General features: G+C 63.4%; 65 protein-coding genes, 3 tRNA genes and 1 pseudogene (1 of these 69 cut by a window edge). 20 read left to right on the top strand and 49 right to left on the bottom strand.

Going from position 1 to position 52756, the window contains the following annotated elements; translation table 11 throughout:
• The 21 genes in view from C476_RS07550 to C476_RS07450 are tightly spaced (at most 7 nt apart) and all read right to left on the bottom strand, a layout consistent with a single transcriptional unit that may run on beyond the window.
• Window positions 1-441, bottom strand: the 5' portion of a protein-coding gene (locus C476_RS07550; RefSeq protein WP_008011529.1) for a 50S ribosomal protein L18. 108 nt of this gene lie to the left of the window's left edge; the window shows 441 of its 549 coding nt (coding positions 1-441); its start codon is at window positions 439-441; its stop codon lies off the left edge, out of view.
• Window positions 441-890 (bottom strand): 50S ribosomal protein L19e, encoded by a 450-nt coding sequence (locus tag C476_RS07545; protein WP_008011527.1) that lies wholly within the window; start codon window positions 888-890, stop codon window positions 441-443. The genes C476_RS07550 and C476_RS07545 overlap by 1 nt, the downstream gene beginning before the upstream one ends.
• Window positions 883-1602, bottom strand: coding sequence for a 50S ribosomal protein L32e (locus C476_RS07540; RefSeq protein ID WP_008011525.1), 720 nt, complete (start codon window positions 1600-1602; stop codon window positions 883-885). Before C476_RS07540 ends, C476_RS07545 begins: the two co-directional genes overlap by 8 nt.
• 3 nt (window positions 1603-1605) lie before the next feature.
• On the bottom strand, window positions 1606-2139 hold the full coding sequence (locus tag C476_RS07535; protein WP_008011523.1) for a 50S ribosomal protein L6: 534 nt from the start codon (window positions 2137-2139) through the stop codon (window positions 1606-1608).
• 2 nt (window positions 2140-2141) lie between these two features.
• On the bottom strand, window positions 2142-2534 hold the full coding sequence (locus C476_RS07530; RefSeq protein WP_008011522.1) for a 30S ribosomal protein S8: 393 nt from the start codon (window positions 2532-2534) through the stop codon (window positions 2142-2144).
• 1 nt (window position 2535) lies between these two features.
• Window positions 2536-2718: a 30S ribosomal protein S14 gene (locus C476_RS07525; protein ID WP_008011519.1), complete on the bottom strand. Its 183-nt coding sequence runs from the start codon at window positions 2716-2718 to the stop codon at window positions 2536-2538.
• Window positions 2711-3250, bottom strand: a complete 540-nt coding sequence (locus C476_RS07520; RefSeq protein WP_008011517.1) for a 50S ribosomal protein L5 — start codon at window positions 3248-3250, stop codon at window positions 2711-2713. The genes C476_RS07525 and C476_RS07520 overlap by 8 nt, the downstream gene beginning before the upstream one ends.
• The gene (locus tag C476_RS07515; protein ID WP_008011516.1) at window positions 3247-3945 is read right to left on the bottom strand and encodes a 30S ribosomal protein S4e; all 699 of its coding nucleotides are present in this window, start codon (window positions 3943-3945) and stop codon (window positions 3247-3249) included. The genes C476_RS07520 and C476_RS07515 overlap by 4 nt, the downstream gene beginning before the upstream one ends.
• Window positions 3942-4298 carry a 50S ribosomal protein L24 gene (gene rplX / locus C476_RS07510; protein ID WP_008011515.1) on the bottom strand — a complete coding sequence of 119 codons (357 nt, stop codon included), beginning with the start codon at window positions 4296-4298 and terminating at the stop codon, window positions 3942-3944. The genes C476_RS07515 and rplX overlap by 4 nt, the downstream gene beginning before the upstream one ends.
• 2 nt (window positions 4299-4300) lie before the next feature.
• Entirely contained in the window at window positions 4301-4699 is a 399-nt protein-coding gene (locus tag C476_RS07505; RefSeq protein ID WP_008011513.1) for a 50S ribosomal protein L14, read from the bottom strand.
• Window positions 4699-5136: a 30S ribosomal protein S17 gene (locus tag C476_RS07500; RefSeq protein ID WP_008011511.1), complete on the bottom strand. Its 438-nt coding sequence runs from the start codon at window positions 5134-5136 to the stop codon at window positions 4699-4701. Before C476_RS07500 ends, C476_RS07505 begins: the two co-directional genes overlap by 1 nt.
• Window positions 5127-5531, bottom strand: coding sequence for a ribonuclease P protein component 1 (locus tag C476_RS07495; RefSeq protein WP_008011509.1), 405 nt, complete (start codon window positions 5529-5531; stop codon window positions 5127-5129). The genes C476_RS07500 and C476_RS07495 overlap by 10 nt, the downstream gene beginning before the upstream one ends.
• Before the next feature lie 7 nt (window positions 5532-5538).
• Window positions 5539-5754, bottom strand: coding sequence for a 50S ribosomal protein L29 (gene rpmC / locus C476_RS07490; RefSeq protein ID WP_008011507.1), 216 nt, complete (start codon window positions 5752-5754; stop codon window positions 5539-5541).
• A complete protein-coding gene (locus C476_RS07485; protein ID WP_008011505.1) occupies window positions 5754-6686 on the bottom strand; it encodes a 30S ribosomal protein S3 in 933 nt (310 codons plus the stop codon). Before C476_RS07485 ends, rpmC begins: the two co-directional genes overlap by 1 nt.
• Entirely contained in the window at window positions 6686-7165 is a 480-nt protein-coding gene (locus C476_RS07480; RefSeq protein ID WP_008011503.1) for a 50S ribosomal protein L22, read from the bottom strand. Before C476_RS07480 ends, C476_RS07485 begins: the two co-directional genes overlap by 1 nt.
• 7 nt (window positions 7166-7172) lie before the next feature.
• Window positions 7173-7595, bottom strand: a complete 423-nt coding sequence (locus C476_RS07475; RefSeq protein ID WP_008011501.1) for a 30S ribosomal protein S19 — start codon at window positions 7593-7595, stop codon at window positions 7173-7175.
• The gene (locus C476_RS07470; protein ID WP_008011499.1) at window positions 7592-8314 is read right to left on the bottom strand and encodes a 50S ribosomal protein L2; all 723 of its coding nucleotides are present in this window, start codon (window positions 8312-8314) and stop codon (window positions 7592-7594) included. Before C476_RS07470 ends, C476_RS07475 begins: the two co-directional genes overlap by 4 nt.
• 2 nt (window positions 8315-8316) lie before the next feature.
• Window positions 8317-8571 (bottom strand): 50S ribosomal protein L23, encoded by a 255-nt coding sequence (locus tag C476_RS07465; protein WP_008011495.1) that lies wholly within the window; start codon window positions 8569-8571, stop codon window positions 8317-8319.
• A complete protein-coding gene (rpl4p, locus tag C476_RS07460; protein WP_008011492.1) occupies window positions 8568-9320 on the bottom strand; it encodes a 50S ribosomal protein L4 in 753 nt (250 codons plus the stop codon). Before rpl4p ends, C476_RS07465 begins: the two co-directional genes overlap by 4 nt.
• A gap of 3 nt (window positions 9321-9323) precedes the next feature.
• On the bottom strand, window positions 9324-10343 hold the full coding sequence (locus C476_RS07455; protein ID WP_008011491.1) for a 50S ribosomal protein L3: 1020 nt from the start codon (window positions 10341-10343) through the stop codon (window positions 9324-9326).
• Between the two features lie 4 nt (window positions 10344-10347).
• A complete protein-coding gene (locus tag C476_RS07450; protein WP_008011489.1) occupies window positions 10348-11223 on the bottom strand; it encodes a putative RNA uridine N3 methyltransferase in 876 nt (291 codons plus the stop codon).
• A gap of 302 nt (window positions 11224-11525) precedes the next feature.
• On the opposite strand from C476_RS07450, the gene C476_RS07445 reads away from it, so the two are divergent.
• A tRNA-Gly gene (locus C476_RS07445) sits at window positions 11526-11596 on the top strand.
• A 350-nt stretch (window positions 11597-11946) separates the two neighbouring features.
• Window positions 11947-12017: transfer RNA gene (locus C476_RS07440), tRNA-Gly, on the top strand.
• 203 nt (window positions 12018-12220) lie between these two features.
• Here C476_RS07440 and C476_RS07435 read toward each other — a convergent pair.
• Entirely contained in the window at window positions 12221-12631 is a 411-nt protein-coding gene (locus C476_RS07435; protein ID WP_008011487.1) for a DUF4112 domain-containing protein, read from the bottom strand.
• 253 nt (window positions 12632-12884) lie between these two features.
• Between C476_RS07435 and C476_RS07430 the strand changes: the two genes are divergently transcribed.
• The 3 genes from C476_RS07430 to mch all read left to right on the top strand — a co-directional run bounded on the left by C476_RS07430 (window position 12885) and on the right by mch (window position 14728).
• A complete protein-coding gene (locus C476_RS07430; protein ID WP_008011485.1) occupies window positions 12885-13238 on the top strand; it encodes a HalOD1 output domain-containing protein in 354 nt (117 codons plus the stop codon).
• Window positions 13239-13400: 162 nt separating this feature from the next.
• Entirely contained in the window at window positions 13401-13715 is a 315-nt protein-coding gene (locus C476_RS07425; protein WP_008011483.1) for an MTH1187 family thiamine-binding protein, read from the top strand.
• 80 nt (window positions 13716-13795) lie between these two features.
• Complete coding sequence (gene mch, locus C476_RS07420; protein WP_008011480.1) at window positions 13796-14728, top strand: methenyltetrahydromethanopterin cyclohydrolase; 933 nt, start codon at window positions 13796-13798, stop codon at window positions 14726-14728.
• 93 nt (window positions 14729-14821) lie between these two features.
• Here the strand turns inward: mch and C476_RS07415 are convergent, their stop codons facing one another.
• The 5 genes from C476_RS07415 to C476_RS07395 all read right to left on the bottom strand — a co-directional run bounded on the left by C476_RS07415 (window position 14822) and on the right by C476_RS07395 (window position 20401).
• A complete protein-coding gene (locus tag C476_RS07415; protein WP_008011477.1) occupies window positions 14822-16159 on the bottom strand; it encodes a glutamate-5-semialdehyde dehydrogenase in 1338 nt (445 codons plus the stop codon).
• Entirely contained in the window at window positions 16152-16985 is an 834-nt protein-coding gene (proB, locus tag C476_RS07410; protein WP_008011472.1) for a glutamate 5-kinase, read from the bottom strand. The genes C476_RS07415 and proB overlap by 8 nt, the downstream gene beginning before the upstream one ends.
• Window positions 16978-17754 carry a pyrroline-5-carboxylate reductase gene (gene proC, locus C476_RS07405; protein ID WP_083857036.1) on the bottom strand — a complete coding sequence of 259 codons (777 nt, stop codon included), beginning with the start codon at window positions 17752-17754 and terminating at the stop codon, window positions 16978-16980. The genes proB and proC overlap by 8 nt, the downstream gene beginning before the upstream one ends.
• Window positions 17755-17817: 63 nt before the next feature.
• A complete protein-coding gene (locus C476_RS07400; protein WP_008011469.1) occupies window positions 17818-18513 on the bottom strand; it encodes a TMEM165/GDT1 family protein in 696 nt (231 codons plus the stop codon).
• A gap of 232 nt (window positions 18514-18745) precedes the next feature.
• A complete protein-coding gene (locus tag C476_RS07395; protein ID WP_008011468.1) occupies window positions 18746-20401 on the bottom strand; it encodes a GTPBP1 family GTP-binding protein in 1656 nt (551 codons plus the stop codon).
• Between the two features lie 142 nt (window positions 20402-20543).
• Here C476_RS07395 and C476_RS18325 point away from each other — a divergent pair, with 142 nt between their 5' ends.
• Complete coding sequence (locus C476_RS18325) at window positions 20544-20720, top strand: zinc finger HIT domain-containing protein (RefSeq protein ID WP_008011467.1); 177 nt, start codon at window positions 20544-20546, stop codon at window positions 20718-20720.
• A 34-nt stretch (window positions 20721-20754) separates the two neighbouring features.
• On the opposite strand, the gene pyrF is transcribed toward C476_RS18325, so the two are convergent.
• Window positions 20755-21555, bottom strand: a complete 801-nt coding sequence (pyrF, locus tag C476_RS07390; protein WP_008011466.1) for an orotidine-5'-phosphate decarboxylase — start codon at window positions 21553-21555, stop codon at window positions 20755-20757.
• A 162-nt stretch (window positions 21556-21717) separates the two neighbouring features.
• On the opposite strand from pyrF, the gene C476_RS07385 reads away from it, so the two are divergent.
• Entirely contained in the window at window positions 21718-21984 is a 267-nt protein-coding gene (locus C476_RS07385; RefSeq protein ID WP_049911650.1) for a hypothetical protein, read from the top strand.
• A 119-nt stretch (window positions 21985-22103) separates the two neighbouring features.
• Here C476_RS07385 and C476_RS07380 read toward each other — a convergent pair whose 3' ends face one another.
• On the bottom strand, window positions 22104-22523 hold the full coding sequence (locus C476_RS07380; protein WP_008011464.1) for a VOC family protein: 420 nt from the start codon (window positions 22521-22523) through the stop codon (window positions 22104-22106).
• Between the two features lie 107 nt (window positions 22524-22630).
• Window positions 22631-22819 (bottom strand): annotated as a pseudogene (locus tag C476_RS17750) (AI-2E family transporter); the annotation flags it as partial.
• 176 nt (window positions 22820-22995) lie between these two features.
• On the opposite strand from C476_RS17750, the gene C476_RS07375 reads away from it, so the two are divergent.
• From C476_RS07375 to C476_RS07360, 4 genes are all read left to right on the top strand, one after another.
• Entirely contained in the window at window positions 22996-23490 is a 495-nt protein-coding gene (locus tag C476_RS07375) for a cation:proton antiporter regulatory subunit (protein ID WP_008011459.1), read from the top strand.
• Window positions 23491-23524: 34 nt separating this feature from the next.
• Window positions 23525-24853 carry a cation:proton antiporter gene (locus tag C476_RS07370; RefSeq protein ID WP_008011457.1) on the top strand — a complete coding sequence of 443 codons (1329 nt, stop codon included), beginning with the start codon at window positions 23525-23527 and terminating at the stop codon, window positions 24851-24853.
• A 140-nt stretch (window positions 24854-24993) separates the two neighbouring features.
• A complete protein-coding gene (locus C476_RS07365) occupies window positions 24994-25653 on the top strand; it encodes an HAD family hydrolase (protein WP_008011455.1) in 660 nt (219 codons plus the stop codon).
• Between the two features lie 126 nt (window positions 25654-25779).
• Complete coding sequence (locus C476_RS07360; RefSeq protein ID WP_008011452.1) at window positions 25780-26271, top strand: hypothetical protein; 492 nt, start codon at window positions 25780-25782, stop codon at window positions 26269-26271.
• Between the two features lie 123 nt (window positions 26272-26394).
• Here the strand turns inward: C476_RS07360 and C476_RS07355 are convergent, their stop codons facing one another.
• The 3 genes from C476_RS07355 to C476_RS07345 form a co-directional block, all read right to left on the bottom strand.
• The gene (locus C476_RS07355; RefSeq protein WP_008011451.1) at window positions 26395-26772 is read right to left on the bottom strand and encodes a hypothetical protein; all 378 of its coding nucleotides are present in this window, start codon (window positions 26770-26772) and stop codon (window positions 26395-26397) included.
• A gap of 23 nt (window positions 26773-26795) precedes the next feature.
• Entirely contained in the window at window positions 26796-27254 is a 459-nt protein-coding gene (locus C476_RS07350; RefSeq protein WP_008011449.1) for a DUF2240 family protein, read from the bottom strand.
• Between the two features lie 84 nt (window positions 27255-27338).
• The gene (locus C476_RS07345) at window positions 27339-27983 is read right to left on the bottom strand and encodes a ribonuclease H family protein (RefSeq protein WP_008011447.1); all 645 of its coding nucleotides are present in this window, start codon (window positions 27981-27983) and stop codon (window positions 27339-27341) included.
• Between the two features lie 358 nt (window positions 27984-28341).
• On the opposite strand from C476_RS07345, the gene C476_RS07340 reads away from it, so the two are divergent.
• Together C476_RS07340 and C476_RS07335 are read left to right on the top strand one after the other, a co-directional pair.
• The gene (locus tag C476_RS07340; protein WP_008011445.1) at window positions 28342-28707 is read left to right on the top strand and encodes a DUF7344 domain-containing protein; all 366 of its coding nucleotides are present in this window, start codon (window positions 28342-28344) and stop codon (window positions 28705-28707) included.
• A 156-nt stretch (window positions 28708-28863) separates the two neighbouring features.
• Window positions 28864-29772 carry a DMT family transporter gene (locus C476_RS07335; RefSeq protein ID WP_008011444.1) on the top strand — a complete coding sequence of 303 codons (909 nt, stop codon included), beginning with the start codon at window positions 28864-28866 and terminating at the stop codon, window positions 29770-29772.
• 249 nt (window positions 29773-30021) lie between these two features.
• Here C476_RS07335 and C476_RS07330 read toward each other — a convergent pair whose 3' ends face one another.
• On the bottom strand, window positions 30022-30297 hold the full coding sequence (locus C476_RS07330) for a hypothetical protein (RefSeq protein ID WP_008011442.1): 276 nt from the start codon (window positions 30295-30297) through the stop codon (window positions 30022-30024).
• A gap of 177 nt (window positions 30298-30474) precedes the next feature.
• Window positions 30475-31191 (bottom strand): protein sorting system archaetidylserine decarboxylase, encoded by a 717-nt coding sequence (locus C476_RS07325; RefSeq protein ID WP_008011440.1) that lies wholly within the window; start codon window positions 31189-31191, stop codon window positions 30475-30477.
• Window positions 31192-31554: 363 nt separating this feature from the next.
• Between C476_RS07325 and C476_RS07320 the strand changes: the two genes are divergently transcribed.
• Window positions 31555-32742 carry a polysaccharide deacetylase family protein gene (locus C476_RS07320; RefSeq protein ID WP_008011438.1) on the top strand — a complete coding sequence of 396 codons (1188 nt, stop codon included), beginning with the start codon at window positions 31555-31557 and terminating at the stop codon, window positions 32740-32742.
• Between the two features lie 4 nt (window positions 32743-32746).
• Here C476_RS07320 and C476_RS07315 read toward each other — a convergent pair whose 3' ends face one another.
• The 6 genes from C476_RS07315 to C476_RS07290 form a co-directional block, all read right to left on the bottom strand.
• Window positions 32747-35587, bottom strand: a complete 2841-nt coding sequence (locus tag C476_RS07315; RefSeq protein WP_008011436.1) for a DEAD/DEAH box helicase — start codon at window positions 35585-35587, stop codon at window positions 32747-32749.
• A 176-nt stretch (window positions 35588-35763) separates the two neighbouring features.
• Complete coding sequence (locus C476_RS07310) at window positions 35764-36996, bottom strand: ABC transporter permease (protein ID WP_008011434.1); 1233 nt, start codon at window positions 36994-36996, stop codon at window positions 35764-35766.
• Window positions 36993-38258 carry an ABC transporter permease gene (locus tag C476_RS07305; RefSeq protein WP_049911646.1) on the bottom strand — a complete coding sequence of 422 codons (1266 nt, stop codon included), beginning with the start codon at window positions 38256-38258 and terminating at the stop codon, window positions 36993-36995. The genes C476_RS07310 and C476_RS07305 overlap by 4 nt, the downstream gene beginning before the upstream one ends.
• Window positions 38248-39006 (bottom strand): ABC transporter ATP-binding protein, encoded by a 759-nt coding sequence (locus tag C476_RS07300; protein WP_008011430.1) that lies wholly within the window; start codon window positions 39004-39006, stop codon window positions 38248-38250. The genes C476_RS07305 and C476_RS07300 overlap by 11 nt, the downstream gene beginning before the upstream one ends.
• A 501-nt stretch (window positions 39007-39507) precedes the next feature.
• Window positions 39508-39720: a heavy-metal-associated domain-containing protein gene (locus tag C476_RS07295; protein WP_008011425.1), complete on the bottom strand. Its 213-nt coding sequence runs from the start codon at window positions 39718-39720 to the stop codon at window positions 39508-39510.
• Window positions 39721-40234: 514 nt separating this feature from the next.
• Window positions 40235-40308, bottom strand: a tRNA-Tyr gene (locus tag C476_RS07290).
• Between the two features lie 132 nt (window positions 40309-40440).
• Here C476_RS07290 and C476_RS07285 point away from each other — a divergent pair.
• The 3 genes from C476_RS07285 to ftsZ all read left to right on the top strand — a co-directional run bounded on the left by C476_RS07285 (window position 40441) and on the right by ftsZ (window position 42626).
• A complete protein-coding gene (locus C476_RS07285; RefSeq protein WP_008011423.1) occupies window positions 40441-41061 on the top strand; it encodes a double zinc ribbon domain-containing protein in 621 nt (206 codons plus the stop codon).
• A gap of 195 nt (window positions 41062-41256) precedes the next feature.
• Window positions 41257-41436, top strand: coding sequence for a ribbon-helix-helix domain-containing protein (locus tag C476_RS07280; RefSeq protein ID WP_008011422.1), 180 nt, complete (start codon window positions 41257-41259; stop codon window positions 41434-41436).
• 2 nt (window positions 41437-41438) lie between these two features.
• Complete coding sequence (gene ftsZ / locus C476_RS07275) at window positions 41439-42626, top strand: cell division protein FtsZ (RefSeq protein ID WP_008011420.1); 1188 nt, start codon at window positions 41439-41441, stop codon at window positions 42624-42626.
• A gap of 309 nt (window positions 42627-42935) precedes the next feature.
• On the opposite strand, the gene ncsA is transcribed toward ftsZ, so the two are convergent.
• Together ncsA and C476_RS07265 are read right to left on the bottom strand one after the other, a co-directional pair.
• Window positions 42936-43895: a tRNA 2-thiolation protein NcsA gene (ncsA, locus tag C476_RS07270; protein ID WP_008011417.1), complete on the bottom strand. Its 960-nt coding sequence runs from the start codon at window positions 43893-43895 to the stop codon at window positions 42936-42938.
• 103 nt (window positions 43896-43998) lie between these two features.
• Window positions 43999-44718 (bottom strand): alpha/beta fold hydrolase, encoded by a 720-nt coding sequence (locus tag C476_RS07265; protein WP_008011415.1) that lies wholly within the window; start codon window positions 44716-44718, stop codon window positions 43999-44001.
• Window positions 44719-44911: 193 nt separating this feature from the next.
• Here C476_RS07265 and C476_RS07260 point away from each other — a divergent pair, with 193 nt between their 5' ends.
• The gene (locus C476_RS07260) at window positions 44912-45595 is read left to right on the top strand and encodes a DUF7095 family protein (RefSeq protein WP_008011413.1); all 684 of its coding nucleotides are present in this window, start codon (window positions 44912-44914) and stop codon (window positions 45593-45595) included.
• A gap of 93 nt (window positions 45596-45688) precedes the next feature.
• Here C476_RS07260 and C476_RS07255 read toward each other — a convergent pair whose 3' ends face one another.
• Window positions 45689-46057: a DUF7344 domain-containing protein gene (locus C476_RS07255; RefSeq protein ID WP_049911645.1), complete on the bottom strand. Its 369-nt coding sequence runs from the start codon at window positions 46055-46057 to the stop codon at window positions 45689-45691.
• Between the two features lie 139 nt (window positions 46058-46196).
• Here C476_RS07255 and C476_RS07250 point away from each other — a divergent pair, with 139 nt between their 5' ends.
• The gene (locus C476_RS07250; RefSeq protein ID WP_008011409.1) at window positions 46197-46859 is read left to right on the top strand and encodes a helix-turn-helix domain-containing protein; all 663 of its coding nucleotides are present in this window, start codon (window positions 46197-46199) and stop codon (window positions 46857-46859) included.
• A 27-nt stretch (window positions 46860-46886) separates the two neighbouring features.
• On the opposite strand, the gene C476_RS07245 is transcribed toward C476_RS07250, so the two are convergent.
• The 5 genes from C476_RS07245 to C476_RS07225 all read right to left on the bottom strand — a co-directional run bounded on the left by C476_RS07245 (window position 46887) and on the right by C476_RS07225 (window position 51317).
• Window positions 46887-47675 (bottom strand): ABC transporter permease, encoded by a 789-nt coding sequence (locus C476_RS07245; RefSeq protein WP_008011407.1) that lies wholly within the window; start codon window positions 47673-47675, stop codon window positions 46887-46889.
• Entirely contained in the window at window positions 47668-48642 is a 975-nt protein-coding gene (locus tag C476_RS07240) for an ABC transporter ATP-binding protein (RefSeq protein ID WP_008011404.1), read from the bottom strand. The genes C476_RS07245 and C476_RS07240 overlap by 8 nt, the downstream gene beginning before the upstream one ends.
• Window positions 48643-48693: 51 nt before the next feature.
• Window positions 48694-49491, bottom strand: a complete 798-nt coding sequence (locus C476_RS07235) for a class I SAM-dependent methyltransferase (protein ID WP_008011402.1) — start codon at window positions 49489-49491, stop codon at window positions 48694-48696.
• Window positions 49492-49539: 48 nt separating this feature from the next.
• The gene (locus C476_RS07230; RefSeq protein WP_008011400.1) at window positions 49540-50412 is read right to left on the bottom strand and encodes a deoxyribonuclease IV; all 873 of its coding nucleotides are present in this window, start codon (window positions 50410-50412) and stop codon (window positions 49540-49542) included.
• Window positions 50413-50480: 68 nt separating this feature from the next.
• Window positions 50481-51317 (bottom strand): lipoate--protein ligase family protein, encoded by an 837-nt coding sequence (locus tag C476_RS07225; RefSeq protein ID WP_008011398.1) that lies wholly within the window; start codon window positions 51315-51317, stop codon window positions 50481-50483.
• A gap of 178 nt (window positions 51318-51495) precedes the next feature.
• Here C476_RS07225 and C476_RS07220 point away from each other — a divergent pair, with 178 nt between their 5' ends.
• Window positions 51496-52404 carry a serine/threonine-protein kinase RIO2 gene (locus tag C476_RS07220; RefSeq protein ID WP_008011396.1) on the top strand — a complete coding sequence of 303 codons (909 nt, stop codon included), beginning with the start codon at window positions 51496-51498 and terminating at the stop codon, window positions 52402-52404.
• The last annotated feature ends 352 nt before the right edge of the window (window positions 52405-52756 follow it).

Raw genomic sequence — 52756 nt, 5'->3', positions numbered from 1 at the left:
GTGCTCGCCGCGAGTGCGCGACCAGTCTGCCAGCACGCTGTCGTTGTGCGGGATCTCGAGGCCAGCGTCGATTGCGCCCTCTTGGACTGCGAACACCTTGTTGCCGGGCGTGGCCGTGTTGAGGCCGATGTCGAGGACTGCCTCCTCGAGACCGGCTTCGACGGCTCGTGTGCCGGCCAGCAGGCCGGTCAGGTACGCCGCGGAAATGTTGCTCGTGGGTGCTTCCCAGCCGTACTCCGCCAGATCGCTCGAGTGTGCGCTTGCGAGCGTCTCGTCTCCCTGAGGTCCGGGAGTGATCAGCTGCGCCGTAGTGTGCTTGTTGCTCTTGCGAGCAACGAGACGGGGCTTACCCGATTTCAGCAGGCGCAACCTCTGGTGGTAGTCCGTCCGGACCTCACGGCGACGCCGCATCGGCACTTTGTATCGTGGTCCTGTCGCCATTATTGGTCACCGTAGTTGTCGTCGATGTAGTTCAACAGGTACCGGACGCTACGGAACTCGCCACCGCCAGCCTTCTTGTAAAGCTCGCGGTACTGCGTGGGCGTCAGCTCGCCCTTGTCGCGGAGTTCGCGTAGTTTCCGTCGCTGTGCGCGGATCTTGTTCTGCCAGTCCTCTTTCTCGTTCTGGCGTGCGCCCTTCTTGCCGCGGCGCTTGCCGTGGCCCTTCTGGTGGCCGTAGGAACGCTTTGCGTTGCGCTCGCGGGCGCGACCGCGGGAGTTGCCCGAGGGTTCGTCAGCCTGAATGCGACCGTCGTCGACGAGTTCGCGGATCTCGTCGCGGGTGATCGCTTCGGCGATGTCGCCCTGGGCTTCGGGGTCGAGCCAGACGCGGTTCTCGCCGACGTCTAAGACGTCGGCCGCCAGTCGCTTCTGTGCGGAGAGATCAGTCATCTGATTCCACCTCGACTTCCTCGTAGGTCGGGTTCAGGACGCGGACGCCCTGCTCCTCGGCTTCCTCTTCGATCCGTTCGCGCTTGCGTGCGCCAACGGCGGAAGCGATGCGGACCGCCTCGCGAGAGCCGTCGACGCCCTCGAGATCGTCGAGGTTCTCGACGTAGACTTCCTCGAAGCCGCTGGGGTGTTTGCCCCGAACGGCCTCGGGCGTGCGGTAGCCGGCCTGGACCTTCGGGCCCTTGCCCTTGACGCCGCGGCGCTGCTTGGACAGCTGGCCGCGGGGTCGGCGCCAGGATTCCGGCGTTCGCTTTTTCTTGTGGTAGTCCTGTCGGTTGAACTGCGGTTTCCCCTCGCTTTTCCGTCGGTTGAGGAGTCGCTCCTCGTCCTCGGAGAGGTCGGGCGTCTTCTCGGTCAGCCCGCGGGGTTGCAGTTCGGTCTCGACGTCTTCTTCCGGTTCGGCTTCTTCCTCGACACCCTCGTCTTCGATCTCGGCCTCCGTCTCCTCGGTGACCTCGAGGTCACCGACGTCGGCTTTGATACGGGCGGCGAGTGCGTTGCCGATACCGTCGGCCTCGGCCAGGTCGTCCTGGTCGGCCTCCTTGACGTCCTCGATGGACTCGAAGCCGGCTTCGCGCAGGGCCTCAGCCTTGCTCTCGCCGACACCGCTGATGTCCTCGAGCTCCTGTGGTTCGTCGTTCTCGTCTGCCATCTATCAGACACCTCCTTTGGCGGGTTTGTTGGTGATGTAGACCCCGTCCTGGAAGACACGGGTGTCCTTGCCGCTGACTTTCGTCAGCTGCTCGATGTCGGCCGCCGTCTGTCCGACGTCTTCCTTGTCGGGGCCGGACAGGACGAGTTGCTCGTCGTCGACGGCAACCTCGGTCTCACCGTGGATAGTCGTGCGTCGCGGTGCCTTTTCGCCGAGGAAGTTCTCGATGACGACGTCCTCGCCTTCCACACGGACCTGCATTGGGAAGTGAGAGTAGAAGACTTCCATCTCGTACTCCCAGCCCTCGGTCACGCCGTGGAAAGCGTTGCTGATGTGGCTCTCGAAGGTGCCGACGGTCGAGTTCGTCTTCGCGTCCTCGGCGTCGCTTTCGATGACCACCAGGTCGTCGTCGACTGCGACGGTCACGTCGGGATACCAAAGACGCCGCGAAACGGTGCCTTCGGGACCTTCGACGGTCACGTCGAATCGATCGACCTCGACGGTTACGTTTTCGGGGATTTCCAGTTCGACTCGCATGGTTAGTAGACGTATGCGATCACCTGGCCCCCAATACCCTTCTCGCGTGCCTCGTAGTGGCTCATGATGCCACTGCTCGTCGTGACGACGAGCGCACCGAAGTCTCGAGCGGGGAGATAGCGCTTCTCCCACTTCTCGAAGTCTTCAGCGCCAACGGCATAGCGGGGCTTGATGGGGCCGCACTCGTTGATCGCTCCTTTTAGTTCGACCTCGAACTGACCGGCTTTGCCGTCATCGACGTACTCGAAGCCGTCGATGTACCCGCGGTCGTAGAAGACCTCGAGCACGCTGCCGATCTCGTTCGAGGCGGGCGTTACCTCGTGGGTGAGATGACCCACACTCTCGGCGTTGTCGAGTCCCGAGAGCGCGTTGCTGAGTGGATCGTTTCCAGTCATGTTATCGATACTTCTTGAATCCCATGTCGCGGGCGATCTCGCGGAAGCACTGTCGGCACAGGTTGATGTCGTACTTGCCGACCAGTCCCTGCTCGCGGCCACAGCGCTGACAGGACTCGATCTGTCCCGTCCGCTTTGCGGCGTGCTCGCCCGTCTGGTCGTTTTCGGTTTCGCTTTCACTCATCGTCTGGGGCCTCCACGCTGACGTCGAAGTTCGCCTCGAGGAACGCGATGGCGTCCTCGTGGGTCAGTCGGTGGCTCGAGGGGATCGAGCGGGTGGCCTTGTCGCGCTTGGCGATGCGGTAGCCCGGACGCACCAGGTTGACGGTGACGTCCAGCCCGTAGATCCCGACGTTCGGGTCGTACTCCTGGCTCGGGAAGTCGGTGTGTTCCTCGACACCGAAGCTGAAGTTGCCGGTGTCGTCGAACTGCGTCGCGGAGATGTCCGCGAGCGGCAGCGCTTTCTCGAGGAAGTCGGAGGCGTCGTCGCCACGAAGGGTAACCTTCGTGCCGATCGGGTCGCCCTGACGGATGCCGAAGTCAGGCTCGGTCCGCTTTGCCTGCGTGCGGACGCTTTCCTGCTCCGTGATCTCCTCGATGATGTCTTCTGCTTTGCCGAGTTCGCGACCACCCTGGCCGACGCCCATGTGGACGACGACTTTTTCGACGCGCGGTTCGCGCATCTCGTGGAACTCGCCTGCGTCAGCTTCGCTCATTCGTCATCACCCGTGAAGTTCTCGTCGATGACGACGACGTACTCTTCGATCGTTTCGAAGCCGCCGTCGTCCGTCGAGACGCCGACGGTGTTCGAGCCGCTGCCGGGCGTGATGTCGATCGCGTCGATTTCGCCGATCTTGCCGCCGTGGTTGCCACGAACGGCCGTCACGAGCGCGCCCTCCTCGTAGGGGAAGTGGGCGACGATCGACTTGTCGTCGTTGTCGATGACGATCGAGTCGCGCGTGTCGTACTCGTCGTCCTCGACGAGGACGTTCGTCCCGTCGTGCAGCGTCAGCTGGGTGTCGCCACCCGGGATCTGCTGTTTGCCCTCGATCTTGCCGAGGCGGCTCTGGGCAGCGTCCTCGTCGATTGCGGTCAGTGCGAGCCGACCGCCCTCGTCGGGGAAGACGCGGTAGTACTCCTCGCGTCCGGGGAAGGCGATAATGTCGAACATGCCGATCGGGCGCTGTTCGTCATTGATCGCATCCCCGTTGACGAGGATCGCATCCTCCGAGAGAGCGTATCGCGCTTCCTTGCGCGAGTCCACGTAGCCGAGCACGTCCCGCAGGAGGACGACGAGCGGCACGCCGTCTTGACCGTGCGGGCCGGCACCGGCCTTTACGGTGAAGGTATCGGTCTTTCGCTCGACCGGCCAGGACTTCGGTACCGATAGTCGCTTCTGGTGTTTCGTCATTCGTTATCACCTTCGAGACGCGCCTCGCGACGCTCGTCCTCTAAGTCGAGCTCCGTGATACGGACGTTCGAGGGGTCGAGCGGCCGGGGCACTTCCTCGCCGTCGGCCGTCTCGATGGTGACGTCCTCGACGTGGATCGTGCCGTCCTCGAGGATGGCACGGACGACCTCGCCTTCCTCGCCGGCGTGGTCGCCACGCATGACCTCGACGGTGTCGCCCGCGTTGACGCGGGTGCGTCGAGTGTCGTACTCCTCGCGAAGCTCGTCGGACAGCGTCGCGTGCAGCTGCTTCTGTCGCTTGTGCAGCGGCGCGTTTCGCGTCTGCGTTCGCTGTTTGTGTGGTTGTTCAGTCATATCTATACGATCATCGTCGCCGTGCTGGCGATTGCGCCGAAGCGTTCTGCGACTTCGCGGGCGATCGGTCCTTTGATCTCCGTCCCGCGAGGCTCTTCGTTCTCGTCGATGATGACCGCCGCGTTGTCCTCGAACTTGAGTCGGGTGCCATCGGGCCGGCGGATCGATTTCCGCTGGCGGACGATGACGGCCTCGAGGACCTGGCGGCGCATCTCGGGGGTCCCTTTCGTGACCGAGACGGTCACTTTGTCACCGATACCCGCCTTCGGCTGGCGGCTCTTGGTGCCGTGGTAGCCCGAGACGCTGATGACCTTCAGCTCACGCGCGCCGGTGTTGTCGGCACACGTGACCAGCGAGCCCTTCTTCAGGCCCTGAGTGACGTCGGCTTTCATTGCCTCCATCACTGATCACCCTCGTCTTCGGCTGCAGCGAGATCGTCCGCCGAGAGCTCCGGCTCAGGCTCGGCCTGACCGGTCAGCTCGGCGACGTCTGCCGCAGTCGCTTCTTGGGTTACTTCGACGACCACGTGCGATTTCGTCTTCGACAGTGGTCGGGTCTCTGCGATCTTGACCGTGTCACCGACCGAGAGCGGCTCGAGCACGCCCGGCACGTGAGCCGGGATGCGCGAGCGACGTTTCATCTGGCGGTCGTATTTCGGAACCGCCACGTCGTACTCTCGCTCGACGACTACGGTCTTGTCCATGTCCGTCGAGACGACGGTGCCTTCGAGGACCTGGCCTCGAACGGCGAGGTCGCCGTAGAACGGACACTTCTCGTAGTCGTATTCCTCCGGGTTTTCTGGTTCCGGAGGGGTTTCAACGTCTAGTCCTATTGCCATGGTGAATCACCATTCGTTTCCGTGCGTCGGGCGGGTCGTGAGAGCAGCCGCGATCCATCGACCGTAACGTAGGCTACGTCCTCGCCAGCGCCGTCCACCGGGGGAGATTGCTCCACCCCAGCAGGTTGAGTGTCGGCCAGTTTGGACGCAGTCCCCGACTCCTTCGCGAAGTCGGCGGCGTCATCTGTGATCGCGAACTCGAACGTCGAGCCCGACTTCGGCACCATCACCACCCGTGACTCGCCGTCTTCACGAACTTCTACCGAGAGGGTGTTGGTCGTCTCGATGACGACCCGTCCCTCCAGACCGACCCGCGAGGCGTCGTCGCTCTCGACGACGCGGACGGGCAGCCCGTTGAGTTCGTGTCGCGGCAGGGTCTCGGGTGTCAGTGCCATTGTTGTCTTATTCTTCGTCTTCGAGATCGCCTTCCTCACGCTGGATCGTCTTGATCCGCGCGATGGTGCGACTCAGTTCGCCGATGCGGCCCGGATTCTCCGGAGCACCACCGGCTGCGAGGACGGATTTCTGGTTCAGCAGTTCCGTCTCGAGTTCCTCGAGTTCCTCCTGCCGTTCGGCAGGCGTCATGTCGCGGATTTCTTCGACGTGAAGGATCGCCATCAGGCGTCACCTCCCTCGTCGTCGTCTTCCGCTTCCATCTCCTCGACGAGTTCTTCGGCTTCCGCTTCGACGTCTTCCTCGAGTTCGTCGAGTTCTTCTTCGACGTCTTCGTCGCCGCCGGGGACGTCGACCTCTTCGAACTCCTCGTCGGCCTCGACTTCCTCTTCGATGACCTCTTCGACGACGTCTTCGTCGACGGTCTCGGCGGGCTCCTCAGCCGCAGCTTCGGCAGCGGCTTCGGCGGCCTCGGCTTCCTCGGGTTCGCCCTCGAGGAGCTCCTCGACGCCTTCGGCCTCGTTGGCCTCGACGGCATCGGGGACGAGTTCTTCGGGATCCATATCCTCGTTGACTTCGAAGTCGTCGGGGAGCTCGGCTCCCGGCGGGATGATCTTGACGTCGACACCGATGGTGCCGAGTTTCATCACCGCGACGCCCTGACCGTGGTCGACGACCTCTTCGGCGGGTTCACCGTTGTGCTTGATGTAACCGCGGTTGAACTTCTCGACGCGCGATCGCGCACCGGTGACCTTCCCGGAGAGGACGATCTCCGCGCCGAGTGCGCCGGCTTCCATGATCCGGTCGATCGTCGTGTGGCCGGCCTTCCGGAAGTACCAGCCACGCTCGAGTGCGTTGGCCAGTCGGTCGGCGACGATCCGTGCGTTGAGGTCGGGTTCTTCGACCTCCTGGACGTCGATCTGGGGGTCCTCGAGGTTGAACCGCTCTTCGAGGGCCGTCGTGACCTTCCGGATGTTCTCGCCGCCTTTGCCGATGACCATCCCGGGCTTTTCGGCCTTGAGGACGATCTGGGTTCCCATCGGCGTCTTGGCGACGTCCATACCACCGTAGCCTGCGCGGCCGAGTTCTTCCTGGAAGAACTCGTCGATCTGGGACCGCTGGAGGCCGTTCTCGATGAATTGGTGTTCGTCAGCCATTAGCTATCACCTTCTTCGTCCTCGTCGACTTCTTCGACGACGATCTCGACGTCGACCTGCGGCGTGTTCCAGGAGGACGCCCGCCCCATCGCGCGGGGCTTGCGGCCCACGGACTCGCCGACCTTGTGGGCGGCGACGTGGACGATCTCCATGGACGCGCCGTCGAAACCCTGACTGTCGGCGTTGGCTTCGACGTTCTCGAGCAGGTCGAGGAACTCCCCGGAGACCTTCTCCGGGTACTTGCCGGCGTCCCAGCCGTCGACGTCGGAGCGGTGCCCCGCACCGGCGTTGTGGGACTTGAACGGAACCGACTGGACTTCGTCGATGACGTCCTGGAGGTACGCCTGCGCATCCGCGACAGTGCGGCCTTTGATCTCGCGGGCGACCTCCTTGCTGTGCTTGTGGCTCATCTGCCGCTCCCGAAGCATGGCTTTCGCCGTGGTGTCGGGATCGGCGTCGACTGAGTAGTTGATTCCCATGCGTGGATCACTTCAGTGGGACGAACTTCGACGATCGGGTCGCGCCGATACCGGCCTGACCGTGCTCGACGGAGGTCCGGGTGAGCCGGAACTCGCCGAGGTAGTGGCCGATCATTTCTGGTTCGACGCGTACGCGCTCGAACGACTGGCCGTTGTAGACCTCGAAGGTCAGGTCAACGAACTCCGGCAGGATCGGCATATCCCGCAGGTGCGTTCGGATCGGCGCGTTCGCCGTCTCTTCTTCGTCCGCGTTGCGGGCCTCCTCGAGCAGCTTCTGCTTCTCGACGGAGAGGCCACGCTGAATACTTCGCCGCTGTCGTGCGGGCAGCAGTTCCACGACCTCGTCGAGCTCCATGTCCTGCAGCTCCTCGACCGTGTAGCCGCGGTAGGTGAACTCACCTTCACGGCCGGTTCGGTACTCCTGACTCATTTGTTGCCACCTCGACCGGTGCGTCGGGACGAGATGTCACCGACCTTCCGTCCCGGCGGGGCGTCCCGCGAGACGGACTTGGGTTTGCCGGGGTGCTGGCGGCCACCGCCACCGAACGGGTGGTCGACGGCGTTCATCGCAACACCACGGACGCGAGGCCACTTGGTGCCCCGGGCCTTCATCTTGTGGTACTTGTTCCCTGCCTTGACCATCGGCTTCTCCGTGCGACCGCCACCGGCGACGACGCCGATGGTGGCACGACACTGCGGATCGAGGCGCTTGACCTCGCCGCTTGGAAGCTGGACGACCGCAGCGTTGCGGTCGTGAGTGATGAGGTCCGCGTTGGTCCCCGAAGCGCGGGCGAATCGACCGCCGTCACCGGGGTTCGCTTCGACGTTACAGACCGGCACCCCTTCGGGAATCTCCGCGAGCGGGAGCGTGTTGCCGGGCTTGATCTCTGCGGAAACGCCGACCTGCAGCTCCTCGCCGACGGTGATACCCTCGGGTGCGAGGATCAGTCGCTGATCGCCGTCGTCGAATTCGACGGCGGCAACCGGTGCGGATCGGGCCGGGTCGTGTTCGATGTCCACGACCGTCCCGCGCACGATGTCGTCGTCTTCCTCTTTCTTGTGGTCGAGCTTCGCCTTGTACCGGTGCGACGGGGCACGGAACGTGGAGGTCCCGCGACCGCGTCGTTGTCCTTGAATGCGTCGTCCCATGCTCAGAACACCCCGATTCGCGAAGCGACTTCCTGTGCGTCGTCGTCCTCGGAGAGGCGGACGACCGCTTTCTTCTTGCCGTTCATCGTAACCTGCGTGTTCACGTTCTCGACCGAGATCTCGAAGCGCTCTTCGACCTCGTCCCGAATCTCGGGCTTGGTCGCGTCCGGGTTGACGACGAACTGGAGCTTGTTCTCGAAGTCCATGTCGTCCATCGCCTTCTCGGTCACGAGCGGGTGTTCGATGATCGAACTCATCGGTCAGCCACCTCCTCGAGTGCGCTCTCGGTCCAGACGGTCAGCCGTCCGGGCTGTGCGCCGGGCGCGAGATCCTCCGCGTTGACCTCGGCAGCCGTCGTCACGTCGGCACCCGCAAGGTTGCGGGCGGCACGCGACGGACCGGTCTCGCTCGAGGTGACAAAGAGGATCGACGTCGGCGTCTTGTACTTGCGGCCACGGGCTTTCCCCTGACCGGAGCGGACGCTGCGACCCTCGTCGGCGCGTTCGATGTCGTCCGCGAGGCCGGCGGCCTCGAGGAATTCGACGACCTCCTTCGTCTTGTGGAGGTCCTCGAACTCGTCGGAGACGACGACCGGAATCTCGGCGTCGTCGTCGAACTCGTGGCCACGTTCGGCGACGAGTTCGGCGTCGGTCGTCGCAGCGATGGCGCTGCGGACGGCCAGTTTCTTCTCTTTCGTGTTGATCGATTCAGTCCAGTCCTTCTCGGCTTTCGGCGGGTGGGCCTTGCGCCCCTTGACGGTCTGGGGAACGCGTCGACCGCGACCCTCCTGTCGTGGGACGTGGGCCATACCTCGGCCGCTGCCGAACGATTCGGCCGGCGTTCGAAGGCCGGCGAACTCGTCGGCGCCGTAGTCCTGTTTTCGGTTGGCCTGTGCGGCACGCACGGCGCGGCCGATCAAGTCCGGGCGGTACGTGGTCTCGAAGACCGCCGGGAGCTCGACCGTGCCCGCCTCGGAGCCGTCCAGGTCTCGTACTGTTGCGTCCATGTGTTATCCCTGGTTGGATGCGGTGGAGACGTAGCGCACCTCGGGATCGAGGCGCGGCTGGTCTCCGGGTCGGATCGCCGGGCGGAAACGCACGAGGCGCTTCTGTGGCCCGGGCAGCGAGCCCTTGATCAGCGCGTGCGGTCCGTCGACTTCGCCGTAGTTGACGAAGCCGCCATCGACCGTCGCGTCGGCACCGTCGCCGATGTCGACGAGGCGCTTGTTCAGTTCCGTCCGCTGGTGGTAGCCGGTCTGGCCCTGCTGGGGGACCGTCGAGCGGACGCGGGATGGGTTCCAGGGGCCGAGGTTGCCGATGCGGCGACGCCAGCCCTGCCGGGCGTGTTTGCCCTTGCGTTTCTGGACGCCCCATCGCTTGACGGGACCCTGGGTCCCTTTCCCTTTCGTGACGCCGCTTGCGTCGACGTACTCGCCGGCGCGGAACACGTCGTTCATCACGTGTTCGCCGCCGTCCTCGAGCAGCTCGAGGGCGAAGTCGACGCGTTCGTCGACGGAGCCGCCGCCGACGCGCGTTTCCATCACGTCCGGTTTCTTCTTGGGTACCGAGGGAACCTCCGACGGTACCGTGTGGGTGATGACGCGCACGTCGTCGACGCGGCCCTCCTCGTGGAGGCCACGGAGTTCGTCCGTGGCAGCGTCGGCGTCGTAGTCGTCACCGGGAAGGTCCAGGACGCGATCGAGTTCGGGAACGAACTCGTCGGTCCAGACCTCAGTCAGTGGCTTCATACCGTACGGCGTGTCTTCGTACGCTCGCAGGGACACGGCGCGCATCGGCGGCGTCTCCACGATCGTCACAGGGACGGTCTGTTCCATCCCTTCGGTCGGCGAATTCGATTTATCGTCGACCATGACGACGTGGGTCATGCCGGCCTTGTAGCCCGCGAACCCCTGCAGCGTCGGCTGTCCGTCGTCGTCCGGCCACGAATTGAACCGTGGGACCTCGCTGGTCGCACGCTTTCGTGGGCCGAACCCGAGTGAGCCTTTGCGTGGTCTATTTGCTTGTGGCATGCAATCACTCTCTGAGTGAGAGGGGAGCGAGGGTAGCGAACAGAGCTTCCTCCGTTCGCACCACCTCGCTTCCCTGGTTCGGAACCGTGTTTAGCCAGAGGTCGAACCCCGGATCGGCAGTGGGTTCGACTCCGTCATCCCCGTCCGTGGCTGTCTCCTGGACAGCCCCGACGGCGGATGCCTCGATTCCGAGGATATCCGGCAACCCTCGCTCGGGCGCGCCAAAGGCGACGGTCATCCCGTCGTCCTCGACGCGTCCGGCCAGCGTCTCGAGCCGTCCCACGGTGAGTTCTTCACCGAATCGGGAGGCTGCGATACAGACGCCGGCGTCCTCACGGCCGAGTGCTGCCGAAAGGTCCGTCTGCTCGACTGAGAGCCCCGGAAGGGGCTCGTCGACGAGCTTCGCCCGGACCGGTCGTCGCGAAGAGATCCTGACGGTCACGCGCTCTCCCTCGTCGACCTCCATGTCAGGAGGTGTGTTGAGGGAGATCGGGTGTTGCAGTCCGCAATTGACCCGGACGCGCCCTTCAGGTCCGACCTCGGTCACGATCCCTTGTCTTGACGACCCCGAACCGTTCGATTCGGAGCCGGTCTGTGACACCGCGCGGAGCGGCGGCAAGACCCCCACGTACTCCAGTTCGTCCCGCATCCCCCAGACCTCGTTGCGGAGGTATGGGGGCGTTGCGGCGTACCGTAAGACGGTCGCAACGAACCCGCCGTCGAATTGCCCCGTTTCGCCGTCCCGATCGGGATAGACGATGAGGCGATCGGCCCGGAAGATCGTCGCCGCGCGGGCGACGTATCCGAGTTTGCGAGTTGCCTCGCGTTTGTCCTCGGCTTCCCGGCTGAGCGACGACGGCACGAGTACGCTGATGGTCATGCCGAGACGCTTCGGCACCGCGTCACTAGACTGTAGCGATGTATTGCGGAGAGGGTCTTAAAAGAATAGCGGATTCGATTCCGGCTGACAACCGCTCACACCCGCGAATTCGTGCCGAACGGGAACACACTCACGTTCGGCAACTGGTCGCAAACTGCCGCTGTCAAATGAAAATTATATTACCGACTCCTGATAGGGTGTCGCTGCTTCGCGGTCAAAAATCGGCATGCCGAACCATGCCGAAGGGCGGCCGATTCGCAACCCTTATACATCTATCCGGTAGTAGGTATGAGTGCAGCAGGGCGCTGGTAGTGTAGTGGTATCACGTGACCTTGCCATGGTCACAACCTGGGTTCAAATCCCAGCCAGCGCATTTTTGTCGCGAACAAATTCGTAAGCGACAGAATCGCTCTGGATTTGAATGAGGCCAGACGCGCACAGTGAAACGAGCACGTCTGGACGTGGTTCAAATCCCAGCCAGCGTACGTCTCCGAACGGACTTCTTCAAACGATTATTTCGGTCAACTCGCGGGCGCGCGACAAATTCGCTGTCAGTAACTAAGTGTCGCTCAGTAACTTCGAGCCACCGGCAACCGAATACCCTCATATGCCTGATTGATTTGTTGGCGAACGTTCTGTTTCGATGTTCGTCAGTTATAAATAGGTATGGCACAATTGTCTACTTGCACTCGAGATAACCTGGCTGACCGAGGCCAGTCGAGGGCGCTGGTAGTGTAGTGGTATCACGTGACCTTGCCATGGTCACAACCTGGGTTCAAATCCCAGCCAGCGCACTTTTGTCGCGAACAAATTCGTGAGCGACGAAATTGTTCTGGATTTGAATAAGGCCAGACGCGCGCAGTGAAACGAGCACGTCTGGACGTGGTTCAAATCCCAGCCAGCGCATCGTTCTGTATCCTACCCACTCGAGACTGCACAAACACGTTCCAACACGCAAGATGAGGACGCGATCGAGACTGGTCCGGAACCGCGTTGATTAGTCGTGCTCCGCAGCGAGGTCCTCGAGTGCTAGCTCGAGGTTCCACGTGTTTGCCTTCCAGAAGGCGTCGAAGACGACGCCGAGAACGGGGATAGAGCCGATGACGGCGTCGACGCCGACGTTTGCAAGCATACGAAACAGCGTCGAGTTGGAGACGCCCATACGCGCGGCTTCGACGATGAGATACAGCGAGACGATCGCGGCTGCGGTGTCACCAGCACCCGGGAGGATCCCAACGATCGGATCGAGCCCGACTCGAGCGTCCGTTCCCGGGACCCGAATCCCCTCATCGAGTGCGTGTGCGACGAACCGCATACGCTCGATCGCGCCGTCGTCGACCGTGGCGGGGAGGTCGTCCTCGAGTGCCTCGAGGTCTTCGCTGAGGGCGGCTGCTGTGTTGGATACCATACCGTCGGTTGGCTCTCCCCGTCGATAAAGTCGGGGGTGGCCGTGGCAAGCGAGCGAGAGCCGTCATATTCGGACCGGCGTCCGTCGACTCTACGTCGGCTTTCGGGTGGGCCCGGAACGGAAATCGTCACAGTTCAAAGAACGTATTCGTATCCGAGTGTATTTCACATTTGAGTGCCGTTACTGGCTGCGAGTGACTTTTATACTATGAGAAGGTACTGAACAGTGCACGATTGAACGATCAGATCTAGCAATGCAGACGGACTTCTCACCTGCGGACGGCATGACCGACCTCCAGTACGACCAGCCCAATGACCGCTACGTCTTCCACCACGACACCGACGGGACGGCGACGATCACCACGACGATCGTCCACGCGCTGGCGTCGATCGCGGACACCGACGTCTCGCAGGGAGAGTTCTCCCTGTACGATAGCGTCGACCCGGACGCACTCGAGCGCATCTTCGCCACGAAATCGGACGGCACCGAGCGGACGGGCGGCCACGTCGCGTTCACCGCGCTCGAACACGAGGTGTACGTCTACGCGAACGGTGACGTGATCATCTACCCACCGGCGGAGACGCCGCGAACGCCGACGAGAGCCTGACTGCGGGCCGGGTATCCATACGCAACCGCGCTGATCGTTTTTCGCGACAGTCCCGTCTCGTGAGCGCTGCGGCCGCTCGGTGCGCGCTCCTGGTCAGCCCTCCTTCAGAGAAAACCGCCGGATTGCACGGATTTAGGGAGCTATCGATCGTTGCTCGGTCGTATGACAGTAGTTGCGCTCCTGAGCGTTGCACCGGTGATCGAAGACAGTATGGCCGGCGAGGTCGCGAAGGCGGTCGACGCACTCGAGGACTACGACGTCAGCTACGAGACGAACCCGATGGGGACGGTGATCGAAGCCGAGACGACGGACGAACTCTTCGCGGCCGCACAGGCGGCCCACGACGCGGTCGACGCCGACCGCGTGAGTACCGTCCTGAAGATCGATGACAAGCGGACGCGGGATATCGACGCATCGGAGAAGGTCGATGTCGTCGAAGACCAGCTCGGTCGACCAGCCCGAAACCGCCGGGAGTGAGCCGTGATACACAGCGCTGTTAGCCACCGACCGGATACGAACTGACAAACGGTTTTACCACGGAGGCTGAAGCCCGTCGCATGGAAAGTCTCAATCGGATGGCGATCGAGCTGGTCGACGAGGCCCTCGACTACGCCGAGGAGCTGAATATCGGCGGCTACGACCTCGCAAACGATGCGACGGTGCTCGACTTCGGCCTCGAGTTCGACGGCGGGATCGAAGCCGGACTGTTATTGACCGAGATCCAAACGGCGGGGATGGCGACGCCGAGCTACGAACTGGACGAACTCGGCGACGCCTCGATCCCCTACGTCGAGCTGTCGACTGACCAGCCCGCGCTCTCGCTGTTGTGCTCCCAGAAGGCCGGCTGGGAGCTGACCACCGAGGATTTCGAGGGGCTGGGCAGTGGTCCCGCGCGGGCGCTCGTAGCCGAAGAAGAGGAGTTCCGCCGCGTCGGTTACACCGACGCGTTCGATCTGACAGCGCTGGCCGTTGAGACCGAACTCGAGCCGACCGAGGCCGCAGCCCAGCAGGTTGCCGACCTCGCCGAGGTCGAGACGAGTAGCGTCTTCTTGCTCGCGTATCGAACTGCGAGCCTCGTCGGGAGCATCACGAACGCCGCCCGTACCGCTGAACTCGCTACCTTCCGGCTCGCCGAACTGGGCTACGATCCGCTCGACATCGTCTCGGCGACCGGTCGCGCCCCAGTCGCGCCCGTGGCAAGCGACGAACGGACGGCCATCGCGCGAACGAACGACGCGATCGCCTACGGTGGGCGTGCCCATCTTACCGTCCGGGAGGACGCTGATGTCTTCGACTCGGTACCGTCGACCGCTGCCGAGGACCACGGCCGCCCGTTCGGCGACGTCTTCGACGACCTCGACTGGGAGTTCGAGGAAGTCCCATCGGATCTCTTCGCGCCCGCAACGGTGACGATCGACGTGCTCGGCGGGCCGACGTACGTCTACGGCGAGACGGACGAAGACCTGCTCGTCGACTCCTTCGATCTCTGAGGCGCTCGAGGGCGCGTATAGAAGTGTGATTTCGCGCCCGCGTGGGCGCGAAATCCGGAAGACGGAGAAGAAGCGGGACGAAAACGGCGAATTCTACTCGTCAGAGAGCTGTCCGGGCGTCCACTCGCTGTCGACCGCTTCGTGGGTGAACGGTTTCGCGTCCTCACCGGCGTAGGTGGCGACGAGCTGGCCGTCGCCCTCGAGGTGGTACTTGTAGGTCGTCAGTCCCTCGAGGCCGACGGGGCCGCGGGCGTGGATTTTGCCCGTGCTGATGCCGACTTCGGCACCGAGCCCGTAGCGGTAGCCGTCGGCAAAGCGCGTCGAGGCGTTGTGGAAGACGCTCGCAGAGTCGAGGCTGCGCATGAATGTGCTCGCGCGGTCTGTGTCGTCGGTCACGATCGACTCGGTGTGTTTCGAGCTGTGGACCGTGATGTGGTCGATCGCGGCCGTAAGCGAGTCGACGACTTTGATCGAGACGATCAGGTCGCCGTACTCGGTGTCCCAGTCGTCGTCAGTCGCCGCCTCCGCGTCGATGATCTCGCGGGTAGCCTCGTCGCCGCGGATCTCGACGCCGGCGGTCTCGTAGCGGTCGGCGATCGCCGGGAGGAATTCGTCGGCGACGTCTTCGTGGACCAGCAGGGTCTCGACGGCGTTACAGACGGCAGGATACTGGACCTTGGCGTCGTAGGCGATGTCCTCGGCCATCGAGAGATCAGCTGCGTCGTCGACGTAGACGTGGCAGATCCCTTCCGTGTGGCCGAGCACGGGGATGCTCGTGTTGTCTTGAATGTAGCTGACGAACTCGGAGCTGCCCCGGGGCATCAGGAGGTCGATCGCGTCGTCCATCTCGAGCAAGGCAGTGACGTCCTCGCGGGCCTCGATGTGCTGGGCCCAGCCGTCGGGGATACCCGCTTCGGCGGCAGCCTCTTCGATGATCTCGAAGAGGATCCGGTTGGAGTGCAGCGCCTCGCTGCCGCCTTTCAGGATCACGGCGTTGCCCGATTTCAGACCGAGCGCGGCGATCTGGACGAGCGCGTCGGGACGGGACTCGAAGACCGTCCCGACGACGCCGATCGGCACGGCGACCTTGTAGAGTTCGAGATTCTCGTCGAGTTCGCGGGCCGAGAGCGTCTTGCCAAGCGGGTCGTCCTGGCCGGCGACGCTCCGGACCATCTCGGCGATGTCCTCGATCTTCGATTCGGAGAGTTTGAGCCGGTCGACCAGCGCCTGCGTGTACTCGCCTTCCTCGAGCAGTCGCTCGCCTTCCTCGACGTCTTTTTCGTTTTCCGCAAGGATCTCCTCGGTTCGGGCCTCGAGCGCGTCGGCGATCTCGTGGAGTGCCGCGCTGCGGTCCTCATCGGACAGCTTCGCGAGCTCTAGGGCCGCGGTCTGTGCCTCCTCGACGTCGCGTTCGATATCAGTCTCAGTCATCGCTCACACCGTTGATGGGGACGAATATGGTTCCCACGGGTTTGGCAGTAGCGATCTGCTCGAGGACGTCGGGTTCGGTGGACTTCGCGATGACCGCCGGGATGCCGTGTTCGCTGACGTCGCGTGCGCCCTCGACTTTCGTCTGGATGCCGCCGAATCCCTCGGAGGTGGTCTCAGAGATGATGTCCTGAACCTGATCGTAGTTTGCTCCGACGGCCTCGATGCGCTCGGCGTCGTCGTCTTCTTTCGGGTTCCCGGTGTAGACGCCGCCGACGTCAGTTAGCGTGACCAGCAGGTCAGCGTCGACGCCGATCGCCGCTGCCGACGAGAGCATGTCGTTGTCGCCGATGCGGATCTCCTCGGTCGCGACCGCGTCGTTCTCGTTGATGATCGGGACGACGCCCCAATCCAGCAGCGTCTCGATCGTGTTCCGGAGGTTCGTAAATCGCTCCGGATTCTCGAGGTCGTGCTGGGTCAACAGGAGCTGTGCGACCTTCCGGTCGTAGCGGTCGAAGCTCTCGGTGTAGCGGTGCATGAGGAGGCTCTGGCCGACGGTTGACAGCGCTTGCGATTCCTCGACGGTCCCGCTGGACGGTTCGATACGGCCCGTCCCGGCACCGACCGCACCAGAGGAGACGAGGATGACCTCCTTGTCACGCGAGAGGAGGTCTTCGAGGTCGTCGACGAGTTTGTCGAGCTTCTCGATGTCGAGATTCGACTCGTCGTCGGTCAAGGAGTTCGTCCCGGCCTTGACGATCACGCGATCGGCGTCGGCCGCGAGCTGTCGTGCCTCGTCGACGGCTGCTTCCTCGAGTTCGCTACTCATCGCTGAACTCCGCTGCGAGTTCCGCAGAGCGTTCTTCGGCTGCGTTCACCGCCGCGGCGACGTCTTCGTTGGCGGTGCTGTCCCAGAGGACCTCCATCCCTTCGATGGTCGTCCCGTTGGGCGAGCAGACGGCGTCGATCAGGTCATCAAGGTCCTCGTTCGACCGGAGGACGGTCTCGGCAGCGCCCTTGAACGTCTGGGCGGCCAGCGTCTCGGCGTCGTCAGGCTCGAGCCCGCCGTCGATGCCAGCCTCTTTCATCGCCTGAATGAGATAGAAGACGAAGGCGGGGCCGCTGCCGTTGACGGCGGTCGCGATGTCCATCTGACTCTCGTCGACCTCGGCGAACTCGCCGACGTCGTCGAGCAGCGTCCGGACCTCGTCGGGAACGTCGTCGCCGGTGACGGCCGCAGCCATGTTTCCGGTTTCGGCCGCGAGGTTCGGCATGATCCGGGCGACGTTCGCGTCGGTTCGCGCGGCGACGTAGTCAGTGGAGACGCCCGCAGCGATAGAGACTAGCGTCTGCTCGGGCGAGAGCTCGAGATCGTCCAGAACCGCGCCGACGATGTCCGGTTTCACTGCGACGACGACCACGTCTGCTTCGGCCGCCTCGGCGACGTCCGTCGTCGTGTGGTCGACGTAGTCGGCGACCGCCTCGAGTGCGTCGGGATCGAGGTCACACGCGGTCACCGTGTGATTTCCCGACCGATGGAGGCCCGTAATCAGGGCACTCCCCATGTTGCCACAACCGATAACGCTCGTCTGTACCATCTTATCCTAGCCCAGGAACCGAGGCGGACATACCAACTTTGGTTTCGTTCTGCCGGGGGCGGGTTAGACGAGGCCGAGAATCACAGTCGCGATCCCGTCGACGATCGTCTCCCAGATCGAGAACCCAGTCAGGATCTGCAACACCGTATCGAGCCCGAAGAAGAGAAACAGCGCCGCGCCGGCGAAGTGGGCCAGCCGAGCATCGAAACGGTGTGAGAACCGGTGGAAGAAGTACGCGTTAATTGCACTCACAGGGATGATCGCGAGCATCTCGCCGGCCCAGATCGCGGGGTGGGCTCCGTACTTGACAGCGAGTCCGATCGTGACGAGTTGGGTCTTGTCACCGAACTCCCCGACGGCCATCAGCGCGAAGATCGGGACGAACCCGCGGAGATACGGCGGGATATCGTACCCGAAAAGCGAGATGTCCAGTACGTCGCCCATCACCGTCCCGCCGTTGGTCGCGACTGACTGAGCACTCGTCTCGGGTGCCGACCTGATGAGCAACACCGCAAAGAGCAGGAACAGCCCTGCCGTGATCGCATCGAGGTAGATCGGCGGCAGTGCGCCCCTGATCGCCGCACCGAAGAGGATCTCGAGGGCCGTCCACCCGGCGAAGGCGCTCCCCGCAGCGGCGACGACGATCCGTGGATCGTACTGTGTCGAGAGGCCAGCGATAATGAACTGCACCTTCTCGCCAGGCAGCACCGACAACTGGAGGACGAACGCGACGACGAGGATCTCGAGCCAGCCGGTCATAGCTCGAGCGCAGCGAGAGCGCGCAGTCGTTCATACTGTCGGCTGTCCCGGCCGATACCTGTTCGAGTGTATCGCTTATCGAACAGTGGTGATAACAGCCAGCCGACAGTAGTGGTGATGTCGCCAGCCATATCGTTATTTAGCCCCGTCTAATTTATACGGTTTACGGAGCAAATCCGGACGGGTAATCGACGCGGTCACGCGGGCCGCCGGTGACGGCCGCTCTTGGTAGTCACTCCATCGGGGAGACGTCGGTGACCGTCCCGACGCCCTTGCTGCGACCCTCGCGGAAGACGAACTTCTGACCCTCCTCGACGAGATACGGACGGAACTTGAACTCGACGGTGGTCGTGCCCGTATCGCCCGGCAGGAGGCGACCGTTCTCGGGGTGGAAGACAGCGGCTTCGCCGATCGTCTCGAGGTGGACCACCGGTTCGTAGCCCTCGCCGATGCGGGTGGGATGGTTGAGCACCATCACTTCGGCTTCGAACTCTCGGACCGGGTCAGGGTCGGCGTCCCGAGGCAACAGGACCATGCCGCGCTCGATGGCACTTTCTTTAATCCCTTTCAGCGCGATGCCGACGATCCGACCCGCCTGTGCCTGATCGACTCGGTGGTAGTGCATCTCGATCGAGCGGACCTCGACCTCCTGAAAGCGGCCATCGGGCATGGGACCGATCTGGAGTTCGTCACCGGCTTCGACCTCGCCGGCCATTATGGTGCCCGAAGCGACCGCACCGACGCCGGTCACCGAGTAGCTACGGTCGACGTACATCCGGAACTCGCCGGTATCCTGAGACGTCTTGGGCAGCCGGTCGAACAGTTCGTCGAGCGTCTCGAGGCCGTCCATCGTGATCGCGCTGGTCTCGACGATGGGGACGACGCGTTCGCTGATTTCCTCGACAGCGGCGTCGACGCCGTGGCGGCTGATCCGCAGCGGCGACTTATCGACATCGCGGAGGAGTCGTTCGACCTCGCGTTCGACCGCCGCGACGCGTTCGTCGTCGACGGCGTCGGTTTTCGTGATCGCGACGATCGTCGGGAGCTCGGTTGCGAGCAACACGCCGAGGTGTTCACGCGTCGTCCGCGTCGGGCCATCGTCGGCGGCGACGACCAGCAGACCGTAATCGAGTTTCTGGCCGACGAGCCCGCGAATCGTCGTTCGGAGCCACGGCTCGTGGCCGACAGTGTCGACAAAGGAGACGAGTCGATCGGCCTCCTGGACGACTTCGGCGCGATCTGCCTTGCGATTCGGGTTCCGCACCCGGACCGGCCCCTCGTCGTCAAAGCCGTAGACGGCGTAGGACAGATCGGCCGAGAGGCCACGCTCGACCTCGTGAGGCTGGACGTCGAGGAACGCACGGGTTGCGCCGTCACCATCGTCGGCTTTGCCCGTCACGAGCGAGCCCACGAGCGTGCTCTTCCCGTGGTCGACGTGGCCCGCCGTCCCGACGACGACGTGTTCGTCGTCCGTCTCGAGAACGCCACCCTCTCGTACCTGCGCGACACCGACCAGGCCACGCTCGGCCGTCTTCGACGTCCGATCTGCGTCGGACTCGAGCGAGTCCGAGACCCCATTGATCCCCCACGTCTGGACGTCTTCGATGTGTGCGTCGGCCTCTTCGGCAAGCAATGAGAGGACGTCCATCGTCTCGGAGAAGGTGTCAGGATCGATGCCGGCGAGGCCGCCGTCGTCGGTGACGCCGACCACGTAGGTCGCCTCACCGTCGCCGGATAGCAACCGATGTCGCAGTTGCGCGGCCAGACTCTCCCGTCGCCCACCCTCGAGGTGGACGTCTCGTGACAGTCGTTCCTTGAATTCGACGTTGCCACCGTCCTGTTCGCCACGGTCCAGGGCTCGCTCGAGGAGAGCCCGGTCACGGCTCATATCCCCTGGTAGTTGGCCACATGGCAAAAGGCTTCCCGTAGATTGGTACTATATGACACAGTGAGGCTACCGAACTGGGGATCGACGGTCGGTCGCCCGTTCCGGGCCCGGTTTCAAGCACCTCGAGTGCGTTTCTCGGAGTATGAGCGTCAGCGGCCTCTGTCAAATCTGCGAATCGCGTCCCGCTCAGCACCGGTGTCCCAACTGCGGGACGCTCGTCTGTGACATTCACTACGACGACGAGCTGGGGCTGTGTGCCGACTGTGCTGCACAAGCCCGGCCGGGACAGCGCGACGACGTGGATATCAACCGGTTTTGAGCGTCGTAAGGCCGACAGTAGCTATCTGGGTCTATTACTTTCGATACTGGTTGAGCCGCTTTTTGAGCCGCTTTGCGGCCTGACCGCTGGCACTGGCGAAGTCCTCACCGTCGTCTTCGCCTGCGAAAATAATCCCGCGCGAGGAGTTAACGAGTCCGACACCGTCTGCGAGCCCGTACTCGACGGCCGCCTCGGCGTCGCCGCCCTGTGCCCCGATGCCGGGCACGAGGAAGGGGAGGTCAGGAACCTGCTCGCGGAGGTCTTCGAGCTCGTCCGGCTTCGTCGCGCCGACGACCAGCCCGACGTTGTCGTTTTCGTTCCAGAGGTCGGCGAGCGCGGCGACGCGCTCATAGAGTGGTTCGCCCGTCTCGAGCGTGAGGTCTTGCAGGTCGGCTCCGCCGGGGTTCGACGTCCGACAGAGGATGAAAACGCCCGACTCCTCGTCGGCGAGAAACGGCTGCAGCGAGTCCCGACCCATGTAGGGGTTGACGGTGATCGCATCGACGGTCTCGAGCATCTGGGCGTACTGCCGGGTCGTGTTCCCGATATCGGCCCGCTTGGCGTCTAGCAGGACGGGGACGTCCTTGCCGTGGGCGTAGGCGATTGTCTCCTCGAGTGCGCGCCAGCCGTCGGGGTCCTCGTAGAAGGCCGCGTTGGGCTTGTAGACGGCGGCGTGTTCGTGAGTCGCATCGATGATACGTCGGTTAAACGCCCAGCGAGGGAGGTCGTACTCGTCAAGGTGGTCGGGAATGCGCGACGGGTCGGGATCGAGGCCGACAGAGACGACGCTGTCGACCGAACGGATGCGGTCGTGCAAGTGGTCGAAGAAGTTCATGCCGGAACTGGCTTCGGGATGGTCGAAAAGGTTGCTATCCACGGCCCGGTCGATCGAGCCGCACCGACGGCTGCCGCGAGGCAGAGGATGCTGCGTCCGCCTATTCAGCATCCAAACATGTTTGGCAGTGCCTATTTCATTCTTCTTCTGGTCGACGACTGTATGGGACTCCGACGGAACGCGACGGCGGCCTCACGTTGTCTTCGCGACCGGCTCCGGGCGGCGCTGCTGTACGACCGAGACGCGACGGGAACTGAGACGACTCGAGACGACGGCGAAACGGGACACGCTGTCCCGAAGTCGGTCGGGAACCTCTTTCACTGCTCGCGGTGTCGGATCGTCTACATCGCCGCCGAGAAACGCAGCTGTTCGCAGTGTGACGGCGATGTCGAAGAAGTGCGGTCGACGTTGGCCTGTCGAGGACCGTAACGCCGCCGACTCGGTCAGACCACGTGTTCTCGCTCGGGTCATACGGTCTGCTGTAACTGTGTACCGGTGTACCCGCAGGACGATCGCGGTCCCACCGGCAATGATTTACAGGAGCCGTATCAGGCCTCGAGAACCTCGATCAGGTTCCCCTCTGGATCGCGCAGAAACATGAGCGTGGTGCCGCTTTCGGTGGTCTGTGGCCCGCTGATCGTCGGCACGTCGTCGGGAAGTGACGCGGCGAACGACTCGAGGTCGTCGACCGAGAGGCCAATGTGTGTCGCGCCTGATTGGTTGAGCTCCGACGCCGATACGTCCGCCCCTTCGGGGTCGTATTCGACGAGTTCGATCCGAACGCCGTCGGCCTCGAGGTGGGCGAAGTCGGCGCTTGCACCCTCAACTCCGACAGCGTCGGAAAACGCCTCGCCGCCGACGCTGAACCGATTTGCAACCGGGAGGTCGAGTACATCCCGGTAGAACGCGAGCGTCTCCTCGAGATCGGTGACGGTGATACCGACGTGGTGTGCGCTGAGTTCGGTCATCCGTCGTGGATCGACACTGCACCGACGAAAAACGTTCGTCTGCGCGATGTCGGTATGTGCTCACCGTGGCTCGAGCGACAACGAGGCCGATCGTGGACGGGGCGCGATTAGCTCACGAGTAGGTCGTCCACGAGGTCGGAGAAGATTTTGTCGGCGAAGTGAACCGCGAGGACGACGACGATCGGGCCGAGAAACAGGCCGTACCAGCCGAACGAGAGCGTCCCGAGAAAGTAGCCCAGAAGAACCAGCCCCATGTGGACGCCACTTCGTGCGGACAGAAATGACCGGGCGAAGAAGTAGACCGGCACGATCTTCGCGCACGCGAAGATCGGCCTCGATAAGCTCACGACCGACTTCGTATTGACTTCTGTCCGGCAGTATGAGTAATGGCGGTGCCAATCCGGTTTCCGGCCACGAGTGCCCCAGTCACTGGGTCATGCCATTTATGGCCACACGCTCCGCTCTTTATGGTATGACCATCTACGAGAGCGACCTCCCCGGCGTCGGGAAGAAATTCGAGGTCGAACTCGAGGACGACTCCCGACTCGTCATCGTGACTCACAACACGGGGAAACGAGAGGTATACCTGAAACCGGACGCGGACGCCGACGGTGACAAACTGTTCGAAGTCTCGGATCGGCTCGCCCGGAAGATCGGCACGATCCTGGAGGGGGCGTACTTCCAGCCGGTTCAGGCCGAGGCAGTCGAGACGATGCTGTCCGATGAGACCTACCTCGAGTGGTACACCGTCACGGTGTCGGCTGAAATAGCCGGTCAGAGCCTCGCCGAAGCGGACATCCGTGATCGAACGGGTGTCTCGATCGTCGCCATCCAGCGTGGCGATGAGCTGATCTCACCGCCGACGCCGGAGACGGTCCTCGAGATCGACGACACGGTAGTCGTCATCGGCGACCGCGAGGACTGTACCCGGTTCGAAGAGTTGCTCGGCGACGAGCTCGAGGAGTGATCGAAACCGATGTGTTCGTCGGAGGTGACCGCTAGTGGCAACTGAGACCGCACTCGTCGACGTGGGTGTGCTCTTTGCCGCGGTCGCACTCGCCGGCGTCGTCGCGAATCGAATCAATCAGTCCGTCATCCCGCTGTACATCGTCACCGGGGCAGTGCTGGGATCGAACGTCCTCGGCAAACTCCCCGACCTCGCTGGCAGCGAGGTCGCTGTCGGCGGCGTCTCGCTCGTCATCCCCGAGGTGACGGTTGCTGGCGTCGACCTCCTGGCAGCACTCGGCGAGGTCGCACTCAGCGATACCGACTTCGTCGTCGTCGGCGCGGAAATCGGGATCGTCCTCCTGTTGTTCTTCCTGGGACTGGAGTTCAATCTGGATCGGCTACTCGCGAGCAAGAACCGGATCGGCAAGGCGGGGACGATAGACCTCGCTCTCAACTTCGGGATCGGACTGCTGTTCGGCTACCTCGTCTTCGGCACCATCCTCGCTGCCGTGCTGACCGCCGGCGTCGTCTACATCTCCTCGAGCGCGATCATCACGAAGTCGCTCATTGATCTGGGCTGGATCGCCAACGCCGAGTCGGAACCAATGCTGGGGACGCTGGTCTACGAGGACCTGTTTATCGCCGTCTACCTAGCGATTGTCTCCGCGCTCGTCCTCGGCAGCGGCGATCTCGGGGCAGCCGCGGGCCAGATCGCGATCGCGATTGGCGTTATCCTCGCACTGCTCGCGCTGGTCACGTACGGGACCGACTTCTTCCAGCGCTTTCTCGATGCTGACACCAACGAGTTCGTCGTCGTCCGGGCACTTGGCGTGACGATCCTCGTCGCCGGCATCGCGCTTGCGCTGGGCGTCAGCGAGGCCGTCGCTGCCTTCTTCGTCGGCATGGCCTTCTCCGGAACCGATCACGTCCACGACTTAGAGCAACTGCTCGAGCCGCTTCGAGACGCCTTCGCGGCGATCTTTTTCTTCTGGATCGGACTCGTCACTGATCCGGGGCTGTTTACGCTCTCGGTCGTCGCGATCATCGTCGCCGCCGTGATCGTGACGACGCCGACGAAGCTCGTCAGCGGCTACCTCGGCGGGCGGATCTACGAGCTCGACGATCGCCGGTCGCTGCGCGTCGGGCTCGGCATGGCCACGCGTGGCGAGTTCTCGTTGATCATCGCGAGTCTCGCGCTCACCGGTGCCGGCAGCGGGCTACCAACCGAGACGGCGGAGACGATCTATGCCGTCGCCGTCGGCTACGTCCTCGTCATGAGCGTCCTCGGGACGTCGCTTATGCAGCACTCGAGCCGACTCGAACCCGTCTTTGTCTCCGCACTCGAGCGGGGACGTGGCGACACTGGTCGGGCAAACGATTGATACGGACTACTGTCAGTCAGTGTCGGTGGGACCGCGACCCGTCATGCGGGCCCACCGGGACATCGGGACAGCAGACCGTATGACTGACGCCGAACCCCAAAACGGAAAGCTTCAACCGGCTCGAGCCCCCTCACACGGCTATGCCACAGGCGGTCGTCTTCGATCTCGATTACACGCTCGCCGTTCCCCAGCGGGATCGGGCGACCATTCTCGAAGAGGCCACAGCCACCACGGGTGCGCCATCGCTGTCGCGCGAGGCGTATCTCGCAGCCCACCGGCGAAACCTCACGACCGAGACGCGCGAACCCATTTTCGCCGACCTGCTCGAGAACACCGACAGTGACGCCGACCCGGCCGCCGTCGCGACAGCATATCGCGAGACGATCGCCGACGCCCTCGAGCCCCTCCCCGGCGTCGAAACCATGCTCGCGGACTTACGCGGCGAGTATCTGGTCGGCCTGCTCACGAACGGCCCCGTTCGCGCCCAGCGAGACAAACTCGAGACGCTGGGCTGGGAAGAGGTCTTCGACGCCGCCGTCGTCACCGGCGAACTCGAGGCCGGAAAACCCGATCCCCGTGCGTTCGAGGCGATCACTGACGAACTGCGTGTCGCGCCCGCCGAAGCGGTCTATGTCGGCGACGAGGTCGACGCCGACGTTGGAGGTGCGACCGACGCCGGGCTGGCCGCGATACAGGTGGTACTCGAAGACGGCCCTGACCCTGATCCCCGCGCCGTCGCACACGTCGAGCAGGCGCAAGTCGCGACTGCGGTTCCGGAACTTGTTGCAGACCTCGAATGAGACGCAGTCGTCCGATCGGGCTCGAGGCTGACTCCACGTTTCGGTCGGCGACTCGAGCGTGCCGGCGAGCGTAGTGACGGAACGATATGATTTTTAATAGCTGTTTTGAAATGAACTACCCAACCAATGTTGCGCCCTCGAGTATCCCTTACTATCCTCATCGTCCTCTCAACCATCCTCGTTGGATGGACTGTTCTCTCGCCCGACGAACCACCGACGCTAACGGTCGAAAATCAAGACGAAACACGGTATCAACTCACGGTCTTCACAGTCCCGAACGCTGACTCCCCGACCGACGTAACCTTCCGAGCAACAACAGAGGCTGGTGACCGCAGATACGTCGGACTTGCTGACTTACAGAGCGGTGCCGTGTATTATAACGTAACACTGGCAGAAAAGGAGGTCCGAAGTCGCCAGCTTACAGTTCGCCCGACCGGTGACACGACGACCACGATTGAAGCGTGGAAACCGGGTAATACGTGGGGATACGTCGTTGAAGCGGGCGACAATGAATCGATCATCGGCAGTGACGTCATCACCTGCGAACGCGAAGGGCAGCGAGCGCAGGTGACGATCGTGGATGGGTTCCAAGAACAGTGGACAACGCACTGTTCCTGAGAGCGTTTGTGAACAGTATGTAATGGCGGAAACCCGTACTGACCGATTCGATGAAATTTATGACACGGTAATACGCACACCGCTACGTTCTGCTGGGCGGCCCGATTCTACCCGCCAGCGTTCTCAGAGCGATCGGCTCACAGCCTGAACCACGTCCGTCGCTCGCTTGACTTCCGCGCCGCTCTCGACGAAAACGAGCGTTCGCGGGGGCGTCGTTGCTTTCGGCCGAACTCGGAGGTCAGCGTCCGACGCGGCATCGGCTGCGACATCTTGGCCCGTTTCGAACTCGAGGTGTGCCCGGTCCTCGTGAATAAAGACGCGGGCGATTCGCTCGTCGGTGCAGGTGACATCGTAGGCACGCGCGCCCTCTGCCGTCGGTTCGACGTCGCGGTCGGCGTTGGTCACGGCAACAGCGGCGAGATCGCCGTCCTCGCGGCCGTCGAGTTCGCTCGAGAGTAGTTCGGCGATCCGTCTCCCATCGGTGATCCGATCCTCGACCATATGCGTGGCTCAGGCCGTCGGGACTAACTGTCTTCGGTGTCGCGGACGGCTGCGCGGGCGATCGGGACGAGGTCGTCGACCGCGAAGCCTTCGCGGCGGGCGTAGACGACCGCGGCGGCCTCGATCGTCAGGCCGAGTTCCCCCTGAAGCGTGTTGATCTCGCCGACGGCCTCGTGTTTTTCCATCCCCTCGGCGACCAGCGAATCGAGGACGCGTTCGAACGCCGACCGCTCCCGCAGAAGGTCCTCATCGGGCGTGAACTCCTCGGGCACCGTCACCTCGGCGGGATCGAAGGTCACTGCGAGGCCGTCGTCGGTTCGCTCGAGCAGCCCCTCTTTCGTGGCGACATCGACCAGTCGCTTCGACTGGTCGGGAGAGAACCAGTCGCGGTCGAGCGAGAGAGCGACGACGAACTCGTTTTCCTTGAGGCGACGCGTGCCGTGCTGGATGAACGGGGCGGCGACCGCGACGCGGAGACTCATCGGCGAGGACTTGCTCGAGCGGTGAGAAAACGATGACGGTTCGGGCCGGCCTTCGTCGCCGGTTACACGGTTTCCGTCTCGGGCTTAGTCCGAGGCACGACCGCCGCCGGTGCCGTTGCGGTCGGCGCGAGACGGCGGTGGGAACTCGGTGGAAGCAGTCGGTTCCGGCGTCTCGGGGAGGACACATCGTTCGGGTTTCCGATTGACGTGTCGGTACTGCTCGGGCGCGTTCGCGAGCGGATGGGCGGGGTTTTGATCGCTGTCGATGCGAGCGGCCCGGACCTCGTCGAATCCGCAGAGGCGGGCCTGAATGCCTCGCCAGTGATACCGGGTCGCGGCCGGGACGGAGATCGGGCGGGGTGATTTTCCGTCGGGGTGTTGGGTTGCAAGGATGGCGTTGTTGACGTTGCTGGCGAGCGCGTCGTGGTCGATGAGGACGCCGACAGCGGCGTCTCGTGGTGCTCGCGCGGCGAGGACGTCGAGCCCGAGATGCAGCGCCCGATATTCGGCGACGTTGTTGTCCGGCGGCGTGTCCGTCGTCGCGACGCGTGCGACGCGGGTGCCGTCGCGCGTTTCGATAACAGCGCCCAGTCCGCCGCCCGACTCCCGGAAGGACCCGTCGGTAGCGACGTAGAAATCACGATGGTGGGTCCGAGGGGGATGGGCAATGTGAGGCGTGGGCGACTCGTCGAACAGGTCCCGCAGTGCGGACCGGCCGTGAGCGGCCATACAACCGAGTATGTCGGTCCACTACTTAGGTATGTCGTCTGAGATAACATATGACACAGTACGTCTCGGGAGATCCATAGTCGACTCCGGAACGGGCAGTCGTCCCACCCAAACCGGCTCGAATACCGATTGCAGAGCCATCGTAGAATCAATCTGCAGTGATTGTCAGTGACTCCGATCGGTTGTGACACTCCCGACGTGAACAGTCGTCTGCGCTAACTAGAGTGGTGAGATTGGCAGTAGTAGGCAGTGAACCGGCCGCATTCGACAGGTCTCGAATTCGGTTGCGATCGGCGATCGGGTGGGACCCAATCTGTGTTGGCAGTAGGTGTAATACCACTCGGTGCATGGTCGGTGTATGAGCCCGACGAACGCCAGTCGGATGGAAGCGGCCTGCACCCTGCTTGCCGAATCCGAGCGGCGGTTTCTCCTCTATGAGTTAGCGGACAACCGGACCGCCAACCTCGAGGACCTCGTCGACCAGATCGCAGCCTGGGAACTGGACATCAACGCCCACACACTCGACAAAGAAACCCGACAGCGCGTCTACGTCAGCCTCGTCCACAACCACCTGCCGCGGCTCGCGGATTACGATATCATCGAGTACGACCTCCGCAGCGGCGACATCGTCCTGGCAGAGGGGTTCGACGATATCAAACCCTTACTCGAGCAGTTCCGGGCGACGGAGGACAAGCCCGAACTCCGGGGACGACCGCCGCTCTGAGCGGCAAGACACGGTTTGCCGCCGCCGAAAGGTCAGTGACTGGCCGTCGTGGCACGCTCTACCGCACGCTGGCGGACAGTCGCATGCTCGAGTCGCGAGTCAGGTCCGGATAGTCCGAATCGAAATGCAAAGGGTGGCTCACCCGAGAGAGCCGCTGTGAACCAGTATCGGAATCTCGGGCTGTTCGTGACGCTCGCGACGCTGTGGGGCGGTGCGTTCGTCGCGATCAGTGCAGGGCTTTCGTATTTTCCGCCGCTTCTGTTCGCGGCGTTTCGCTACGATATCGCTGGTGTCGTAATGCTTGGCTATGCAGCGGTGGCCGTCGAACCGTGGCGGCCTCGTGACCAAGCCGAGTGGGGACAAGTCGCCGTCGGTGCCGTCCTGTTGATCGCGGCCTATCACGCGTTCCTGTTCGTCGGCCAGCAGCGCACGCCGGCAGCCACCGCGGCCATTCTGGTGAGTCTCTCACCGGTCTTGAGTACTGGCTTCGCGCGGCTACTCGTTCCAACCGACGCTCTCTCGCCGGCCGGCGTGGTCGGTGTCCTCGTCGGACTCGCCGGCGTCGCGGTGATCGTCCAGCCGGACCCGTCGAATCTGCTCGCAGCCGACGCCGTGTCGAAAGGGCTCGTCTTCTGTGCGGCCGCAGCGTTCGCACTCGGCAGCGTCCTCACCCGCCGTCTCGAGACCGCACTGCCGATCGAGACGATGGAGGCCTGGTCGATGGTCGGGGGCGCAGTCGTTCTCCATCTCGTGAGCTTGGCGATCGGCGAACCGCTCGAGCCGGCCACATGGATCCACCCGGAGGCGATCGGCGCGCTCGCAGCCCTCGCACTCGGTGCGAGCGCGGTCGGCTTTCTCATCTATTTCGACCTGCTCGAGCGATTGGGCGCTGTCGAGATCAATATGGTCTCGTACGTGGCTCCGATCGTGACCGCCATCGTCGGCTGGCTCTATCTCGACGAAGCCATCGAGACCGTGACGCTGGTCGGCTTCGGGCTCATTGCGGTCGGCTTCGTCCTCGTCAAACGACGGGCGATCCGGCGGGAACTCCCCTGGCGGCTGTAACCAACGTCACGAGTTCGATAGGAGGCCGACGGAGCTACCCAGCGAGTTGGCTGACCGTCTCGGCACCGTCCGGTTATGAGACTCGAGCAAGCTGGCAACCGCTGATACTGCCGGACAGAACGCGTGACGCCGTCGCATGCGTGCGGCCGTCACCTGTGGGGGCGGCCGCGAAGTCGCGACCGGCTTCGGATTGACTGCTGTCCAGTAGTACGAGAAGACACCTGCTGTCCGAATCGATACGAGGCGGGCCTACTGGTGATGGGGATGGCCGACGTACAACGCGAGGAGGTTTCCGACGAGCAGACAGACGAACAGGATACCGTCGAACGAAGACGATAGCCCGGTCGCAAGCAGCGGCAAATAGAGAAACGGCATGGCGATGGCTGTCCAGAACCCCATCGCACGGATCGAGGTGACAAGCCCCGGTGTCGATCGCTTGCGGACGCCATGGGCGTCGTCACGGGATTCGGTCGTCGAACTCGAGCCAGCGGATCCTTGGTCGGAGATCGAAGGTGGACTGGCCATCGGTATCAGTGGATGGCGTTTTGTTCGTCCGTCAGCAGCAAATACGACGCGACCGTTTCGATCGGTTACGGCGGATTCAGCGGAATCAGCCGCACTGAACGAGTCGTTTATCCGCTGAAACGGTTGACTCGGCCAGAGCAGTGGGGGTGGGCGAGAACGGATGATCGAGCGGGAAGGTTACGGTTCGTGGCCGGATCGATCAGTCGTCGGATGGGACGACGCCTCGAGCACGACGGTTTCCCCGGCGGTCATCGAGTCCCCGATGTCGACGGCGATGTCCTCGCGGTCGACCGTCGGCGGAAAGAGCAGATCGACGCGGCTGCCGAAGGCGATGTGGCCGATGCGGTCGCCACGCGCAACGTCGTCACCGGGGTCGGCGTAGGGATGGATGCGGCGGGCGAACGCGCCGGCGATCAGTGTGACCGCGGCATCGTGGCCCGGTCCGTCGGCTGCCGCGGTCGTAGTGTCGTCTCCGGTCGTCGCTGTCTCGTCAGGTTCCGAGGGGAGGTTCGAGGAGTCCGACGCCAGACGGACGTGGACGCGTTCGTTCCGATCGGATTCTTTCGAGAACGCGGGCCGGTTCGCGCCGGGAACGTGTTCGACGTCGGTGACGTGGCCCGCGAACGGCGCGCGAACGACGTGGACGTGCCAGACGTTCATGAAGACACCCAGTCGGACCCGATCGCCTTCTTCGCGGAGGACAGAGACGGTCCCGTCAGCCGGCGAAACGACACCGGTCGGCGGCGGCGTGCGCTCCGGATCACGAAAGAACGCGAGGGTCCCCGCGCCAAGCGCGAACACGACGAGGCCGACGGTGGCGCTATAGAGGAGCGCAAACGGCGCAGCAAGCAGGGGCACGATGGCGTACTTCCAGGCCCCCGGCGCGAATTTCATAGCAGGGGCAACGAGAGCAACCCGTATGGCCGTTACGGATCGGCAACTCGAGCCGGCAGGCGCTCGAGTGCTCACACCGCCGTTCACGGGACACAGCAATCCCGACCTACAGGTCTGTACGGCGAGGGTTACGAGACGCAGGCACGTTGCCTGCAGTCAGTCTAAACTCGAGACTCGATACGGCGGCCCTGTAACCCGTGTATTCGAGGACTATGTGGAACAGCGGCGACCGATCATGGAAGTCGATGCGTTCTCGGCGTGCATGCGATGTGAGCCGGGTTTTCCCGACGCTATGATATATAGCGTGCTGTTGACAACCGAGAATAACAATATACCGCACCGTGGCGCAAGCGGTCGCCAGCAATGAAACGACGAACATATCTCAGCGCCGCTCTCGTCGCCGCCCTCGCCGGCTGTTCGACGTCCGAAGAATCGGACGACAGCCCCGACTCTGATCAGCCAACGGCCCGGCTGTTCGACGACTTCGAAAACGTGGACGCGTGGGACGTGCCACTTGGTACGCTCACGGCCGATCAAGAGCGTGCGTACACCGGCTCGCAGTCCGCACGGCTCGAGTCAGGGTCTGACAACCAGTTCCGGATCGTCCGAGAACTGGACGAACCACGGGATTTCACGGGCGTGCGGCCGACCATGGCGATGGCCACGGAACACGAGGCCGACATGGTCATCCAGTTGCTCGACGAGGACGAGAATCGGATGGTCTTCAGGCAGCGAATGCACAGCGACACGCCGCTCGTCCACAATAATTTCGGCGTCGACACCGTCGACGGCGAGCCCGATCTGAGCGCGATTACCCAGGTCCAGATCATCCGCTGGACTGCCGACGACGACAAGGGATCGGTCTGGGTCGACGACCTCCGGTTTGCCCCCACACCGGATGTCGGCAAAGTCATGCTCCATTTCGATGGCGGCCATGAGTCCACCTACACGCGAGCGTTTCCGATCCTCGACGAGTACGACTATCCGGGGGTGGCGTTTATCGTCCCAAGTCGGGTTCGCGAGGACGAAAGCGCGACGGGCGAACATCTCCGTACTGACCAGCTCGCGGAGCTGTCCGACGCCGGCTGGACGATCGGGAGCCATTCGATGCACGGCCAGAATCTCACCACCCTCTCGGGACGCGACCCGGCAACGGAGGTCAGCGACGCGAAAGCGTGGCTCGAGGACAACGGCTACGAGGACGGTGCACGCTACTTCTCCTATCCAGTCGGTCAGTACAACGGGGCGGTCCTCGAGGCCGTCTCGGAACACCACAGCCTCGCGTTCGCCGGGCGCTACCCATCGCAAGGTGCCGCGATGAATCCACAGCTGTGCTCGCGGATGACCGGTCTCAGTGCCGAGGAGGCGCGGACGGCGCTCGATCTCACCGCCCAGCTAGGCGGCATCACGTCGCTCACCTTCACCCGTCTCGACGGGAGTTCCCAGTCGGTGCTCCGTGAGACGGTCAGCCACTTAAACGAGTTAGAGTCCGCTGGCGAGCTCGAGGTGATCACGCCCGCGGAGATGGAAGACTCGTTTGTCATCCAATGAGCGGTCACTCCCAGAACGACTGGGTTCGGGCGTACTCCCGTTCTTTCGAGAGGATATCGCGGTAGAACTCGGCCTCGTCCTCGCGCAGCTTGTTGATGATCTGAGCGGCGTTGTGTGGGCCGACGCCGCGGGCAGCCATCGCGATCACGGCCTGCTTGCCGTGGCTCTGGACGAGACTCGCGGCCCGAAACGCGCGTTCGGTCATTTTCCGTTGCTCGTCGTCTTTCTCCTGCGCTCGAACTGCCTGGACGACCTCGTCGGCCCACGGGTTCAGCGACGCGATCCGGGTCGAGCCACACGCGGGACATTCGGGCTGGTCGGCGACTCGCTTGACCTTCGTCTTTACCTTCCACTCCGTGCAGTGGGTACACAGCAGGATGACGCGATCGTTCCGGATCCGCTCTTTGACCGTCTCGATGACGCTTGCATCGGCGTTTTCGGGTGCGAGCAGTTCCTTGCCACCCGACGAGCGACCACCCTGTCCGACCGGCGTACGCCCACGGTGGGTCACCACCGCGAGCGCGCCCGACTGAATCTGCTCGAGTATTGCACTCGCGCGGTCGACGTCCAGATCTTCGTGGAACACCTCCCGAATCGCCTCCTCGTACATCGGGGTGTCCTCGAGCGCTGCCAGCAACCGATCGTTGGAGAGACGTCCCGACCCCCTGTTCTGCCAGCGTTTGAGCGCACCGAACTTCGCTGAGACCTGTGCGAGCCGGAAGGCGAGCGCGTCAGAGCGTTTGAGCCCGAGTTCGACGATCGCCTCGACGTGGTCGGGGGCGGTCTCCTCTAACACAGCGAGTACGTCACTGGTCGCGATCGATGTCGGCACCTCGAGTTCGATTCGGTAGGGATCGGTCTCGAGGCCGACCGACGAACCGGCTTGCTGACCTAACAGTGCGGAGAGCAGCCGGCCGAGCGTCTCGTTTGCCATGTGGCCGAAGGGCGCGTTGAGCACGATCGTCCGCCCTTGGCGCTCGAGAACGAGCCGATCGGCCGTCGGCATCGGCGCGTCGGCGTCGACCTGGCGCTCGAGTTGCGTGCAGGCCTCGGTGAGCGTGTACTCGTCGCTCGGGTACCGATGAGCGAGTTCGCGGCCGACCGCGGCGGCGTCGGCTCCCGACTGAAGTTGTGGCTCGGCGACGGCCCGGAGCTCGCCGACCTCGCCGGCGACCGCGGCGGGGACGGGGATCTCCTGGCCGATCCACGAGGGCACCTCGCCGGCGGGGTCTTCGATCGGGCTGACCTTGACCCGGGCCTCCTCGTCGTCGATCTCGGCGATCCGCCACATCTCGCCGCGCTGAATGAACACCTCGCCCGGCTGGGCGAAGTTGACGACGAACCGCTCGTCTAAGGTCCCGATCTGGCCGCCAGAGGCGATGTCGTGGACCTCGTAGGTCTCCTCGTCGGGGATCATCGAGAGATTAGCGTAGACGTACTGCCAGGTGCCGCCGGTGGTCTCGATGCGGTCCTCGCCCTCGTCGAACCAGATGATCCGGTTGCGGTCCAACTCGGAGACGATCTCGCGAATCGTCTCCTCGGGAACCGTCCGAAACGGATGCGCCCGCGTGATGGTCTGGACGGCTTCATCGACCGGCGTATCGCCGCGGCTCTGGACGATCGCGGGCAACTGATTCGCCACGACGTCCAGACTCCCCTCGTGGATCGCCGCTGGTTCGACCTCGCCGTCGCGGGCTCGGCGGGCGATCGCCAGTGCCTCGAGCGTGTCGTCGGGCCGGGTCGTGACGATCGTCCCGCTCGAGACCGCATCTTGGCGGTGGCCCGCCCGCCCGATCCGCTGGAGGAGCCGCGTGACCTGCCGGGGACTCTTGTACTGGACCACGTGGTCGACCTGGCCAACGTCGATGCCCAGTTCCATCGAGGACGTACACAACAGGCCGTCGAGCTCGCCGGCTTTGAACCGGTCCTCGACGTCGATCCGCGCCTCCTTCGAGAGCGAGCCGTGGTGGACGCCGATCGGCAACTCGAGTTCTTTGAATCGCGAGCCGAGCGCCTCCGCAGTCTGGCGGGTGTTGACGAAGATCAACGTCGATTCGTGGTCGGCGACGAGATCGCGGATCAACCGGACGTGACTGGCCGTATCGGGTTCGGTCATGAGCTCCCCCGCTAACCGCTCGTCTTCGTCGGTAATCTCGGGCTCACGAACCGTTACGTCGACATTACTCCCCACGTCGATCGCCCGAATCTCGCAGGGGCGGCCGCCGGTCAGAAACTGGCCGACCTCGTCAGGGTCGCCGACGGTCGCCGAAAGCCCGATCCGCTGGAACGGGCCCGCGAGGTCCCGAAGCCGCTCGAGGGCGATCGACAGCTGTGCCCCTCGTTTCGAGGCGGCGAGTTCGTGGACCTCGTCGATCACGACGTGAGAGACGTCCGCCAGGGCTTCGCGCAGGCGCTCGCCGGTAAGCATCGCCTGAACGGTCTCGGGAGTCGTGATCAGCACGTCCGGCGGGTTCTCTGCCTGTTTGCCCCGCTGGTACTGGGTCGTATCGCCGTGGCGAACGTCGACAGCGAGATCGAGGTAGTCGCCCCACCACTCGAGACGTTCGCGCATGTCGCGGTTGAGCGCTCGCAGCGGCGTAATATAGAGCGCGCCGAAGCCCTCGGGCGGGCCGTCGTCGGCGACCAGATGATCGAAGACGGGTAACATCGCCGTCTCGGTTTTGCCGCTCCCGGTGGGTGCGATCACGAGCGTGTTCTCGCCGGCCGCAAGCGGCGGGATCGCAAGCCGCTGTGGTGCCGTCGGCTGCGAGAAGCCGCGTTCGGAGAGCGCCCCGCGAACCGTCGCTCCGAGGTGGGTAAACGCCGCGACGTCCCCGTCAGTCATGGAGCCACGGTAGGGACGACCGGCGGATAAGTACCACGTTTCCGGTGAACTCGAGGCACGCTCGGCTGTCGCCACGCGACCGTAGGCGCGGTTTCATACGGACTACTGTCGGTCATTTCCGGTGCAACCGCAACCCGCACTGCGGTTGCACCGGTAAATCGTTACAGCAGACCGTGTCAGGCCTCGAGATGATCGATCTGAGCGTAGCGGCCGGCCCGCCAGCCGGCGACGAGCGCGACGATGGTGCCGGCGACGAGCGCGAGCGCGAACCCGCCGGCGTAGATTTCGGGTGGTGTCCGCAGGAGACGCTCGAACCCGAACACCGACGCCGAGAACCGGTTCAAGCCGATCACAGCAGGTGGCGTCGCCGCGACGGCAAGGACGCCACCGAGCAGGCCGATAACGAGCCCCTGTGTGCCGATCGTGCCGGCGAGCAGGCCACGCGAGAGGCCGACTGCCCGCAACGCCGCGAGTTCCGCGCGTTGCTGGTGGGCCACGAGCGCGAACAGATTCGCGGTCAGGACGATGCCACCGAGGACGGCCAAGCCAACTAGCGTCGCGCCGCTTGCGAGTACGGCCGTGCGTTCCCCGAGCATCGACTGTACCTGGCTGTCGCTGGTCCGAACGTCGTACTCGGGATACTGCTCGCCGATATCGGCCGCGACGGCGTCGTGATCGGCGTCGTCGGCCACGTCGGCGGTGACGAACGTCGCCCGGTCGGTACCCGACGTCCCGGCGACGGCCTGCAGATCGCCAAGCGGGACCGTCAGCGTCGGCGAGCCCATATACTGCGAGTAGTAGTCGGAGATGCCGATGACAGTGAACTCGTTTGCTGTCGCAGTCTGTCGGCTCGTTCCGATGTAGACCGTGTCGCCGACGCCGACGCCGAGCGCGTCGGCGACCCGCGGATCGAGCACGAGTTCGCGACGCTGGGGATCGTCGGGCGGCGGAGTGGTAGCAGCCCCCTCTGTGAGATCGAATCCGTGCCCGGCCTGGAAGTCAAATCTGTCGTGGGTCTCCGGGACGCCGACCGCGGGCCGACGCTCGAGGTCGGACGGACTCGAGCCGACGTAGACATCGTACATCGCGATCGGAGAGGCAGAGGAGATGTCATCTCGTGCGGTGAGGTCGGCCGCGACGCCGTGTGCGCCGACGATTGGGTTCTCCGTTCCGCTGGCTGCTGGATCGACGGGGGATCGCGAGACCCAGATATCTCGATCGGCGTTGTCCAGGCCCTGTTCACCTTTCTCGACGACGCCCACACCCAGGCTCGCAAGCACCGTCACCGAGAGTACCGCCAGCGTGACCGCGAGCACGGTCAACGCGGTCCGTCCGGGCGAGCGCCGAAGCTGTGCGAGTGCAAGCCCGATGACGGCTCGCAGCCGAACGACTGCACGCCCCACGTTCATCGGCCCACCTCCGCCAGCACGGACGTTCGTGCGGCCACCGCAAGCGGGTAGGGGACGGCAACGATGCCAGCCAGCACGGCAACGGCGATCCCGTAGGGGACGAACAGCGGATGGAACTGTGCGACCGCCCCCGGCGCGACGGTCGCGCTGGCGACCGCGTTGACGACAGCGATCCCCGCCGCGCCGAGCCCGACGCCCACGACCGACCCGACGAGCGTCGTGATCCCCGTCGAAATCGCGATTACGGCGAGTCGGCCCCGCGCGGGGACGCCGACCGACTCGAGGACGGCGAGGGTACGCCGGTCCTCGTCAACGGTCATCCCCATCGTCGTCGCGACGAACGACGCACAGATCGTCACGCCGACCACCAGCGCGATCACGCTGGTTGCAAACGCCAGCCCGTCATCGAACAGTGCGGTGGGATCGGCCGTGTCGGTGACCGTGACCGACGCGTCCGGGTACGCGTCGGCAGCGGCCGACCGCGAGGCGTCGGGTTCGCCCCAGATCACCATCCGGTCGGCGAGTTCGCCGTCGGCGGCCCCGGACAACGACTGCAGTTCGCTGGCGTGGACGAGCGCGACCGGCGCACCGACGTCGCCGCCGTCGGTTTCGGAGACCGCAGTCACTGAAAAGTTGGTCGTGCGTCTCGGTGAGGTCGAGACGGTCAGGTCGTCACCAGCGGAGGCACCGAGCCGGTCAGCAGCGGTGCGAGAGAGCACGATCTCGCCCGTTCGTGGGCCGTCATACGAGCCGTTGGCATAGTGGGGATCACCTTCCTCGAGGGCATCTGTCGGCACCCCCGCAACGGTTCGCGACTCGTCGTCCGGAACGACACCGACGAGTTGAACGGTCTGTGGGTCGCCGCCTGCCTCGAGGCGGCCCGCCTCGATTAGCACCGGCGAGGCGTGTGCGACGCCGTCGTGTGCGCGGATCGTGCTGGCTCGCTCGTTGGTCGTCCCGAGCCGCGGCCCCTCGACCCCGTCGACGGACGATAACGTCTGCTGTGCTTCCGGCGTGATGTGGACGGTCGCGTCGTCCGTCGTCGTCACGCCGCCGTCGGCCAGCGACAGCGCGATCCCCGTCACGACTAACAGGAATGCGATCGTCAGCGCGACGGCGGCGACAGTCGAGACGATCCGACCCGCCGTCGTCCCCGTCGCTCGCTGCCACCACCGCGAGACCGTCAGGGAGAACAGTCCAGTCCACCGCCTGCGTCGCCGCGTCTCGAGGCCGTCGGGCAGGTCGTCGGGCTCATCGGACATCGTCCACCCGACCGTCACAAAGCGTAATGACGCGATCGGCAACCGACAGCGTGGTCGCGTCGTGTGAAGCGACCAACACCGCCCGATCGCGGCCGATATCAGTCAACAGTTCGAGGACGTCCATCCCGGTCGCCGTGTCGAGTTCGCCAGTCGGCTCGTCGGCAACTATCACGTCCGGATCCGTCGACAGCGCCCGCGCGATCGCGACGCGCTGGCGCTCACCGCCGCTGAGTTCGCCGGGCAAGTGCGTACTACGATCGCCCAGTCCGACTGCCTCGAGCAGCGCCGTCGCACGCGCTCGCCGATCGGATCGTGAGATACCCGCCTGCACGAGCGGCAACGCGACGTTCGCGCGGGCCGACAGCGCCGGCAGGAGATGAAACCGCTGGAAAACGATCCCGATGTGACGCCGCCGCATCCGAGTTCGCTCCGCGTCGGACAGCGCCGTGAGATCGGTCCCGCACAGCAGTACGTTGCCATCAGTCGGGACCAGCAGCCCGGCGACCGCGTGTAGTATCGTCGATTTCCCACTCCCGCTTGGTCCCTCGAGCCCGAGGATGGACCCCATCGGCACGTCGAACGACACGTCCCGGAGTGCGGTCACCGTTCGCTCATCGCTCGAGCGAAGTCGACCGCCACCCGATCCGTACTGGTGGGTGACACCCTCGAGGCGAACGGCCGTCGTCGATTCGAGGCTGTCCGCTTCGATTGCCGACGACCGCGAATCCTGCGCTGATTGGTTGAACATCCTCACGGGGTCTCACAACGGGCCAACGACACACCGACTCATTGTTTCGACCCGGTTTACCCACACAAGACGGCTGTTACTCGCGGTTGCAGACGGACAACCGGACACAATAGACGGCGTTCAACGACTGTCGGGCCAATCGTGTGGCTGTCACGGGGCTCGAGCGACAGCCGAGCGGTAGGGACGGCTTGTCGGCTGGCCGGCGGCTGAAACGGGCACGTACAGATTGGCACGATAGTAAGTCACGGAATTGTGATCGATTTACGCACCCGAATCGTGCTCGCGCCGTGCGTTCAGAGCGGGGTGCGGACGTCAACTGCGACTCCTATTTACCGCCAGTGAACCGGCCACCGCCAGACGGCCTGATACGAACTCCTGTCATACGGTCTGCTGTCCCGATGTCCCGACGGGACCGCAGTGCGGGTTGCGGTCCCACCGGAGCTGACTGATAGGAGTTCGTATCACAGCACCGACCGAAAAAACGAGAGTGACTGTGTGCGATTACGTAGCAGTGAACCCGAGGTCGTTGATTGTGTCGGTGAGTTTCGGGAGGTCGAGAGTATCGTCACCCTCAATTTCGACTGTTCCTTCGATGTGGTTTGCGCTGACACGCGTGACACCGTCGGCGTGACGCAGTTCGTGCTGTATCGTGTCTTCACAACCGTTGCACATCATGTCAGAAACCTGAATCTGGTGGACTTTTGCTGTTGCCATGATCGCAGGAATACACGCCAAGCACTGGTATAAAGCTATCATATGACGAATGTATAACACGATAGGCCAACCTGCCGCCGACGAGCCGACGTATTCACACACCCCTCTCGTCAAGCTGTCTTCCCTCGTGGACGGCAACGAGCTTGCGGTCAGTAGGTGATCGCGGTATAGCGATGAGGGTGCCAAGCCCCCGCCCTCACGGAACCGCCAACGGCGGCGAGTAGGTCGGGGGAGTTCACACGGCACTTGTTAGTTCGGGAACACTACCAGATAGCGTGGGTCACTCTCACAAACGCGACGGGGCGTCCGCCGATCGATGTCTTCCATGTCATACGGCCACGGCAGTTCGGAGAGTGACGACCCACGTGCCACGTCTCTGCTATGGAATTCGCCAGAGGGCGCGGGGCCGCGTTTTGAAACAAGTTCCAATCAGAATTTTCGGCCGTCTCGAGCGGAGTGAAATCGCAAGACGGCAGGCTCTTCGGTGTCTGCTGCGAATAGACGAGAAAGGAAGTCCGCCCTCCCCGATTTGAACGGGGGACAAGTCGATCTACAGTCGACTGCTCTACCAGTCTGAGCTAAGGGCGGGCACTTCGCACTCAAACGTAGCCGCCGTAGGGCACATAAGGGTTATTATTCGAGACGGTGAGAACGTGTCAGTTTCCGTCAGTAGCACCATGATTGATATAGATGGCGTGATAAGACGAGAGCAATTCACCGATGAGCAAGATCACGTTCCGTGCCGACGACGACCTCGTCGCACAACTCGAGGCGCTCGAGGCCTCGAAAAGCGAAGCCATGCGGGAGGCGCTTCGCGCATATCTCGAGGACGAGGTGACTCGGAGCAACGACGCACGCTCCGATACGGAACGGACACAGGCGGGTGCGATCGACGATCTCGTGCGCGATCGCGTCGACGAGCGACTCGACGCGCGATTGCGGGAGATTGGACTTAATCGCGCGGGCACGCGATCGCGCGGATCGACATTACCACACGATGTCACCATCTCGATCTCGCTCGACGGTTCGACAGACGCGTCGGACAAACTGGACGCGGTCGACATCGACCGGGCGCGTGAGACAGCGGACGACGATCAGCGACCGACACAGTCATACGAACCGACAGCGTCCCAGCCACGAGACGACGATGTGCAGTGCAGCCAGTGTGGCGACCGCCTCGACGGCGACCACGTCTACTGCCCCAATTGCGGCGAAAAAGCGTCGCGGCGATTGTTCTGTGAGTGTGGCGACGAGATTCGGTCCGACTGGTCGTTCTGTCCCAGTTGCGGGCGTCGAACGCCCGCAGCGGATGTCCTCGAGTCGGACAGTACGCAATACTGATCAGTGTAAGACGCTGAAAATCACGATCAGCGAAAACTTTATTGTCCAAGACAAACATCGACTTATTCGCGTAAGACGGATTGTCTTACAGCCGTCGACAAGGCGGAAAATCGCCCGACTACGGGCGGTTTGGACGTAAGACACGCCGCGTCTGACAGGGGCGCGCCACCGTCTTACCCAACGGGGAATACAACCATGGAGCGTGTGACACTGCGAATCCCAAAGCAGCAGATCGAGGAAGTAGAGCAATTGGTCGACTCGGGCGAGTTCCCGAACCGGAGCGAGGCGATCCGGTCGGCCGTCCGTGAGATGATCAACGAACAGGCGGACGGCCCAACTGAGCAGTCCGGCAAACGCAACTGGGCGAAGGTGTAACCATGCAGGATATCGTCCAAGACGCCTTAGAGAACGCAGAAGAAGAGGCCCGGGAGATGGACGCCTCGATGGACGGTGACGAGTTCGGGGACCCCCGAATCGTGATCGTTGGTTGTGGCGGTGCCGGTAATAACACCATCAACCGACTGTACAACATCGGCGTTGACGGTGCCGACACGGTCGCGATCAACACGGACAAACAACACCTCAAGATGATCGAGGCCGACACGAAGATCCTCGTCGGCAAGTCGCTCACGAACGGGCTCGGCGCTGGCGGCGACCCATCGATGGGCGAGCGCGCGACCGAGATGGCCCAGAGCACGGTCAAAGAGGTTCTCGGCGACGCAGACCTCGTGTTCGTGACCGCTGGAATGGGTGGTGGCACCGGCACGGGTGCTGCCCCCGTCGTCTCGAAGATCGCCAAAGAGCAGGGTGCGATCGTCGTTGGCATGGTTTCGACGCCATTTAACGTCGAGCGCGCCCGCACGGTCAAAGCCGAGGAAGGCTTAGAGAAACTGCGCGAGCAGGCCGACTCGATCATCGTCCTCGACAACAACCGGCTGCTCGATTACGTCCCGAACCTGCCGATCGGGAAGGCGTTCTCGGTGATGGACCAGATCATCGCCGAGACCGTCAAAGGCATCTCGGAGACCATCACCCAGCCCTCGCTGATCAACCTGGACTACGCCGACATGTCCACCATCATGAACCAAGGTGGCGTCGCGGTGATGCTCGTCGGCGAGACCCAGGACAAGAACAAGACCGACGAGGTCGTCAAGGACGCGATGAACCATCCGCTGCTTGACGTCGACTACCGCGGCGCGTCCGGCGGCCTCGTCCACATCACCGGCGGCCCCGACCTCACACTCAAAGAGGCCGAGGGCATCGCTGACAACATTACCGAACGCCTCGAGGCCAGCGCGAACGTCATCTGGGGTGCCCGCATTCAGGACAACTACAAGGGCAAGGTCCGCGTCATGGCGATCATGACCGGCGTCCAGAGCGCACAGGTGCTCGGCCCGACGACCCAGAAACAGGCCGACAAGTCCCGTGCGAGCATCGAAGGCGTGAGCGATACGGACTTCGACGCGAGCAATCACATCGAAGACGGCGGCTCCCGACGCGGCGCACACAGCGACGGCGGTCGCAACGAACTCGAGCGACAGAACGGCGTCGACGTGATCCGGTAACCCACACGCGGCATCAGACACACCACCGCCGCACGCGGCATCTGACACACCACCGGGCCACCGACGACTCCGTTTCACCGGTCGGATCCACTTTTTGCGCGACAAGGTACCAAGTTCGATACAATCGTCTCAGCAGCACCTACATCGGTCCATCGACAGTCGGACGACGATAGACTCCGTTTCGATACTATCCGAGACCCATGTTTACGGACGTATACAGACGTGAACCGGCTATCCTGTCTATAGAATGGGTGAGGACGAAGGCAGTGTATCCGACAGGTCAGTACGGCACAGTGTAGCTCTGACAAGTCAGACGAGTGACTCGAGCAACGAGCACTTCCGACAAACCTCGCGAGTGGTCGTCGAGCCACACTCGGCACATTCCTGGAGGTCGGCCCCGTCGTCGCCGCTGAACTCCTCAGAGAGGATGCCCGCCAGTTCTTCGTACCCCGAGAGAATCGAGTGACGCGTCCCGGGGTGGTTCTCCTCGAGTCCGTAGAGGAGTTGCTGTATTTCGCCACGGTAGGCTTCGCTCGAGTGGGGACACTCCGTAATATGGGCGGGCAGGTCGTTGACGTGGGCGTAGAGCGCTATTTCCTTTTCAGGGACGTCACGTAGCGGCTTCGCACGCGGGACGAACTCGTCCTGTTCGTCCCGTTCGGAGAGCGGCCCGAGGCTGGCGTCGAAGTGTTTCGCCATCTGTTCGACATCACCCTCGAGGAAGTTCATCAGTGCCGACTGGGCCTCGTCATCGAGATTGTGGCCCGTCAGTAGAAGATCCGCCTCGAGTTCGTCGGCGTATTTCGAGAGGAGATCGCGGCGAAAGACGCCACAGTAGGCACAGGCAGCCATGTTTTCGGGGTCGTCCTCGACGACGTCGTCCATCCGGACGCCGAACTCCTCCTCGTAGCTGACGACTTCGTGGCGGATGCCAAGGTCCTCGGTGAGGTCCACACAGGCCTCGAGGCTCTTGTCGCGGTAGCCCTCGATCCCCTCGTGGATCGTCAGTCCGACGAGTTCGATGCGAGGATCCTCGGCGAACGTGTCGTGGAGGATCTTCGTGAGGACGACGCTGTCTTTGCCCCCGGAGAGGCCGATCACCCAGGTCTGTGGGTTCTCCGGCGTCGCATCGTGTGGGACGAGATCGTCCCGGCGCACGCGGCGGCGAACCCGCTTTTCGACCGATTCACGGAAGTGATCCGTACAGAGGTGGGCCCCTGAGTAGGCGGCATGCATGATCGCCTCCTCGTCACACCGGTTGCAGTCCATCGCGAAAGCGTTGCCGTCGGACGCGTATGTCCGTTTCGTCTCCCCGACTCTGGTGCCGTCGTCTCGAGGCGACAACGGAGTACCGACGATCAGACAGCCGACGTCAGGCTGGCACTGTTGGTCGTTCCTCGACGGCGTTGGACCCTTCCTCGAGCGCGCTGAGTACGAGATCGACGTACCGATCGCGGGTCGCGGCGGAGAACAGTTCGTGGCCGCCGTCGTAGAGGACGACGTGATCGGCGGGGACACGCTCGCCGATCGGGCGTAGGTCGATGACGGGATCACGAAGCGAGCAGAAGACGACGGCGTCGTGGTCGATCGTCAACAACTCCCGCTGTGCGCGGCGGGTTTCCCGGACGAACGCCGGCGAAACCCACGAGGGCAGCGTCGCGAGCTGGTGGCCGGTCGCCCGTTCGCCCATCGCCTCCCGGTCCAGTTCAGTGACGGGTAGACACGGGAACGTGGTTGGGACCAGCGAAACCGCCTCGAGCACCGGTTCCGGGAACGCATCACCGTAGCCCCACCACGGGCTCAGATAGACATGGTTGTCCGCGCCATCGAGCGCCTGTGCGATAAGCGCACCCGCGCTGTGGCCGAGTAACTGGTAGCCCTCGAGGTCGCGGACGTACTCGGCGACTGGCTCGAGCCAGTCGGCTTTGAAGTCGTCGATGTCCGTCGGGAGTTCGAACGCGTGGACACGATAGCCGGCCTCGGTCAGTTGGCCAAGAAGCCAGCTGACGTTTTCGTGGGTCCAGCGGTTGCCCCAGCCCATAACGAAGACGAGGTCCTCGTCACCGTCGTCGTTGAAGATCCGGTGTCGCATACGGGTCCGTACATCGGACGGCGATAAAAATCTGCATGCGTGACACGATGACTGTCGGCGAGGCGACGCTGGGGTTAACGGCTGTCCGCAGTCACGACGACACGATGCTCCCGCCGCAACTGACAGCCCGCGCTCGGGCACGATGTCGACAGACGGGAAACCGTTTTGCGACTCGAGCGCCCACCACCGCACGATGAGTGGATTCGCACGGGACATGGCAGTCAACCGCCTCGAGCGACTGGTCGACACCGTCGAAGACGAGCGGCTGCCGGTCCCCGTTCGCGAGGTGTGGGCTGTCGGCGACGTGGCGCTGGGGCTCGATCCCGTCGAGCGACTGGATGTCTACATTACGAAGGACATCCTCATGCGCGACGACAGCGATCCGGCGACCGCCAGCGCTGACGACGCGGACCCGGACAGCCAGTTTCGCGACTCACATGGCATCGCGGGCGTCGGCAAGACCGTCCGGGCCGACTGGGCTCGCGAGTTCCCACAGTATCTCCGGGCCAACGCCAACGGCCACGCCGCCCCCGAGAAATGTCTCGCCGCCCACCTCCTCGAGGACGACGAACCGATCCACCTCGAGGTCTGTAACGCGCCGTTCGAGGACAACGTCACCCAGCGGCTCCGTGGAGCACAACTGCGTGAGGACTACACGCAGTTGCTCGATCCCCGTGGGGTCTGTCTCTGGGCCGACGGGACCAGAAGCGACGACGCGTTCCGAAAACTCCGCGACGGTGAGTTGGCGTTGCCGACGCTGTCGCGCGCACTCGAGATGCTCGGGCTAGACGCCGACGAAGCCACCGACGCTGCACGGGAACTTCATGCCTGGCGTGATCGGCAGGACGGCGTGACGATCCGTGGAGACGTCGTCTAAGACGGATTGCTAGCAGTCAGTGCCGGTGCGACCACACCCTGCCACGGGGTGTGCCGGACACTCGGGACAGCAGACCGTCTGATGCGGTCGGTATCAGTCGGTTCGCTCTTCGAGTATGTTTTCGATCATCGATCGCGCGTCCTCGAGCCGCGCCGCAAGCGTCGCAGAATCGATATATACGCGTCCTCCTTTTCGATCGTAATCAACGGGGTCGAGGTCGTCAAGTTTTGGCAGGTGTACGTGGCACAGTTCCATCGAAACACCCTGCCGGTCGGATACCTCATCGGCGACACTCGAGTCACGCTCGATGACGAACTCGACGAGGTCCTCCTGTGTTACGATGTCCGCATCCGTTTGCATCATGTACCGACAGAGATATCGCCGACGCGGATGGTTCAAAACGTCGAACCACGCGTCGATCGAGTTAGATCCCTGATTCCCCTCCGCATTCCGGTTAGACATTGTCCGATAATGGACTAGTGTGTCGGATAGGTATATGGCGTAAGTATTCACGGCTTTTATGTAATTCATAATGATTATTGATTAGGGCCGTACCAAAACGGGCAAGGGAACGGGGTTCGTATCGGCACCAATCGTTGATATGCTGCTCACGACATTCCGGATTGACTATCCTATTCTACGAACGGCGCTCGCACACGCACCCGATATCGAGATCACGTGGGAACGGTCGGATCTCACTGGAGACGGGACACAGCAACTGCTCGTCTGGGCGGACGGCCCCGCGTTCGGTACGTTCGAAGCCGGGCTCGAGGCGGATCCCACCGTCAAGCCGCCGATGCGGGTGGTCGAATTCGACGAGCGACGGCTCTACCAACTCGAGTTAACTCCCGAGGGACGTCGCGCGAGCGTCTATCCAACGGTGGTCGAGACGGGAGCGATCTTACAGGATGTGACAGCGACCGAGAAGGGATGGGACATTCGCGCTGCGCTCCCGGACGAAGAGACGCTCGATCAGTACCATGCGTTCTTTACGGGTCGTGACTTCGACGTCGAGCTCAAGCAGCTGTACGAGGACTGGGCCCCGAACCACAGCTCGCAGTCGCGATTCGGGCTGACGGATCGACAACACGAAATCCTCGTTGCGGCCGTCGACGAGGGGTATCTCGACATTCCGCGCTCGTGTTCGCTCGCCGAGCTCGGAACGCAGTTCGATATCTCGTCGAACGCAGCGTCGGAGCGGTTCCGCCGCGGGAGCAAAACACTCATCGAGAACACGCTGTCCCCGGACGACCAACCCACGTAACCGGTGATCGGCCGCCCGAACTCGGGGTCACGCGATGTCGACGCGAGTGAACCACAGCTGGGCAGCGACGACGAGGGCGACGGTCATCGCAACGAGGATTCCCGCGTCAGCGACGTTATACGTTCCCTCGAGTAAGATCGCGTTTGGATCGTAGTAGCGCATGGGCGCGATCGCACCGACCGCGTCGGCGTCGGTGCCGGTCAACAGCGACTCCGAAAGAAACAGCGCGAACGTGACACCGAGAGCGACACGCTGGGCGATTCCCGCCCGATCGAAGCCGACTGACGCGAGCAGCCCGATGCCCGCACAGGCAAACAGATAGGGAATCGAAAGCAGGTGAACCGCAAGGACGTCCGTGGCGGCGAGCGGTTCGTCGATCAGGTGTGCGCCGACGTAGACGACGATCGGCGGGACGACGTTCGCCCCGACGATCGGGACGGCCATCGCGGCAAAGCGCTCGCCGAGCAGTCGTCGACGGGAGATCGGCAGCGACAACAGCACGTCCATCCGGCCACGGTCGACATCGTCGGCGATCGTCCCCGCGGTGCTGTAGGCCAGATAGAGACCAAGCAGGATGATCCACCCGAACGTGTAGAGTTCGAACGAGAGAAAGCCGCCAAGACTCGCCATCGTCTCGACCCCCATCACCTGCACGATCGGCTCCGGATACGCGGCGATGAGCTGATCCAGATCGACCTCGGTCTTGAACGACGGATACACCCAGATGACCATCGCAGCGAGCAGCGACAGCCCGATCGAGAGGTAGAGACTGCCGCGAACCCGGTGGCGGGCGTCGTAGCGTGTCAGCTCAAACATCGTCGTCACCTCCTGTGCCCCCGGCAACTACGCGATTGGCCCCGTCGCTGTCGGTGTCACTATCACGCACCTCGCCATCGTAAAACCGCATGAAGACCTCCTCGAGCGGCGCTTCCTCGAGCGACAGATCGAGGAGTCGGTACTGTCGAAGCCGCTCGAGCAGTTCGTTGACGTCGCCGGTGAACGTAAAGACGTACTCGGTTCCGCCACTCGGCCCTGTGCCAGCGTCGGCCTCGAGGTCGTGAACGCCGTCGATCTCGAACGCCTGTTTCGGGATCGACTCGGCGGCATGGATGCGAACGAACTTGCCGCTTCGATCGAGTAACGACTCGACCGGCTCGACCGTAACGAGTCGGCCATCGCGGATGATACCGACGCGGTCGCACAGCTTTCGGACCTCGCTCAAGATGTGCGAAGAGAAAAACACTGTCAGTCCCTGGTCCCGTTCGGCCCGGACGAACTCGTTAAATCGCTGTTGTAACAGCGGGTCGAGGCCGCTGGTCGGTTCGTCCAAGATCACCAGGTCGGGATCGTGCATGAACGTCGCGACGAGGCCGAGCTTCTGGACGTTGCCACGCGAATACTCCCGGATCTCCCGGTCGAGTGGCGGATCGAACAACTCGAGTAACTCTTCGCTTCGCGCGTCGCCTTTGATCGAGGCGTGCAACTCGAGGGCTTCTCGGCCGGTTGCCGTCTCGTCGAACGCCGGATCGTCAGGGAGGTAGCCAAGTCGGCGCTTGGCCTCGAGCAACTGTCCCTCGTCGGTGATCACCTGCCCCAGCACCCGCGCCGTTCCGGCAGTCGGTGACAGCAAGCCCAGTAGCGTCCGAATCGTCGTCGTCTTCCCCGCCCCGTTCGGGCCGAGATAGCCGAAGATCTCGCCGCGCTCGACATCGAACGTGACGTCGTCGTTGGCGAGGACCTCGCCGTACTCTTTCGTCAACCCCTCGAGTTCGATCGCGGCCATACGAGGACTTGATGAGGGAGCCACAAGACGATAGTGACGCTTCTCACTGCGTTAGGGGATGCGGCCGACCGTGACGTGAAACGGCACCGATTCCTCGCGGCGATACTCGCGGGTCTGCATCTGCTCGATTACGTTCCGTCCCATCTCGCGCCACGCTCTTCGGAGGTCGTCGTACTCGCGTTCGGTCAGCGATCCAGACAGCATCGTCGTCCGGTCGTCGGCCAGTCCGTCGCCGGTCGCTTTCCGGCGGGCGGCCCGTAACGCGGCGTCGCTGTATGGCGGTTCGACCGTCCGCACGTGGTCGTACCGTCGGGTTGCGAGCACCTCGAGACCGGCCTCGGCGAACGCCTCACTGGCGTCGGCCCCGAGCGCCACGTCCGTACTGACACCGTCGAGATAGGCCCGCCGGGCGCGGCGCTCGAGGGCGTCTTCGACGTCGACGCTCGAGTGGACCTCGACTGCAGCGTTGTCGGGTTCGACGGCCGCGACGAGGTCTCTCGAGACGCGGGCGAACTCAGCCAGTGCGGCCGCAGGCTCGGGCAGATTGATCAGTAAGGCCTGACAGACGACGAGATCGAACGCTCCGTCAGGAAACGGTAACTGGTAGGCGTCGCCGGCGACGACGGGGACGTACTCGGCGGCGGCTGCGAGCAGTTCGGGAGCAGCGTCACAGCCGATTACCTCGCCGGGCGACTCCGCGGCGAGGACGCGGCTCAACTCGCCAGTTCCACAGCCCACGTCCAGAATCCGGTCGCGAGAGTCGAGATCCAGTGGCTCGAGCGCATCGCGAGAATCGTCCCACATCCCCTCACGGGTCCGGCTGAGGTAGTCTTCGGAGAACTCGCGCACGACAGCCGCTAGCGGCGTCTCGAGTAAAAACGAGTCGATCCGGCCGTCCTACTCGTCGTCGCGCAGCTCTTTGACCTTCTGGATGTTCCACGCGAAGCCGCGACCGTCTTCGGTCGGCGTCTCGAGCGCGAAGGGCAGCTCCCGCAACTCAGGATGGTTCACGATCGCCTTCATACCGTCCTCGCCGATATAGCCCTCGCCGATGTGAGCGTGTTCGTCCTTGTGAGTGCCCACGTCGTGTTTCGAGTCGTTGAGGTGGATGTACTCGAGGTACTCCAGGCCGACCACGTCGTCGAACCGGCCAATGGTCTCGTCGACGGCCTCGGGCGTCGTGAGGTCGTTGCCCGCGACGAGCGTGTGGGCCGTGTCGATACAGATGCCGATATCGGTCTCGGTGCGGTCGATGATTCCCGCAAGATGGTCGAACTCGCCGCCGAGTTTCGTGCCGCTGCCCGCGTCGGATTCGATCAGGATCTGCACGTCGTCGGGCACCTCGAGATCGTCGATGACGTCAGCGGCGTTATCCAGTCCACCCTCGACACCCGCGCCCGTGTGCGCGCCGAGGTGGACGTTGACGTACGGCACGCCGAGTTTGTCGGCGGCGTCGAGTTCGGCCTGCATACTCTCCATCGACTTGCGTCGGAGGTCCTCCTTTGGCGTACAGAGGTTGACCAGATACGAGGAGTGGATCACCCACGGTCCCTCGAGTTTCGCGTCGCTTTCCTCACGAAAGCCGTCGGCGGCCTCGTCAGAAATCTCGGGCTGGGCCCAGACTTGCGGCGACGTCGTAAAGATTTGGCCGCAGTTCCCGCCGAAGTTGACTTGCCGGCAGACGGCGTTGCGGATGTCGTCGTACGGCGGCGTCTCCTCGTCGGAGGAGACACGCGAGCCGGAGATCGAAACGTGTGCGCCGACCTTCATCGTCATAGATTCCCGTCAGTACCGGGCCGTGATAGGTACTTCGGAGCGGGTCGAACAGCGGGTCTGTGTCACCCCTCGCCGGGCTCGAGCACTTCGCGATCGCGAACCCACGCGTCGCTGCCAAACTTCCGGTCGGCCAGCTTGCGAGCGGCCGCGAGCTCGTCGTCGCGCCACGTCGAGTCGGTGGCGTTAGCCCAGTCACCCAGCGCTCCTGCGACCGCATCAACCGCTGCGTCGCGGTCGATTCCCGTCTCGTCACGAATGCTCGTCACACGATCGGTAAAGGTCGATTCCGCGAGATCGGTATCGAAGACGCCAACGTGGGCTCGGGGCTCGAGGTCGTAACTGATCGACCCATGCTGGATGACGACGTCGCGCTGGCGGTACTGGGCGTTCCCACTGATTTTCTGGGCGTCCTCGCCTGCAGCCGCCGACGCCACGATGTCGTGTGCCGGATTGATATCGCGCAGATAACACGACGGCTGATAGATCGACGCCTGTTCGGCCGATGCAAAGGCCGCGTCGACGCCCATCCAGTCGAACGCCTCGAGAACCGGCTCACAGAACAGTTCATAACAGTCCATCAGATCGCCCGGCACCTCGTCGGCGGGGGCAACGATCGTATACGAGATGTCGGCATACCGGTCGTGGTAGATCCCCCCGCCGCCGGTCTGGCGGCGCGTGACGTCGATCCCTTCCCGCTCGCAAAAGTCCCAATCGACGGTGTCAGCGTCCTGTCGATACCCCAGTGAAAGCGTGCTTGGCTCCCACGAGTAGACGCGGACGGTCCGCAGGTCGTCTTCGAGTGCCGTCCGCGCAGCGATCTCCTCGAGCGCCATCTGCGTCGCGCCTGCACGGGGCTCGTCCCGGATCAGCCGCCACTCCCGATCGGCAAGCGTCGTCATAGCCGGCTAGATGGGGACGATGTGGAAAGCGATTCCGACCGCCGCCAGATTTCGTATAGCAGTATGAAATACATGGCCGAGCCGAGCGATCACGAGTCGGCAGCGACTCGAGGTACGCGCTCGTCCGATAGACGACCGCGTCACGCCGTTTTTACGTACTGACCGGCTATCGGTCTCTATGGTGCGAAACGTCGCCGGATTACTTCCGGAACTCGAGGATGAAGACTTCTATCTCCTCTCGGGAGTCGAACAGGGGATGCGCTTTTCGGAGTGGGTCCAGCGCGAAAAGCTCCCGAAGTTCGCCAACTTGACCGAAGAAGAGGTCGATTACCGTCTCGAGCGCTGTCTCAAACGTGGATTGATCGAGAAGAAGACGATCCAGTACGAGGGGTATACGCTGCAGTTCGAGGGCTACGACGCCTTGGCGCTGCGGGCGCTCGTCGAACAGGACACGATCACGGAGTTTGGCTCGCCACTGGGCGTCGGCAAGGAAAGCGACGTCTACGAAGTCCGCTCGTACAAGCCGCTGGCCCTGAAGTATCACCGCGAGGGCTATACGAACTTCCGGGAAGTCCACAAGGAACGCGATTACACCGCGGACAACGAGCACGTCTCCTGGATGTACACCGCTCGAAAAGCCGCCGAACGCGAGTACGACATTCTCGAGGAACTCTACCCCGACGTCGCGGTCCCACAGCCGATCGGGCAGAATCGCCACGCCATCGTCATGGAGAAGATGGACGGCGTCGAACTCTCGCGAACCCGACTCGAGGACGATCAGGTGCTCGGGGTTCTCGATCTGCTCGTCTCCGAAATCGACTGCGCGTACGCACATGGGTACGTCCACGCTGACATGAGCGAGTACAACGTCTTCGTCAACGAGGCAGGGGTGAAAATCTTCGACTGGCCACAAGCGGTTCCAACGGATCACGAAAACGCCGCCGAATTCCTCCGGCGTGATCTGGCGAACATCGTGGGCTACTTCCGCCGCAAGTACCCCCAACACGTGCCTGACGACCTCCCTACCGACGAGGTAGCCGATGCGATTTCCACCGAATCGTTCGAAACGATCACCGACTTCGTGTGATCGCCAGCTGGTTCATCAGTGTCGTTCGGATGCGGCAGGATCGATTTGATTCGTCGTCTAACAACGTGGCAACCATCGGTTTCGCCACCAATCCGACAGGCGAGGGTCCAATTAAACGGGCTCGAATCGGGGGCAAAACCGTGTCCTGTAGACGTTTTTCTGATCGAATTCCACGGTAGTGGACTCGAGACGTGTCGTGAACGCTACGTGGGAGAAGCCGACATCGTACAGATTATATTGCATATCGATATATAGAATCGGGGCTGTGGTGCTGCGAATACCCCAAAATCCGTGCACGAGATTCGCGTCTGTCGGTAGGAATCGATCCCGAATACAGGGCCGATCAAGGAAT

It is taken from the genome of Natrinema limicola JCM 13563 (assembly GCF_000337475.1).
GTDB classification, from domain to species: Archaea; Halobacteriota; Halobacteria; order Halobacteriales; family Natrialbaceae; genus Natrinema; species Natrinema limicola.
Note: the sequence above shows the minus strand (reverse complement) of the source record. Positions and strands in the feature narration are given on the sequence as shown.

Coding starts and splice junctions, on each gene's coding strand:
- rplX (WP_008011515.1), bottom strand. CDS start 4,298: ATGACTGAACAACCACACAAACAGCGAACGCAGACGCGAAACGCGCCG.
- C476_RS07230 (WP_008011400.1), bottom strand. CDS start 50,412: ATGAAGGTCGGCGCACACGTTTCGATCTCCGGCTCGCGTGTCTCCTCC.
- C476_RS07500 (WP_008011511.1), bottom strand. CDS start 5,136: ATGGCAATAGGACTAGACGTTGAAACCCCTCCGGAACCAGAAAACCCG.
- C476_RS07470 (WP_008011499.1), bottom strand. CDS start 8,314: ATGGGACGACGCATTCAAGGACAACGACGCGGTCGCGGGACCTCCACG.
- C476_RS07355 (WP_008011451.1), bottom strand. CDS start 26,772: ATGGTCGAGGATCGGATCACCGATGGGAGACGGATCGCCGAACTACTC.
- C476_RS07450 (WP_008011489.1), bottom strand. CDS start 11,223: ATGACCATCAGCGTACTCGTGCCGTCGTCGCTCAGCCGGGAAGCCGAG.
- C476_RS07435 (WP_008011487.1), bottom strand. CDS start 12,631: ATGGTATCCAACACAGCAGCCGCCCTCAGCGAAGACCTCGAGGCACTC.
- proC (WP_083857036.1), bottom strand. CDS start 17,754: ATGGTACAGACGAGCGTTATCGGTTGTGGCAACATGGGGAGTGCCCTG.
- C476_RS07525 (WP_008011519.1), bottom strand. CDS start 2,718: ATGAGTGAAAGCGAAACCGAAAACGACCAGACGGGCGAGCACGCCGCA.
- C476_RS07475 (WP_008011501.1), bottom strand. CDS start 7,595: ATGAGTCAGGAGTACCGAACCGGCCGTGAAGGTGAGTTCACCTACCGC.
- C476_RS07250 (WP_008011409.1), top strand. CDS start 46,197: ATGCTGCTCACGACATTCCGGATTGACTATCCTATTCTACGAACGGCG.
- C476_RS07515 (WP_008011516.1), bottom strand. CDS start 3,945: ATGACGAAACACCAGAAGCGACTATCGGTACCGAAGTCCTGGCCGGTC.
- C476_RS07220 (WP_008011396.1), top strand. CDS start 51,496: ATGGTGCGAAACGTCGCCGGATTACTTCCGGAACTCGAGGATGAAGAC.
- C476_RS07345 (WP_008011447.1), bottom strand. CDS start 27,983: ATGGCCGCTCACGGCCGGTCCGCACTGCGGGACCTGTTCGACGAGTCG.
- C476_RS07325 (WP_008011440.1), bottom strand. CDS start 31,191: ATGAAATTCGCGCCGGGGGCCTGGAAGTACGCCATCGTGCCCCTGCTT.
- rpmC (WP_008011507.1), bottom strand. CDS start 5,754: ATGGCGATCCTTCACGTCGAAGAAATCCGCGACATGACGCCTGCCGAA.
- C476_RS07255 (WP_049911645.1), bottom strand. CDS start 46,057: ATGTCTAACCGGAATGCGGAGGGGAATCAGGGATCTAACTCGATCGAC.
- C476_RS07260 (WP_008011413.1), top strand. CDS start 44,912: ATGAGTGGATTCGCACGGGACATGGCAGTCAACCGCCTCGAGCGACTG.
- C476_RS07425 (WP_008011483.1), top strand. CDS start 13,401: ATGACAGTAGTTGCGCTCCTGAGCGTTGCACCGGTGATCGAAGACAGT.
- C476_RS07430 (WP_008011485.1), top strand. CDS start 12,885: ATGCAGACGGACTTCTCACCTGCGGACGGCATGACCGACCTCCAGTAC.
- C476_RS07350 (WP_008011449.1), bottom strand. CDS start 27,254: ATGAGTCTCCGCGTCGCGGTCGCCGCCCCGTTCATCCAGCACGGCACG.
- C476_RS18325 (WP_008011467.1), top strand. CDS start 20,544: ATGAGCGTCAGCGGCCTCTGTCAAATCTGCGAATCGCGTCCCGCTCAG.
- C476_RS07295 (WP_008011425.1), bottom strand. CDS start 39,720: ATGGCAACAGCAAAAGTCCACCAGATTCAGGTTTCTGACATGATGTGC.
- C476_RS07240 (WP_008011404.1), bottom strand. CDS start 48,642: ATGGCCGCGATCGAACTCGAGGGGTTGACGAAAGAGTACGGCGAGGTC.
- pyrF (WP_008011466.1), bottom strand. CDS start 21,555: ATGAACTTCTTCGACCACTTGCACGACCGCATCCGTTCGGTCGACAGC.
- mch (WP_008011480.1), top strand. CDS start 13,796: ATGGAAAGTCTCAATCGGATGGCGATCGAGCTGGTCGACGAGGCCCTC.
- C476_RS07300 (WP_008011430.1), bottom strand. CDS start 39,006: ATGTTCAACCAATCAGCGCAGGATTCGCGGTCGTCGGCAATCGAAGCG.
- C476_RS07400 (WP_008011469.1), bottom strand. CDS start 18,513: ATGACCGGCTGGCTCGAGATCCTCGTCGTCGCGTTCGTCCTCCAGTTG.
- C476_RS07315 (WP_008011436.1), bottom strand. CDS start 35,587: ATGACTGACGGGGACGTCGCGGCGTTTACCCACCTCGGAGCGACGGTT.
- C476_RS07395 (WP_008011468.1), bottom strand. CDS start 20,401: ATGAGCCGTGACCGGGCTCTCCTCGAGCGAGCCCTGGACCGTGGCGAA.
- C476_RS07380 (WP_008011464.1), bottom strand. CDS start 22,523: ATGACCGAACTCAGCGCACACCACGTCGGTATCACCGTCACCGATCTC.
- C476_RS07310 (WP_008011434.1), bottom strand. CDS start 36,996: ATGAACGTGGGGCGTGCAGTCGTTCGGCTGCGAGCCGTCATCGGGCTT.
- C476_RS07485 (WP_008011505.1), bottom strand. CDS start 6,686: ATGGCTGACGAACACCAATTCATCGAGAACGGCCTCCAGCGGTCCCAG.
- C476_RS07305 (WP_049911646.1), bottom strand. CDS start 38,258: ATGTCCGATGAGCCCGACGACCTGCCCGACGGCCTCGAGACGCGGCGA.
- C476_RS07320 (WP_008011438.1), top strand. CDS start 31,555: ATGAAACGACGAACATATCTCAGCGCCGCTCTCGTCGCCGCCCTCGCC.
- proB (WP_008011472.1), bottom strand. CDS start 16,985: ATGAGTAGCGAACTCGAGGAAGCAGCCGTCGACGAGGCACGACAGCTC.
- C476_RS07265 (WP_008011415.1), bottom strand. CDS start 44,718: ATGCGACACCGGATCTTCAACGACGACGGTGACGAGGACCTCGTCTTC.
- C476_RS07225 (WP_008011398.1), bottom strand. CDS start 51,317: ATGACGACGCTTGCCGATCGGGAGTGGCGGCTGATCCGGGACGAGCCC.
- ncsA (WP_008011417.1), bottom strand. CDS start 43,895: ATGGACTGCAACCGGTGTGACGAGGAGGCGATCATGCATGCCGCCTAC.
- C476_RS07415 (WP_008011477.1), bottom strand. CDS start 16,159: ATGACTGAGACTGATATCGAACGCGACGTCGAGGAGGCACAGACCGCG.
- C476_RS07285 (WP_008011423.1), top strand. CDS start 40,441: ATGAGCAAGATCACGTTCCGTGCCGACGACGACCTCGTCGCACAACTC.
- C476_RS07360 (WP_008011452.1), top strand. CDS start 25,780: ATGTTGCGCCCTCGAGTATCCCTTACTATCCTCATCGTCCTCTCAACC.
- C476_RS07340 (WP_008011445.1), top strand. CDS start 28,342: ATGAGCCCGACGAACGCCAGTCGGATGGAAGCGGCCTGCACCCTGCTT.
- C476_RS07530 (WP_008011522.1), bottom strand. CDS start 2,534: ATGACTGGAAACGATCCACTCAGCAACGCGCTCTCGGGACTCGACAAC.
- C476_RS07540 (WP_008011525.1), bottom strand. CDS start 1,602: ATGGCAGACGAGAACGACGAACCACAGGAGCTCGAGGACATCAGCGGT.
- C476_RS07545 (WP_008011527.1), bottom strand. CDS start 890: ATGACTGATCTCTCCGCACAGAAGCGACTGGCGGCCGACGTCTTAGAC.
- C476_RS07385 (WP_049911650.1), top strand. CDS start 21,718: ATGGGACTCCGACGGAACGCGACGGCGGCCTCACGTTGTCTTCGCGAC.
- C476_RS07495 (WP_008011509.1), bottom strand. CDS start 5,531: ATGGCACTGACACCCGAGACCCTGCCGCGACACGAACTCAACGGGCTG.
- C476_RS07505 (WP_008011513.1), bottom strand. CDS start 4,699: ATGGAGGCAATGAAAGCCGACGTCACTCAGGGCCTGAAGAAGGGCTCG.
- C476_RS07455 (WP_008011491.1), bottom strand. CDS start 10,343: ATGCCACAAGCAAATAGACCACGCAAAGGCTCACTCGGGTTCGGCCCA.
- C476_RS07365 (WP_008011455.1), top strand. CDS start 24,994: ATGCCACAGGCGGTCGTCTTCGATCTCGATTACACGCTCGCCGTTCCC.
- C476_RS07480 (WP_008011503.1), bottom strand. CDS start 7,165: ATGGGAATCAACTACTCAGTCGACGCCGATCCCGACACCACGGCGAAA.
- C476_RS07520 (WP_008011517.1), bottom strand. CDS start 3,250: ATGAGCGAAGCTGACGCAGGCGAGTTCCACGAGATGCGCGAACCGCGC.
- C476_RS07330 (WP_008011442.1), bottom strand. CDS start 30,297: ATGGCCAGTCCACCTTCGATCTCCGACCAAGGATCCGCTGGCTCGAGT.
- C476_RS07535 (WP_008011523.1), bottom strand. CDS start 2,139: ATGCGAGTCGAACTGGAAATCCCCGAAAACGTAACCGTCGAGGTCGAT.
- ftsZ (WP_008011420.1), top strand. CDS start 41,439: ATGCAGGATATCGTCCAAGACGCCTTAGAGAACGCAGAAGAAGAGGCC.
- C476_RS07375 (WP_008011459.1), top strand. CDS start 22,996: ATGACCATCTACGAGAGCGACCTCCCCGGCGTCGGGAAGAAATTCGAG.
- C476_RS07465 (WP_008011495.1), bottom strand. CDS start 8,571: ATGAGTTCGATCATCGAACACCCGCTCGTGACCGAGAAGGCGATGGAC.
- C476_RS07245 (WP_008011407.1), bottom strand. CDS start 47,675: ATGTTTGAGCTGACACGCTACGACGCCCGCCACCGGGTTCGCGGCAGT.
- rpl4p (WP_008011492.1), bottom strand. CDS start 9,320: ATGGACGCAACAGTACGAGACCTGGACGGCTCCGAGGCGGGCACGGTC.
- C476_RS07280 (WP_008011422.1), top strand. CDS start 41,257: ATGGAGCGTGTGACACTGCGAATCCCAAAGCAGCAGATCGAGGAAGTA.